Annotated in this window: 60 protein-coding genes (2 of these 60 only partly in view); 39 read left to right on the top strand and 21 right to left on the bottom strand. The window is 47.5% G+C overall.

Annotation, left to right across the window (positions count from 1 at the left end):
• Together LZD49_RS28350 and LZD49_RS28355 are read right to left on the bottom strand one after the other, a co-directional pair.
• Positions 1-134, bottom strand: the 5' portion of a protein-coding gene (locus tag LZD49_RS28350; RefSeq protein WP_234671244.1) for a helix-turn-helix domain-containing protein. Its footprint begins 454 nt before the window's first position; the window shows 134 of its 588 coding nt (coding positions 1-134); the start codon lies at positions 132-134; the stop codon falls past the left edge of the window.
• Between the two features lie 106 nt (positions 135-240).
• Positions 241-555: a GIY-YIG nuclease family protein gene (locus tag LZD49_RS28355; RefSeq protein WP_234671247.1), complete on the bottom strand. Its 315-nt coding sequence runs from the start codon at positions 553-555 to the stop codon at positions 241-243.
• Positions 556-1,255: 700 nt separating this feature from the next.
• Here LZD49_RS28355 and LZD49_RS28360 point away from each other — a divergent pair.
• Positions 1,256-3,502 (top strand): M28 family metallopeptidase, encoded by a 2,247-nt coding sequence (locus LZD49_RS28360; protein WP_234671249.1) that lies wholly within the window; start codon positions 1,256-1,258, stop codon positions 3,500-3,502.
• A gap of 135 nt (positions 3,503-3,637) precedes the next feature.
• Here LZD49_RS28360 and LZD49_RS28365 read toward each other — a convergent pair whose 3' ends face one another.
• From LZD49_RS28365 to LZD49_RS28390, 6 genes are all read right to left on the bottom strand, one after another.
• On the bottom strand, positions 3,638-4,807 hold the full coding sequence (locus LZD49_RS28365) for a dCTP deaminase domain-containing protein (protein WP_234671250.1): 1,170 nt from the start codon (positions 4,805-4,807) through the stop codon (positions 3,638-3,640).
• The gene (locus tag LZD49_RS28370) at positions 4,804-5,565 is read right to left on the bottom strand and encodes a hypothetical protein (RefSeq protein WP_234671251.1); all 762 of its coding nucleotides are present in this window, start codon (positions 5,563-5,565) and stop codon (positions 4,804-4,806) included. The genes LZD49_RS28365 and LZD49_RS28370 overlap by 4 nt, the downstream gene beginning before the upstream one ends.
• 478 nt (positions 5,566-6,043) lie before the next feature.
• Positions 6,044-7,372 (bottom strand): HD domain-containing protein, encoded by a 1,329-nt coding sequence (locus LZD49_RS28375; protein ID WP_234671252.1) that lies wholly within the window; start codon positions 7,370-7,372, stop codon positions 6,044-6,046.
• Positions 7,369-8,718 carry a hypothetical protein gene (locus LZD49_RS28380; protein WP_234671253.1) on the bottom strand — a complete coding sequence of 450 codons (1,350 nt, stop codon included), beginning with the start codon at positions 8,716-8,718 and terminating at the stop codon, positions 7,369-7,371. The genes LZD49_RS28375 and LZD49_RS28380 overlap by 4 nt, the downstream gene beginning before the upstream one ends.
• Complete coding sequence (locus LZD49_RS28385) at positions 8,699-9,133, bottom strand: hypothetical protein (protein WP_234671254.1); 435 nt, start codon at positions 9,131-9,133, stop codon at positions 8,699-8,701. The genes LZD49_RS28380 and LZD49_RS28385 overlap by 20 nt, the downstream gene beginning before the upstream one ends.
• Positions 9,134-9,250: 117 nt before the next feature.
• Positions 9,251-9,472, bottom strand: coding sequence for a helix-turn-helix transcriptional regulator (locus tag LZD49_RS28390; protein WP_234671255.1), 222 nt, complete (start codon positions 9,470-9,472; stop codon positions 9,251-9,253).
• A 139-nt stretch (positions 9,473-9,611) separates the two neighbouring features.
• On the opposite strand from LZD49_RS28390, the gene LZD49_RS28395 reads away from it, so the two are divergent.
• Positions 9,612-9,848, top strand: coding sequence for a SymE family type I addiction module toxin (locus tag LZD49_RS28395; protein ID WP_234671256.1), 237 nt, complete (start codon positions 9,612-9,614; stop codon positions 9,846-9,848).
• A gap of 74 nt (positions 9,849-9,922) precedes the next feature.
• Complete coding sequence (locus tag LZD49_RS28400) at positions 9,923-10,213, top strand: hypothetical protein (RefSeq protein WP_234671258.1); 291 nt, start codon at positions 9,923-9,925, stop codon at positions 10,211-10,213.
• A gap of 127 nt (positions 10,214-10,340) precedes the next feature.
• Here the strand turns inward: LZD49_RS28400 and LZD49_RS28405 are convergent, their stop codons facing one another.
• The 5 genes from LZD49_RS28405 to LZD49_RS28425 all read right to left on the bottom strand — a co-directional run bounded on the left by LZD49_RS28405 (position 10,341) and on the right by LZD49_RS28425 (position 13,001).
• On the bottom strand, positions 10,341-10,652 hold the full coding sequence (locus LZD49_RS28405; RefSeq protein ID WP_234671260.1) for a type II toxin-antitoxin system RelE/ParE family toxin: 312 nt from the start codon (positions 10,650-10,652) through the stop codon (positions 10,341-10,343).
• Positions 10,652-10,897 carry a type II toxin-antitoxin system ParD family antitoxin gene (locus tag LZD49_RS28410; RefSeq protein ID WP_234671262.1) on the bottom strand — a complete coding sequence of 82 codons (246 nt, stop codon included), beginning with the start codon at positions 10,895-10,897 and terminating at the stop codon, positions 10,652-10,654. Before LZD49_RS28410 ends, LZD49_RS28405 begins: the two co-directional genes overlap by 1 nt.
• Before the next feature lie 209 nt (positions 10,898-11,106).
• Positions 11,107-11,862, bottom strand: a complete 756-nt coding sequence (locus LZD49_RS28415) for an MBL fold metallo-hydrolase (RefSeq protein ID WP_234671263.1) — start codon at positions 11,860-11,862, stop codon at positions 11,107-11,109.
• 129 nt (positions 11,863-11,991) lie between these two features.
• Positions 11,992-12,675, bottom strand: coding sequence for a hypothetical protein (locus LZD49_RS28420; RefSeq protein ID WP_234671264.1), 684 nt, complete (start codon positions 12,673-12,675; stop codon positions 11,992-11,994).
• Positions 12,672-13,001, bottom strand: a complete 330-nt coding sequence (locus LZD49_RS28425; protein ID WP_234671265.1) for a T9SS type A sorting domain-containing protein — start codon at positions 12,999-13,001, stop codon at positions 12,672-12,674. The genes LZD49_RS28420 and LZD49_RS28425 overlap by 4 nt, the downstream gene beginning before the upstream one ends.
• A 153-nt stretch (positions 13,002-13,154) precedes the next feature.
• Here LZD49_RS28425 and LZD49_RS28430 point away from each other — a divergent pair, with 153 nt between their 5' ends.
• Entirely contained in the window at positions 13,155-13,952 is a 798-nt protein-coding gene (locus LZD49_RS28430; RefSeq protein WP_234671266.1) for a hypothetical protein, read from the top strand.
• 18 nt (positions 13,953-13,970) lie between these two features.
• Here the strand turns inward: LZD49_RS28430 and LZD49_RS28435 are convergent, their stop codons facing one another.
• Both LZD49_RS28435 and LZD49_RS28440 read right to left on the bottom strand, forming a co-directional pair.
• Positions 13,971-14,384, bottom strand: coding sequence for a hypothetical protein (locus tag LZD49_RS28435; protein ID WP_234671267.1), 414 nt, complete (start codon positions 14,382-14,384; stop codon positions 13,971-13,973).
• Positions 14,385-14,514: 130 nt separating this feature from the next.
• Positions 14,515-15,882, bottom strand: a complete 1,368-nt coding sequence (locus LZD49_RS28440; RefSeq protein ID WP_234671268.1) for an alpha/beta hydrolase — start codon at positions 15,880-15,882, stop codon at positions 14,515-14,517.
• Positions 15,883-16,016: 134 nt separating this feature from the next.
• Between LZD49_RS28440 and LZD49_RS28445 the strand changes: the two genes are divergently transcribed.
• From LZD49_RS28445 to LZD49_RS28455, 3 genes are all read left to right on the top strand, one after another.
• Positions 16,017-16,466, top strand: a complete 450-nt coding sequence (locus LZD49_RS28445; RefSeq protein WP_234671269.1) for a glycine zipper family protein — start codon at positions 16,017-16,019, stop codon at positions 16,464-16,466.
• A 196-nt stretch (positions 16,467-16,662) separates the two neighbouring features.
• The gene (locus LZD49_RS28450; protein WP_234671270.1) at positions 16,663-17,847 is read left to right on the top strand and encodes an ATP-binding protein; all 1,185 of its coding nucleotides are present in this window, start codon (positions 16,663-16,665) and stop codon (positions 17,845-17,847) included.
• A 5-nt stretch (positions 17,848-17,852) separates the two neighbouring features.
• Complete coding sequence (locus LZD49_RS28455; RefSeq protein WP_234671271.1) at positions 17,853-18,617, top strand: methyltransferase domain-containing protein; 765 nt, start codon at positions 17,853-17,855, stop codon at positions 18,615-18,617.
• Between the two features lie 43 nt (positions 18,618-18,660).
• Here the strand turns inward: LZD49_RS28455 and LZD49_RS28460 are convergent, their stop codons facing one another.
• A complete protein-coding gene (locus LZD49_RS28460; RefSeq protein ID WP_234671272.1) occupies positions 18,661-19,551 on the bottom strand; it encodes an NAD(P)H-binding protein in 891 nt (296 codons plus the stop codon).
• A 78-nt stretch (positions 19,552-19,629) separates the two neighbouring features.
• On the opposite strand from LZD49_RS28460, the gene LZD49_RS28465 reads away from it, so the two are divergent.
• The 6 genes from LZD49_RS28465 to LZD49_RS28490 all read left to right on the top strand — a co-directional run bounded on the left by LZD49_RS28465 (position 19,630) and on the right by LZD49_RS28490 (position 24,186).
• Positions 19,630-20,016 carry a helix-turn-helix domain-containing protein gene (locus tag LZD49_RS28465; RefSeq protein ID WP_304488714.1) on the top strand — a complete coding sequence of 129 codons (387 nt, stop codon included), beginning with the start codon at positions 19,630-19,632 and terminating at the stop codon, positions 20,014-20,016.
• Positions 20,017-20,105: 89 nt separating this feature from the next.
• A complete protein-coding gene (locus LZD49_RS28470) occupies positions 20,106-20,519 on the top strand; it encodes a DUF6157 family protein (RefSeq protein ID WP_234671273.1) in 414 nt (137 codons plus the stop codon).
• A gap of 92 nt (positions 20,520-20,611) precedes the next feature.
• Positions 20,612-22,267: a PQQ-dependent sugar dehydrogenase gene (locus LZD49_RS28475; protein ID WP_234671274.1), complete on the top strand. Its 1,656-nt coding sequence runs from the start codon at positions 20,612-20,614 to the stop codon at positions 22,265-22,267.
• 23 nt (positions 22,268-22,290) lie between these two features.
• Positions 22,291-22,860: a hypothetical protein gene (locus tag LZD49_RS28480; RefSeq protein WP_234671275.1), complete on the top strand. Its 570-nt coding sequence runs from the start codon at positions 22,291-22,293 to the stop codon at positions 22,858-22,860.
• Positions 22,861-22,881: 21 nt separating this feature from the next.
• Positions 22,882-23,577: an aspartate/glutamate racemase family protein gene (locus LZD49_RS28485; RefSeq protein ID WP_234671276.1), complete on the top strand. Its 696-nt coding sequence runs from the start codon at positions 22,882-22,884 to the stop codon at positions 23,575-23,577.
• Between the two features lie 51 nt (positions 23,578-23,628).
• The gene (locus tag LZD49_RS28490) at positions 23,629-24,186 is read left to right on the top strand and encodes a dihydrofolate reductase family protein (protein ID WP_234671277.1); all 558 of its coding nucleotides are present in this window, start codon (positions 23,629-23,631) and stop codon (positions 24,184-24,186) included.
• Between the two features lie 93 nt (positions 24,187-24,279).
• On the opposite strand, the gene LZD49_RS28495 is transcribed toward LZD49_RS28490, so the two are convergent.
• From LZD49_RS28495 to LZD49_RS28515, 5 genes are all read right to left on the bottom strand, one after another.
• Positions 24,280-25,851, bottom strand: coding sequence for a M81 family metallopeptidase (locus LZD49_RS28495; RefSeq protein WP_234671278.1), 1,572 nt, complete (start codon positions 25,849-25,851; stop codon positions 24,280-24,282).
• 119 nt (positions 25,852-25,970) lie between these two features.
• Positions 25,971-27,281: a glycoside hydrolase family 71/99-like protein gene (locus LZD49_RS28500; protein WP_234671279.1), complete on the bottom strand. Its 1,311-nt coding sequence runs from the start codon at positions 27,279-27,281 to the stop codon at positions 25,971-25,973.
• 59 nt (positions 27,282-27,340) lie between these two features.
• Positions 27,341-28,030 (bottom strand): DUF3823 domain-containing protein, encoded by a 690-nt coding sequence (locus tag LZD49_RS28505; RefSeq protein WP_234671280.1) that lies wholly within the window; start codon positions 28,028-28,030, stop codon positions 27,341-27,343.
• Between the two features lie 4 nt (positions 28,031-28,034).
• Positions 28,035-29,930 (bottom strand): RagB/SusD family nutrient uptake outer membrane protein, encoded by a 1,896-nt coding sequence (locus tag LZD49_RS28510; RefSeq protein WP_234671281.1) that lies wholly within the window; start codon positions 29,928-29,930, stop codon positions 28,035-28,037.
• A 12-nt stretch (positions 29,931-29,942) separates the two neighbouring features.
• Positions 29,943-33,086 carry a TonB-dependent receptor gene (locus tag LZD49_RS28515; RefSeq protein ID WP_234671282.1) on the bottom strand — a complete coding sequence of 1,048 codons (3,144 nt, stop codon included), beginning with the start codon at positions 33,084-33,086 and terminating at the stop codon, positions 29,943-29,945.
• A 422-nt stretch (positions 33,087-33,508) separates the two neighbouring features.
• On the opposite strand from LZD49_RS28515, the gene LZD49_RS28520 reads away from it, so the two are divergent.
• The 26 genes from LZD49_RS28520 to LZD49_RS28640 all read left to right on the top strand — a co-directional run.
• Complete coding sequence (locus tag LZD49_RS28520) at positions 33,509-33,730, top strand: hypothetical protein (RefSeq protein WP_234671284.1); 222 nt, start codon at positions 33,509-33,511, stop codon at positions 33,728-33,730.
• Positions 33,731-33,741: 11 nt separating this feature from the next.
• Positions 33,742-34,599, top strand: coding sequence for a phosphoadenosine phosphosulfate reductase family protein (locus LZD49_RS28525; RefSeq protein ID WP_234671286.1), 858 nt, complete (start codon positions 33,742-33,744; stop codon positions 34,597-34,599).
• Positions 34,600-34,693: 94 nt separating this feature from the next.
• Positions 34,694-35,062 carry a hypothetical protein gene (locus LZD49_RS28530; protein WP_234671288.1) on the top strand — a complete coding sequence of 123 codons (369 nt, stop codon included), beginning with the start codon at positions 34,694-34,696 and terminating at the stop codon, positions 35,060-35,062.
• A 35-nt stretch (positions 35,063-35,097) separates the two neighbouring features.
• Positions 35,098-35,298 (top strand): hypothetical protein, encoded by a 201-nt coding sequence (locus tag LZD49_RS28535; protein ID WP_234671290.1) that lies wholly within the window; start codon positions 35,098-35,100, stop codon positions 35,296-35,298.
• 418 nt (positions 35,299-35,716) lie between these two features.
• The gene (locus tag LZD49_RS28540) at positions 35,717-36,052 is read left to right on the top strand and encodes a hypothetical protein (protein ID WP_234671292.1); all 336 of its coding nucleotides are present in this window, start codon (positions 35,717-35,719) and stop codon (positions 36,050-36,052) included.
• A 197-nt stretch (positions 36,053-36,249) separates the two neighbouring features.
• Positions 36,250-36,498, top strand: coding sequence for a hypothetical protein (locus LZD49_RS28545; RefSeq protein WP_234671294.1), 249 nt, complete (start codon positions 36,250-36,252; stop codon positions 36,496-36,498).
• A 193-nt stretch (positions 36,499-36,691) separates the two neighbouring features.
• A complete protein-coding gene (locus tag LZD49_RS28550) occupies positions 36,692-36,865 on the top strand; it encodes a hypothetical protein (protein ID WP_234671295.1) in 174 nt (57 codons plus the stop codon).
• A gap of 553 nt (positions 36,866-37,418) precedes the next feature.
• Complete coding sequence (locus LZD49_RS28555) at positions 37,419-37,574, top strand: hypothetical protein (RefSeq protein WP_234671297.1); 156 nt, start codon at positions 37,419-37,421, stop codon at positions 37,572-37,574.
• Positions 37,565-37,846 (top strand): HNH endonuclease signature motif containing protein, encoded by a 282-nt coding sequence (locus tag LZD49_RS36155; RefSeq protein WP_409021357.1) that lies wholly within the window; start codon positions 37,565-37,567, stop codon positions 37,844-37,846. Before LZD49_RS28555 ends, LZD49_RS36155 begins: the two co-directional genes overlap by 10 nt.
• A 450-nt stretch (positions 37,847-38,296) precedes the next feature.
• Positions 38,297-38,779: a phage terminase small subunit P27 family gene (locus tag LZD49_RS28560; protein ID WP_234671299.1), complete on the top strand. Its 483-nt coding sequence runs from the start codon at positions 38,297-38,299 to the stop codon at positions 38,777-38,779.
• Positions 38,776-40,512, top strand: a complete 1,737-nt coding sequence (locus tag LZD49_RS28565; RefSeq protein WP_234671301.1) for a terminase large subunit — start codon at positions 38,776-38,778, stop codon at positions 40,510-40,512. The genes LZD49_RS28560 and LZD49_RS28565 overlap by 4 nt, the downstream gene beginning before the upstream one ends.
• A 252-nt stretch (positions 40,513-40,764) precedes the next feature.
• Positions 40,765-42,081 carry a phage portal protein gene (locus LZD49_RS28570; RefSeq protein WP_234671303.1) on the top strand — a complete coding sequence of 439 codons (1,317 nt, stop codon included), beginning with the start codon at positions 40,765-40,767 and terminating at the stop codon, positions 42,079-42,081.
• A complete protein-coding gene (locus LZD49_RS28575) occupies positions 42,050-42,652 on the top strand; it encodes an HK97 family phage prohead protease (protein WP_234671304.1) in 603 nt (200 codons plus the stop codon). The genes LZD49_RS28570 and LZD49_RS28575 overlap by 32 nt, the downstream gene beginning before the upstream one ends.
• A 41-nt stretch (positions 42,653-42,693) precedes the next feature.
• Positions 42,694-44,085: a phage major capsid protein gene (locus LZD49_RS28580; RefSeq protein WP_234671305.1), complete on the top strand. Its 1,392-nt coding sequence runs from the start codon at positions 42,694-42,696 to the stop codon at positions 44,083-44,085.
• Between the two features lie 59 nt (positions 44,086-44,144).
• A complete protein-coding gene (locus LZD49_RS28585; RefSeq protein WP_234671306.1) occupies positions 44,145-44,408 on the top strand; it encodes a hypothetical protein in 264 nt (87 codons plus the stop codon).
• 6 nt (positions 44,409-44,414) lie between these two features.
• Positions 44,415-44,972 (top strand): phage head-tail connector protein, encoded by a 558-nt coding sequence (locus LZD49_RS28590; protein ID WP_234671307.1) that lies wholly within the window; start codon positions 44,415-44,417, stop codon positions 44,970-44,972.
• Entirely contained in the window at positions 44,962-45,324 is a 363-nt protein-coding gene (locus tag LZD49_RS28595; protein ID WP_234671308.1) for a head-tail adaptor protein, read from the top strand. Before LZD49_RS28590 ends, LZD49_RS28595 begins: the two co-directional genes overlap by 11 nt.
• Positions 45,321-45,782: a hypothetical protein gene (locus LZD49_RS28600; protein WP_234671309.1), complete on the top strand. Its 462-nt coding sequence runs from the start codon at positions 45,321-45,323 to the stop codon at positions 45,780-45,782. Before LZD49_RS28595 ends, LZD49_RS28600 begins: the two co-directional genes overlap by 4 nt.
• Positions 45,782-46,168 (top strand): DUF3168 domain-containing protein, encoded by a 387-nt coding sequence (locus tag LZD49_RS28605; protein ID WP_234671310.1) that lies wholly within the window; start codon positions 45,782-45,784, stop codon positions 46,166-46,168. Before LZD49_RS28600 ends, LZD49_RS28605 begins: the two co-directional genes overlap by 1 nt.
• Before the next feature lie 27 nt (positions 46,169-46,195).
• The gene (locus LZD49_RS28610) at positions 46,196-46,645 is read left to right on the top strand and encodes a hypothetical protein (RefSeq protein WP_234671311.1); all 450 of its coding nucleotides are present in this window, start codon (positions 46,196-46,198) and stop codon (positions 46,643-46,645) included.
• A gap of 64 nt (positions 46,646-46,709) precedes the next feature.
• Complete coding sequence (locus tag LZD49_RS28615; RefSeq protein ID WP_234671312.1) at positions 46,710-47,114, top strand: hypothetical protein; 405 nt, start codon at positions 46,710-46,712, stop codon at positions 47,112-47,114.
• Positions 47,115-47,173: 59 nt separating this feature from the next.
• Positions 47,174-47,443 carry a hypothetical protein gene (locus LZD49_RS28620; RefSeq protein ID WP_234671314.1) on the top strand — a complete coding sequence of 90 codons (270 nt, stop codon included), beginning with the start codon at positions 47,174-47,176 and terminating at the stop codon, positions 47,441-47,443.
• Positions 47,433-49,601 carry a tape measure protein gene (locus tag LZD49_RS28625; RefSeq protein WP_234671316.1) on the top strand — a complete coding sequence of 723 codons (2,169 nt, stop codon included), beginning with the start codon at positions 47,433-47,435 and terminating at the stop codon, positions 49,599-49,601. The genes LZD49_RS28620 and LZD49_RS28625 overlap by 11 nt, the downstream gene beginning before the upstream one ends.
• Before the next feature lie 2 nt (positions 49,602-49,603).
• The gene (locus LZD49_RS28630; protein WP_234671318.1) at positions 49,604-55,951 is read left to right on the top strand and encodes a hypothetical protein; all 6,348 of its coding nucleotides are present in this window, start codon (positions 49,604-49,606) and stop codon (positions 55,949-55,951) included.
• Positions 55,952-55,972: 21 nt separating this feature from the next.
• Positions 55,973-56,383, top strand: coding sequence for a hypothetical protein (locus tag LZD49_RS28635; protein ID WP_234671320.1), 411 nt, complete (start codon positions 55,973-55,975; stop codon positions 56,381-56,383).
• Positions 56,364-57,362 carry the 5' portion of a hypothetical protein gene (locus LZD49_RS28640; protein ID WP_234671322.1) on the top strand. Its footprint extends 1,824 nt past the window's final position, so 999 of the gene's 2,823 nt are visible here — the first part of the coding sequence; it begins with the start codon at positions 56,364-56,366; the stop codon falls past the right edge of the window. Before LZD49_RS28635 ends, LZD49_RS28640 begins: the two co-directional genes overlap by 20 nt.

Below are 57,362 nucleotides of genomic sequence, written 5' to 3' on the forward strand. Positions count from 1 at the left end.
GGGACGGCATCGCCTGCCTCAATGCGTTGCAATGTCCGCAGGTTGATGCCTGCCATTTCAGCAAGCGCTTCCTGGGAAAGACCTTTGCTTTTCCGTAATGTGCGTATTTGGTCGGATGTAGTTTGTTTGTTCATGACGGACTGGTTTTTCGTCAAATTTAACCCGCCGGATACGGCATTGATAGCGACATTCTTACGGCATTTGAAAGTAATTTAAATAAAATGCCCGGCAAGACAATGCTCATTTGCGGTTTCGCTTGTAATGAGTGGCGTTCTGACATTCGGCAAGAGCCTTCAAGTCATCCCACCGACCAACGATGATAGCCTCCTTCTTTTTTCGGCTCCAACCTTTTACCTGCTTCTCAAATGCTATCGCTTCTCGGATATCATTGAATTCGTGGCAAAAGACCATTTCGACCGGGCGTCTTGTGGAAGTATAAGACCCCAGGTTGGTGCCTGAGTTGTGCTCGGCGAGGCGACGTTCAATATCATTAGTGACACCGGTATAGTAGCTGTCATCCGCGCATCTGAGTATGTAGACGTAGTATGTTTTCATGGGAGTGAATTATTGATATTATTGGCAAGATATGAGCATGCATAATCTCGGCGACTGAATTGGCAATCGGCGGTGATTGTCTATCAATCGGTGTTAAGGTAGAGCCCGCCTTCGACTTCGCTCAGGCTGACAATCAGACTCCGCTCAGGCTGACGATCCAACTCCGCTCAGGCTGCCATGCTCGTTTGGTACGTTCATGTAACATCATGCACGACGTTCATGTCATGCTGAGCGCACCGGGCCGCCGGGCGGTCGAAGCATGGAGGCGGGATGCCCACGTGACATGTCACGGTACCGCCCGCCTTCGACTTCGCTCAGGCTGACAATCAGACTCCGCTCAGGCTGACGATCCGACTGCGCTCAGGCGGACATGTTCGTTTAGTACGTTCATGGAACATCATGCACTACGTTCATGTCATGCTGAGCGCAGTCGAAGCATGGAGGCGTGATGCCCATGTGCCATGTTGCAGTACTGCCCGCCTTCGACCGCCCGGCGGCCCGGTGCGCTCAGGCTGACAATTAGACTCCGCTCAGGCTGACAATTGGCGTTCCTCAGGCTGGCATTTCGATTGCGATCACACCGATAAGTAGCGTTTTTGCGCCCACACTGACATTTCACCTTCGCCCAAGCCTCACATTTCAACCTTTACCACTCATTCATTATATTTAACCAAACCAAAAAACCTTTTCACTCCATCCCATGCGACACCTTTTCAAAAAGACATTCCTTCCATTTCTTCTCTCGGCCCTGGCCGTGGCACCATCTCAGGCGCAGCAACAGTCGCTCCTGGGCTTCGGCGACGAAGCTGCCAAGAAAGAACTCGGCCTCGAAGCAACATTCGACAAGCAACTGCAAGCCAATAACCTCCGCGACTGGATGAAACGGATGACGGCCTACCCGCATCAGTTAGGTTCGTCATATGGCCTTAATAATGCGCTCTTCCTGCGCGATAAGCTGACTTCGTGGGGTTTCGATGCCCGACTCGATACGGTGCATGTGCTTTTTCCGACGCCCAAAGTCCGTATTCTGGAACTGACGGCACCGACGAAATTCAAGGCTTCACTGGCCGAAAAACCATTGAAGGAAGACGCTACTTCAGCGCAGACGAAGGATGTGCTGCCGCCTTACCACGCGTTTTCGGCCAATGGGGATGTGACGGCAGAGCTCGTTTTTGTGAATTATGGCGTGCCGGATGATTATGAGGAACTGGCGAAGCTGGGCGTCGATGTGAAGGGCAAGATCGTGATTGCGAAATATGGCGGTTCGTGGCGGGGTATCAAACCGAAAGTCGCCTATGAGCACGGGGCGATCGGCTGCATCATCTATTCCGATCCGAAAGAGGATGGCTATTTCCAGGGTGACGTATATCCCAAAGGGGCATTTAAAAATGAGTCGGGTGTGCAGCGTGGGTCGGTGGTGGATTTGCCGCTGGCGCCGGGCGATCCGCTGACGAACGGTTTTGTGGCCGATGCGCAGCATAAGCGGTTGTCGGTGGAGGAAGCGCCGTCGATGATGAAAATTCCGGTGCTGCCGATTTCTTATGGCGATGCATTGCCGTTGCTCAAAGCATTGGGCGGCCAAATGGCCCCTGCGACGTGGCGTGGCGCGTTGCCGATCACTTACCACATCGGTCCCGGTCCCGCGAAGGTGCATTTGAAACTGGAATTCAATTTCGATATCGTGCCGTGCTACAATGTGATCGCGACGCTGAAAGGCAGCGAGTTTCCCGATCAATGGGTGATCCGCGGAAACCATCATGATGCCTGGGTTTTCGGTGCAGCCGACCCGGTGAGCGGGGCAGTGGCGGAGCTGGAAGAGGCGAGGGCATTGGGTGAACTGGTCAAAACAGGCTGGAAACCGAAGCGCACGATCGTGTATTGCTGGTGGGACGGTGAGGAGCCGGGCTTGCTCGGTTCGACGGAATGGGTGGAGAAATATCAGTCTATTTTGAAAGAAAAAGCGGTGGTGTATCTGAATTCCGACGGCAACGGTCGCGGGTACCTGGGCGCGGCTGGCTCGCATACGCTTGAAAAGTTTGTAAACCAGATCGGTCGTGACGTGATCGATCCTGAAAAAGGCACGAGCGTGATCGAGCGCCTGCGTTCGCGCACGATCCTGAATGGTAGCCCGACGGCCAAGCAGGAGGCCCGCACCCGCTCCGACCTGCGCATTGGCGCATTAGGCTCCGGTTCCGACTATACGCCGTTTATCCAGCACCTCGGCATCGCCTCGCTCAACATCGGCTACGGCGGCGAGGATGCGGGCGGCGATTACCATTCCATTTTCGATTCGTACGACCATTATACCCGTTTCAAGGACGGCGACTTTGCCTATGGCGTCGCCCTGGCAAAAACCATGGGCCGCTCCGTTTTGCGTTTCGCCAATGCGGACGTGCTGCCATTTGATTTCGGTAATTTTTCGAACACCGTTCAGCAATATGCCTCGGAAGTAAAAAAGGACCTTGAAAACGCCCGCACGAAAGCCGAAGAACACAACAAAGCCCTAGCCGAAGGCCGCTTCGAAGCCTCAGCCGATCCGAAAGAACCATTCGTAAAACCGGCGGTCCAGTCCGTAGCGCCATACCTCAATTTCGCGCCGCTGGATAATGCATTGGTCGCATTGGAACAAAGCGCAAGGTCATTTGCTTCGGCTTCCTCGAAATTCTCGGCGCTTTCTGCCGACAAATTGAAGGAGTTGAATGAGATTCTATATAAATCTGAAAGAAAGCTGATCCATGCGGACGGCTTGCCTCGTCGGCCCTGGTACCGGCATCAGATCTATGCGCCGGGGTTTTATACCGGGTATGGCGTGAAGACGCTACCGATGATTAGGGAGGCGATTGAGCAGAAGAATTGGGCTGAGGCGGAAGCTGGGATTTTGAGGGTTAGTGGGGTTTTGGAGGGGTTTGTGGGGGAGGTTGAGAAGGCGAGTGGGGTGGGGAGGTGAAGTGTAATGGTATTGAGAAGTGACTCGTAAAATTGGGGCAGCCGCGCGGTGTCAACCCGCGGCTCCTTGAGTCTTAGCCTGAATGTAATCCTTGTGGTACTAGGGGTGATTTGCTAGTAGAAGTTGTGCATACGATTAATTTAGTGCTCTAAATAGTGCAATTATTGCTAGAAGTATTGAGAAAATGCTTAGGATAACACCCTGCAAACGAGCGCTCTCATTTTTAAGTTTTTCAACTTCCTTTTTTAGTTCGTTTAGACCCCCCTGTAATGTATTCGATGGTAGGTAGTCAACAATACTCGATTTAGATTGATATTTCCCATCATAGCCTTCGGCTTGTTCGCTTAATTTATGAAATTCGATCGTCGCATAATGTTCACCTCTTTTTATTGCGATTGGTGAGTTTGATGTATTAAATAATAAACAAAAAAGTTTACCTTCAAAACCAGGGTCCACCTGGGGCCCATTTGACAAAATTACTCCCTGACAAAAGAGTCCAATTTTGAGATCAAATTTTCCGGATACATTGTTAGGAAGCTTTGCATACTCCTTACTTGTAGCAATAGCATAGTCATATGGTTCAATAAGTATAAATGGGTTTTTGTCTGTTAATGTTTCTATCTTTCCGGTATAATAATACTCGTCCCCCAGTGACAAGTCATATGAAGCTGTTGAGATGTTATTTTCTGAGGCATCTTTGAGCAAAACTTCAAACTTGATCAACAATTTAATCATTCCCATCGGAAGCAACCCGCCAGAGTGCCTAGTGTACCATGCCCTGAGCACTAGTTCACATAAATCAGTTTCAAACGAATCAAATGAATTGTTTATTCGATAAGTAAATTTCTTCTTGTGTGATCGATCGATTGCTCGCTGTTTTCCTTCCACTTTCAATTGTGCATCGTCGGCAGCGCGGTTCAATTTCAGCCTAGCTGCCAATTGCTCGTCGTCTGCATCTAGAAAAAAGGAGATAAAAAATTGATTAACTTCCTGTTTGATTTTGCTGAACGATTCTGGTGATACTATGAGGATAGGAACTTTATTAGCCTGCATAATTTCCTTAATCTCTGTTTCTTCGATTCCATATTGGTAATCGCCGTATTTGGTTTTGATAAAAAAAACCTTTGCTTCAAACTCGCTGTCACTGACTATATTATAGTTGACGTCGTCCGCTTCTTCTCTTTTTGGGCGGGTAGTTGCTGCCTTTACCAATGCAAATTCGTCGCTGGATTTAAGCAAGTGATCGACTAACGTTGACTTGCCTGCACATCTAGTTCCGCTTATAAATATCGCTTCAAATTTCATAATTTGCTTTTTTGATAAATATAAATTTTTTCTTTTTCCAGAGATGCCCATTTTTGGTTATGTGATCGACGCATAGAAGGTAATATTCGTTCGAAAATGTCTCTCTTTACAAATCCAATATCTTCCAGATTTTCGATAATATCCGCAATTATTTTTTTTCGATTTTGGTCACGCTGAATTTCAATTCCAAATTCTGGAAGAATTAGGCACAAATACCCATTGGGTTTCATTAAATCATAAAGGTGATGATTGATAGACATCATTTCGATTTTGTATCTTTCGTTTGAGTCTAATCGATTTCTTTTGAACCTTGCACCAGTCTCGTTGAATTTTTCTTTATCAGGGTCAGCATTTAGATAGTAATAATTCAAGCGTTGAGAGGTTATATAGTCAGTCATGTTGGGGTATGGTGGAGATGTAATTATACAATCAATTGATTTTTTATCAATTTCGGCATGCCTAACATCAGAATTTGCAGCCAATTTGCTAATATCATCTCTTGTAAGAGCCTGTCTTCGAATGTCCTTCACAGATAGCTCAATGTCGCCCGCGATTTGGTTTACTTTCGAAAGTAAATTCCTGAAAACGTTCTTTTCCTTTAATTGTTCTTTTTTTGGGAGCATATTGTCGGCGATACATCCCCAGCCCCGGTCCTGACTACTCGAATTTTTTAGTAATGACAGCAATGACACATGAATAAACGTTTTCACAATTTCGTCTTTTAAATTTGTAACTTCGCTGAATAAGTAGCAAAGCATATTAAATGTGTTTGCCTCATACCAAGGCTTTAACTTATCTAAATATAGAAAACTTGTTTGTATATCTTGTTCGTAGCTATGGTTTTGATCATAGGACGAGATTATCTTTATGATATTGCTTGCCAAGCTTTTTCGATCGACGTTCTTGGTAAATAGAAACGAAATTGATCGGATATATTCGATGGAAACAAGGCAAATGTCTGTCGATTGTGGTCGTCTACCTAGTATAATGGACTGAAAAAAAGTAGTTCCGGATCCCGAAAATGGATCTAGTATTCTTGCCCCTGGCATTGTTAAGAGCTCGATAAGTGTAAACGGAATCTCGGGTACATATGTCCCCGGATAAGGTAAATGCTTTCTTGAATCGAATGGGACGAGACTACCCAAGTCAAACGACAGCGTTTGATGGAAGTTCCAATTTATGTCTGACAATATGCCTTTTACTTTGAAATATTCAGCGACGGCTGCATTTTCTTCACTATTCATGTACAACACCTTCCTCGTAAAGATTAATTAAATTGATATTTGGGTCATTTAGTTGTCTAGAAAAATATTTTACAACATCTTTTTGAATTTTTCCGATCTTTAATTTGGAGTTTCTAAACTTTGTAATGTCTAGATCTTTATTCTTAAAGAAAACTCCAATAAGTAGACTTCGTGAGGAACTGCCAATTGTGATAGGTATACCGGTTTCAGTTATTATGTCTATTTTTCTTCTGGTTTTATCTATATCCAATATAGGATGTAAGGAGATCATCGCTGATTTAAGTGTAGGGTGAGTAGATCTAACAAGCAACTCTATTTCATTTTCCATTTCTTTGCGACTTGCTGTACTTGTAAATTCACTATATAGCTCTACCTTACTAGTTTCTAATATACATAAACAGCCATATAGGTTTCCGATCATCAATCTGGATATTATGTCATTATTATTTGCGGAAAAATCCTTCAATTTTCTGAGAAGTTCGTAGTCCGTGTCGAACCATCGAAAGGGGAAAGGATTGTTAGAGCCATGTTTTGTGTTTTCAACAGCTTCCGTAAGCATTGCCTTTCCGGAAAATTCATCTGCATTCAGAAGTAAATATTCATACAGGTGACGTCTGATCTTATGCCAATCATTAAGTAAATAAACGCTGTCATCTTTTATTTTTAATAGACCATCATCAATTATCAATCTGGTAGCCAATTTTAAGGGAACGCTCTTGTCTGCAACGATACCGAGATGGAATGCGAGCCTGTAAACATTGTCAATATTGTCCAAGTCTATACTATTACTAATAAGAGGGCCAAAAAGGCCGTTTCCCTGTATTCCATCACTAATTAATTGAATGTCAGCTTTCGAGAGTTTTACGTTTTTTGTGAGAACGTCGTTTAGATTTCCCAATAATCCGAAAAAAGCTACTTCATAAGTTGCACGGTGAGAAGTAAAGTGATTTCCATCTTTTTTTAGTAATATTTCTAGGAACGAGCTTTCTGGGCTATATTCCTCTATATATTCAATTGTGTGTCCAAAAGCTGAATTTGCTACATCATGCAACAACGCCGCCACAACGAACGCTTTTACTTCATTAGGCGAAAAAGATCTTTTTAAAATCCATGACTCGTAGCACTTGATGGCTAGGTAGCAAGTCCCAATTGCATGCTCATAGCGATTAATATTTGCTCCACCGGTCAAGCATAATGAATTAATATTGCATAGCCTTATTTCTCTCAGTCGTTGTACCTCCGGAGTTGCAAGGACTTCCCATACATAATCGGGTAGGTATATCCTGCCGTATAAAGTATCTAAAATGTACCGTCTATTCATTTTTTATATGTTTCTGCGCATATCATGCCGGACGCGAACGATTGTAGGATACCAATGAATTTACCAGTTATTTCGCCAATTACATAAAAATTGGGTAGGCACTGAAAATCTTCTGCTAGTTTGAAGCTTGTCTTTTGATAATTCATTTCTGGAAAAAATATGCTTGTACGTGACCGGTAGTCCTTATGTACAAAGCTGGACACGAAGCTCTTTACTTCATCCCTTAGTCTGTGTGAAATCTGGTTCGGGAGAAACTCGTTTATGTCGCCTTTTTCCCATGATTTTATAGAGGATTCATAATTAAATTCGTTTGATTCGATACTATTTAGGAAATCAAAGTATGTTTGTCGAATAGGCTTAATTAGTCCGTTATTTTTCCGTTTTAAAATTATGTCTTCAATAATAGTTGTTATATCATGATTTTCAGCGTCGAGCTTATATAAAATGCCAAGATTGGTGAAACTAGTTGGGTTTTTGTAGTCATCGTATCCCTCCGTGTATAGCAGATTGTCTGAATAATAGAGGGCGATCTTTCCCCCTTTGCTTACGCAAAATGTTTTGCAGTTGCCTGATTTTAATTTTAAGTCATAGTGAAATTTGTCGATATCTGGAAACGCGGAAATTGGAAACTCAACTCGAACGCCGATCTCTGCTTTTTCAGCACGGCTTTCAACACCGAATTTTTTACTTAGTTTATCGGCTAAATTATGGCCCGATTTGCCAGTTGCCAATATCACTTTTTCGCACGAAAGCACTTCTAGATTGCTTTTGTTAAATATGTGAACAATATATCTGCCATCGTGGATTTCAATATCGGTGACCATGGTATTGAAGCGAATTTCTATCCCGGCACGAATAAAATCTTCCTCGAATTTTTGATTAACATTAAAAAAGTCTTTTTGGCTATATAGTGCGGCGTCATAATACTTGAACTCATACCCGAGACCATTATAATAGCTTTTTGCCTGTTCGTGCATTTCTGGGAGATTGACATGCCTTTTTAATTGGAGATTCTGCTCATAAACTTGCGCCGATTCTTTTATTTTTCTCTCAATATATGCAGAATCATCCAAGATATTTGTCAGTCCACTTCCGGCTGGATATAGACTTACTTTGCCGCCTGCCATAACCGATGATCCACCAAATCCACTGGTAATGTGACAAACTTTTTTATAGTTACATTCCTTGTAATCTAGTACAGGACAATTTCTGTATGCAAGTCTTGGGCCTGCTTCAATGCACAGTATTTCGGATGGATCCAGTCCATCTTGAAGGTATTTCCATAAAAAGCCAATTCCGGATGGGCCAAGGCCGATGAGACAAATTCTAGTTTTTTGTGTTTTCAATATATTTGTGATCGAGGAGGAGGGTTGTATCAAGTAAATATTCGTTGTCAAAAGATATTCTTTCAAAGAATGTTGTGTCTTTCGTAATAATTAACATTGGAATATTTTTTGAATGACGCGATGGGAATTTGAGTGTAAAGGCATCGCCAATTTTAGATTTTACCTTGTGTCCGCCAATTTCTACTATTATGTCTCCTTTTGGCTGTTTGACTGACTTTCTAGCTATCGTTGCGGTAAGTGTATAGATCCTCTCCCAATTTCCAATTATCGGGAGGCGTTTCATGAAATTTGGTATAAGTATACTTAGAAAAAGGAAAATGGACAAGGCATAGAGCAGCATTGACCATGGAATTTTTTTTCTCAACCTGTTTAAATAATATCTTGCAAGTATTTTTGTTTTTTTTGTGCTCATCATCCAAGGGATTTGAAGTTAAAGACAGCCAATTGTGGCGGCCGGCCCGAGGTGTGTGTTTTCAGAGAAGGGAGTTTTAAAGTCAGAGAAGCGGCTGTACGTATAAATAGTCGTGTGATGTTATTTCTCAAGATGCTTGATAGTTGGTGTTAGCAATTCCCTAATATCGACATTTAGTTTCGTTGCAATTTCGTGAAGCATTTCCAATGACGGTTGTGCGTCGTTAGTACACCATCGAGAAACGGTTGATTCGGCTTTGCTGAGTTCGCGAGCGAGCTCTCTGTTTGTTTTTCCCTGTTCCGTAAGAACCAGCTTTATTCTGTTGATACGCACTTTTGGCATATAATGTATATTTTATGCTATCTAGTGTTATTTCAGAATTTTATCAATAGCGGCAGGTAGAAAATTACTGTGTATAGTGTTTTACATCAAATAATTTACTATATTTGCTATGTAATTTACACTTTACCCAAAACAAACTATGCCTAGTAGAAAATCCTCCCATCCCACCGAAAGACAATTGACCGTTTACAGCAAATACCTCCCGCGGGTGTATCAATATGTAATAATGCCCGAGATCAGGCTTTGCGGGAAATGGCTGCAAGATGCGGGGTTCGAATGCGGGGATGAAGTGACGGTGAAGTGTTTGGAGAACAAATTGGAGATTACGCTAAATCCGGCAGAGGAGGCCGAACCGGCGCCGCTTCGCAAGCGATGACGCGGAAATCACGGTCGCAAAACATCGCCAAATGAATATTTAATGGTATCATGCAGAAAAATAAGCGTCGTTTTATGAAGATTGTTCTTCCTCTTGTTTTCTGCATGATCGTTTCTTCCGTGAGCGGTCAACCCGTGTCTCAGGACGATTTAAAGGTGTTTTCCAAAAGCGATTTCAAAATTTCATATCCCTCGGGATGGCGCGTTGACACATCTGGTACCATGAACTCGAAGGTATTTTTCTTCTCGCCGCTGGAAGGTCCCGAAGATAAATTCAGCGAAAATCTGAATGTGATGGTCCAGAATCTGGCTGGGCAGCCTATTGATATCTGGCCTACGAGTTTTCGCAGGGGATATTTAGATTGAAGGTCCTGGCGATATGCTTTATCAAAAATGACAATGCTTACCTGGCAACTTTTACAAGTGAAGCGTCAAAATTTGACCGTTACCGGGCCGACTGCGGAGAAGATGCTGGGGAAGTGAGGGGCGAAGCTTAAAATTCTTCAAAAGATAAGAGATGCGATTCCGCGTCCATACTCACATGAAGAATGCGGACAATTTCGATAACATGATGGGGAGCCTTTCGAAAATAAATATTGTGCTTGACAAAAGGGGTTTTACTGTATCCTACGCGGATGGCGTCAATTGATTTGGCTTTCGCTCTGCCGTCGGCAATAGATTGAAAGCAATTGAATAATCCGTCGAGATATTTCTCTGCCTGCTCAGTTGACCAAGTAGTTTCCGTATAACCCCAAATATCCTCCAAGTCAGATTCGGCCCGACGAGCCAGGCGGTATGATCCCATTAAGATTTTCTTTTAGCTCGCATTCTAGCTTTAAATTCTGCCGGGTCGAAGTCTTCAACCCAGCCGCTTTGCTCACCTTCGATCAATGCTTGTCTTAGCAGCTTCAATTCTTCTTCTTCTCTTTCAAGCAAGCGCAGACCAGCCCTTACAACCTCGCTCGTGGAGGCATAGCGGCCGGTTTCAATTTGATTTTGAATAAATGTATCAAAATGTGGACCGATGGAAATGGATGTGTTCTTTGTCATGATAGATCTTGCTGAGTCGCTGATTTAATAAAAGTACCAAAAATTGGTAACATTTCCCACAAAAAATCCCTTCGGAGACTGAAGGGAGGGAACATTTATGAATGTTGGCGTATTGGACTGTCTTCGACCGCCGGACGGCCCCGTGCGCTCAGACTGACATCTCTCAATGTCATGCTGAGCGCACCGGGCCGCCGGGCGGCCGAAGCACGTCACTTCACCGTATACCAATCCCTAACCCGCACATCAATCTTCCCATCCTTCTCATTCACCAATTTCTTAAACGCCTCGGTATCGCTAAATCCATTCTGCCCGCGGTAGTGGTAGGGGTAAACGATTTTGGGTTTGAATGCGAGGACGGTGGTGGCGGCTTCGTTGATGTCCATCGTGTAAGGCAAATTCATGCACACAAATGCGATGTCGATGTTTTTCAGGGCTTTGATTTCCGGAACGCCGGAGGTATCGCCGCTGATGAATACGGATTTGTCGCCCAATTTGAGCACATAACCGTTGCCGCGGCCTTTGGTGTGGCGGGAGTCTGCGGTTTCAGGCAGGTTGTACATCGGGATAGCGGTGATGGAGATGCCGAGTTTTTCGGTGGTCTGGCCGTTGGCGAGGACGGTTGTTTTGGCCTTCAATGCATCCGACATTTTATCAACTACGGCTTGTGGCGCGACAATCACGGTGTTGGCCAGATCAAGGGCATCGAGCGACGCCGGGTCAAAATGGTCGCCGTGGATGTCGGTGATCAGGATCAGGTCGGGCTTGGCGATGCCTACGAACGTTTTCTGGCCCTGGTATGGGTCGGCATAGATGGTTTTGCCATTCCAGGTCAATGCGAGCGTGGCGTGGTTGAGCGGCTGGATTTTGAGCGGACCTTTGGACGTGGGAACTTCGTCAGGTTTAGGAAGCTGCGCGAAGCAAAGCGAGGCTGCGAAGAGGAGTAAAAAGGTGAAAGTCGTTTTCATGATTTGGTTGAGTTAGATTGATCAAATTTAGGGTTCTGCTACTTTTTTACAACTTTCCTGTTGTTAAATGTTCTGTTAAAAACAGTACGGATTGTTGAAATGAATGTTATAGCTGGGATTTACCGACAATCAGTTCAATTTGAAACCGACTTCCAGCGACAATACGTCATATCTTTCGTTTTTGGCTTGCGCTAACTCGCCTCGGATCCGGTTGAACGGCCCGATGTCGTATCGAAGATTAATTACCATTTTGGGGAATCTGTATGATAGTTCAAGCGGAACAACGGGAAGTACAGTCTTGTAATAATGGTTCGTGATAAACGTTTTTTCCGTTGGTTCGCCGTAGCCATAGATGTCCGGGGTTCGGGAGAACGACGCAAGGAGGATCTGTGCACCAACTCCGGCCCCTAACGAAAGGCGGTCGACCAAATGGTAGTGAACAAGGCCATTAATGCCCGTTATATAATCGGAACCGCCCGCCTGGTAAATGCCCGTAGTCTCACCGACGACGCCTTTCAGCTCAATGGGATCGTCCCAATAGCTTATTTTGGACAGGTATCCGTGTACTTTAAGGTGTAGGTCAGAGGATAGCCGTTGAAGCAGGAAAGCGCCTGTGCCGACACCTCCCAGCAAAAATTTCGGGGTGGAATTTTTGTTGTATCCCAGCACGGGATAAACGGATTTCTGAGAACCACTTCCTGGGATATGAATATTAATATTTGCATTTAGAAACCATTCACTGGAAGCTTTCTGTGCATTTGTATGGAAGGCGAGGAGCAATGCCGACGCCCATAGGATTACCCGTCCGGTCATAACGCCATAAATTTTTTTGTATAAACCGAACCATTCTTATGAAGCACCGCGTGATAAGCGCCGGTTCCTGATTGCGTAGGATCAATGTCGAAACCATTCATCGGGTTTCCCTCGGGCACATACCATTCAAAAACGATCTTACCGTCGGGTCCCAAAATTTGAAGCGAAAACTCAGACAGCGTATCATTTTTTACATAAATCCAGATTCTATTCTTGCCCGGATTTGGATAAACAGCCAGTGTAAGGGTAGGATCGGGTTCGAATTGGGGCGGCTTGTTACAGCCCCAAAGTGCAGCCACCAAAAGCAATGCGTAAATGTATTTCATACAGGGCGAAAAAGGTGTAGGTTTTTGAAAAGCTCAATAGGCAAGAATTCCAAAGTTAACAAGACATTCGACGGTTACAAATGAGCTATTGTTTTTTGTCTTGGTTGAAAATATCTAATTAGTTTGCAGCGGAATCGGTTACTGCCTACCATTATGACTCAATATTTAAAAGTAGCGCCCAGCTTGGCGCGGTTTGTATTCTATTTTAGATCAATACTGACAGGCAGTGCGGCACGGGAGGCGCAGGCCCAGGCGTTTGTCGTGGCACCCTTTAATTTCAGTATCCAAAACGGCGCCTACACGCTCGCAAGCACGAATGAGAAAGCGCTGACAGAGGTGAAGACGGAAATTCTGCCACAAACCTTCATGCAGAAGCCCGACCCAAATTTGTTTCTCCTGTATGCACAGCCGAGCGGTATCTTGCTTTTCAAGTCGAGGAATTTGAAGGATTCGGCTAATGTGGCAGGTAAACTGACTAGCCCGTCGATGGTTGTGGTGGATACCATTTTTCACAATCAGGTATATGTTCAGAAATCCGCTAATGGCGAAGACTATTCTTTTGACATATGCTATTCATTGCTAATTGACGGCAAACGCTATTATACCGATTTCCGGCCGCATGATTTCGCTGCATTCCGTTATCCGCTGGTGCATCACAAGCAGCTTTTTATGCTCGCGTCACAAGATACAGGCCATGACATGTACGCCGACAAAGGCTACCCCGAGCATTTCCACATCGCCGTTTTCGATATGCAAAATGGCGGGATCAAAACCCGTTTCGTAAGCGAAGAATTGCCATTTCGCTACGGCAACGAGTTTCTCGATGATAGCGATAATGTGATCAAGTCAGAATACAAGGCAGAGGATCAGACTTTCCGCATTGAAATCAAAGGGCTTAGTGAGACTTATAAGGGTGTTTGGGATGGGAAAGATTTAAAGCATTTGAAATAAATGGCCATTAAAAAATTTTCATAATATCTTCACCGAAGCCAGTATTTCCAAAACTTCATCTTCGTTTTTACTCCTGCCATAAATGCTGAGTTTCCTGAAATCATCGACTTTGATGTAAAGGCCCATCAATCCTTGCCCGGTCTTTTTAGGCCATACGGTGAGCGTTTTGTAGCCGTTCTGCACGGATTCTCTGCGGTGGTGGGTAGCGCTCGTTTCCTTTGTGAAAGAGTAGGAGTACATGCCCATGTCGTACCTGAGCGTATCTTTTCCGTCGGTAATGCCGCCTACTTTGGAGTCGTAGCCCTGTGCTTCAAACTTTTTCCAGCTTGACGGTGCTACAAATGAGAAGTCATCGAAAGCCAGCGGGGTGGGTTGGTCCTTTTTGCAACCCATGACCAGAAGAAGTACGAGTAATAATATAGAGGTCTTCATAGATTTAAGTAGAATATTATGAGGTAATTCGAAGACCAAAAAGCACTTAACTTGGTTGCAAGTCCCGCCCAACATGCCTGGAAATGTATTCAAGGCACCCTTTGCGCGGGTGCCCTGAAGATGATCAATGCTACACAATAGGCGCTTCCCCTTCAAGCACCGGCGTTTGCACCGGCACGCCGGCCAATCGCTGTAAAACGTGCGCCACAACGGGCTGGCAACTGAAAAGGTATGCGTGATGCTTCATCAGAAAATCCTTTTCCCAGAAGGTTTTGAGGAGGTTGATGTCGCTGTAATCGCCGTTCCTTGCTTTTGCCATCGCTTCGTCGTCGTTGTCGAGGAAGCCGTAAAGGAGCGCATTGGGGGTTGGGTCGGGGCTTTCTTTGATGATATCCAGTACATTATAGAAGTTGAACCCTTCTTCGAGTTTCAGATTGGGGTCTTTTTTGAAGATTTCGTCGCCGTAGGAGCCAAGGTTGCGGAAATCGGTGGTAAGGCCCTCTGCATCGGGGCGGGGATCGAAATTGCCGGTATCCTCATTCAGGTTAAACTGCTTGGAACTCACATACAAAAGGTAATCGCTCGGATCGTAGTAAATGTGCACATGTTTGGCGAGCTGTTTCAGCGGAGTATAATTGTAGTGGAAATGCGGGCCTTTGAATTTTCTCCGCATATTTCTCAGTTGCACTCCTCCCTGTTGCACGGCAAGGTGCGTTACGTCGGGTGCCATCAGAAAAATGTTCTCGAAAATCCCTGTTGGAATAGTATGGCCCTCACCCGGGTTGATCATGCCGTTCAATAACTGGTGGCCAAACGAATGCACGACGAGGTTCAGCGTTTTGCCTGCTTCTTTCAGCTTTTTCGAAAGCACTTCAAAATATTCGAACAAGCCATTCTGCGTGAATTTTTGCCCGAAACCAATCGACCGGTCATCGGCCTTTTTGCGCCAACCGTACGACGGCCAGCCCATGTAAAGGACATTGGCGACGGTATTTTGTGGGTGTTGGAGGTAGCTTTGGACAAATTGGGGGACAAGGTCCAGCTTCAGTCCCGGTTCCCAATCAAAGCCGTGGATATAAACGAAAACATGCTTACGCGATTCCGGCAGCCTGCTTACTGCCTGCGTAACGCCGGTTGCGAATACTTCGGGAAACAATTCGTTGACCCTGAATTGGAGGTTAGGAGCGGGAGGTAGATTGGCGAAAAACAGTTTGTCGGGCGCATCGGCCATATCGATGATCGGGACGCCTGCATTGTGGGCGCGGTAGCAAACAAAGAAATTGGATCTGTCTTGGTCCGACAAGCCCGAATAACCGTCCAGTTCAACCTTATTGCCAATCACTTTGGTGCCATCGGCGGTAATAAACCACCGTTCACGGCCGTCATAAACGGCACCCGTGATTTGCACGGTTGTGCCCCTGGTGAAAAAAGGCCGCTGGCCATTGGGGCCGGGCCGTTGCGTCTGCCGATCGAGGTCATCGTTGATAATCCCTTCCATAGAGGTGGTTGTTTAAAGGTCAAGGTATTTCGACAATTTAATAAGAATTAGGGGTAAGCTCAATGGCATCTTATTAAGCGGTTTGGTTTGGTACGATTTTAGAAGTAACGCATGTAGAACCATCCAACACAAAGATGAAAGCTATAATGTCAATGCTAGTAGTAGCCTCTATTCTGACAGCGTGTAACAAGCACTCAGACAACCAGGAAGCAGCTTTGAAAGCACAGCAAAAAACCATCGATTCTATGAAAGTAGCGATGGAAAAGCAAGCGATTGTAGATTCCATGAACAACATAGTTGCAGAGCAACGGGAGCGTGAAAAGTGGGAAGAAATTAAGAAAAATGAGGCATCAAGCAACAATAAAGCCGTTGCGACTGCCCCGGCACCCGCTCCTGCCAAGAAGAAATGGAGCCACACGGCCAAAGGCGCGCTCGTAGGAGCGGGGACTGGTGCGATCACCGGAGCCATCGTCAATAAAAAACGTGGGGAAGGCGCATTGATCGGTAGCGTAATTGGCGCCGGTGTAGGTGCCGGTACCGGAGCGATCGTCGACCGCAGTGTCAAGAAACGTAAAGAGCAATAATCACATACGCTATATAAATTGAGAATGCCGGCCTGATGGTCGGCATTTTTTTATTGAGGTACCCCACGAACCCGTTATTTTACCTTGTAATTATAACACCTACTGTTATAATTACAAGGTAAAATAACTTGCAAACCAGGAACAATTCTCTTACTTTTACCTTGTAAATCTAACATTCAAAGTTATAATTGCAAGGATGATCCCACGCATTGCGCACGAAGAAATCAAGGAATTGCTGGAAGATTTTCCGGCCGTAGGCATCCTTGGGCCCAGGCAAATCGGCAAAACGACGCTGGCTGACCTGATTTCGGAATCCATTCATCCCAAACCGATTTACCTAGATCTCGAAGACCCGCTCGATGTGGCGAAACTGAGCGATGCTGCGGCATATTTCGAAGCGCATAAAGGCAGGCTGATCATATTGGACGAAATCCATCGGGTCCCTGAACTATTTCCGGTGCTTCGGGGCGTGATCGACCGGCGGCGGCGGGAGGGCATGCGGACCGGCCAGTTCCTCATTCTGGGTTCGGCTTCCCTTGACCTTTTGAAGCAATCGTCGGAAACGCTAGCGGGCAGGATTGCCTACCGCGAACTTTCTGGTTTTGTAGTCAATGAAATTACAGAAATTGGCCGCGCTGCACAGGAAAAATTGTGGCTTCGGGGAGGTTTTCCGGACAGTTTTCTGGCCAAAAACGACCTCAACAGCTTCCGGTGGCGGCTGAATTTTATCAATACTTACATAGAAAGGGATATTCCACAATTCGGCCCGCGCATTCCGACAGTGCTGCTCCGCAGACTCTGGACCATGCTCGCGCACCTTTCGGGCAGTCAGCTCAACACCGCGCAACTGGGCGCAAACCTTGATATTGCCTTGCCGACGGTGAAGCGCTATGTTGACCTGCTGGAAGAACTCTTTCTGATCCGCACGTTACGCCCTTGGGCCGGAAATGTGGGGAAACGGTTGGTTCGGACGCCCAAAGTGTATATCCGTGACAGCGGCCTCACACACGCATTGCTCAATCTCGCCACGCTGGACGACCTTCTCGGGCATCCGATAGTGGGCCACAGTTGGGAAGGATTTGTAATTGAAAATCTCCTTTCCGCATTACCGCTGGGCATGACGGCCTGGTATTACCGCACCTCGGCAGGCGCTGAAATTGATCTGGTACTGGAACGAGGAATGAATGAACGATATGCTATTGAGATTAAAAGGTCATTATCGCCTTCGCTTTCAAAGGGATTTTACCTGGGTTGCGACGATATTGGTGCCGAAAAGCGTTACCTGGTGTACTCGGGGAACGAGCGTTTCCCATTGGCGAAAGACGTTACCGCTATTCCGCTAGTGGAAATGGTAAACGAATTGATGAATTTGAAAATATAACCACGATGCCCTGGAACCCGGAAGTTTACAATCAATATAAATCAGAGAGAGCAGCACCTGCCCTTGACTTGTTGGCCCTGTTGAATGTGCGGCCAGGTTTGACAGCGGTCGATCTCGGCTGCGGCACGGGCGACCTCACCGCAAAATTGGCGGCGACATTGCCCGATGCGCGTGTGCTGGGAGTGGATTCTTCGGCCGAAATGTTGGTTAAATCGAGCGAAACGGGCAGCAGCTCGGTAAACTTCGAATGCATTTCGATTGAAGACCAGCTGAAAAAGTCGCAGCAGTGGGATGTGGTTTTTTCCAATGCAGCATTACAGTGGGTCCCCGATCACGAAACGCTGCTGCCGCGGATCATTTCAACCTTGAAGCCCGGAGGTCAGTTGTTAATCCAAATGCCACCCCAGCATCACAACCTGACCAACCGCCTGCTCAACGAACTGGCCACGAAAGAACCCTATTCCGAACTCTACGCTGACTGGAACCGCATTTCGCCTGTCCTGGAAACCGGTCGCTATGCCGAAATCCTGTTCGAATGCGGCAGCCAGTCGATGCAGGTTTTTGAAAAGATATACCCGCTGGTTCTGAAAGACGTAGATTCCCTACTCACCTGGGTTTCCGGCACGGCAATAATTCCATACCTGGAACGCCTGCCAGATCCATTGAAAGAGCCTTTTATCAAAGATTACCGCGCCCTGCTCGCCAGCCATTTTCCCAAAACGCCGGTTTTTTATGCGTTTAAAAGGATACTGATTGAGGCCAGGTTTTGATAAAACACCCAGAACCGTAACAGGCTGGTCCCGGGTGCTTACGCTACTGAGCGTACACCCCCGCAAACCGCCTTGCGAACTCTTCCAGCTTCAAAGTCCCTTTGATTTCACCGCGGTTTTTCCAATAATCTTCCTGCATTGTGCCGTTTTGCAACGCTTGTCCCATGTCGCGGTAGAGGCTGGCGAAGCTTTCGTTGAGGCCGGCTTGGAGCATGCCGTTGAAGGCATCTTCATCCGAGAATGGCACCCATGGCGTTCCTGGTTTTCCGACGGCCGCACCTAACACTGCCGCTATTTCGGAGGGGTGGCGTTCATCGCTGGAAATATAGGTGATGGTCTGGGTTTCGGTGAATGGGGCCAGAAGTTGCTCAGCGGCCACTTTCGCAATGTCGTCAGTATCTACCAGCACGAGTTTTTCCTCCGTGGCGCCGAAGTTGCTGCCTGTAATGCCCGCATTTTTAATCAGGTCAATTTGCGCGTACAGGTTGTTGAAGAAATACGACGGACGAAGGATTTTTACTTGTAAACCGGCAATGGTCGCCAGCTTTTCTTCCAGGTAACCCAATGCGTCGATCGGCCCCGCGCCTTTGCGCAAATGTGCGCCGACGCTGCTTAGGAGCACAATGCGGTCGATGCCAGCGGCTTGAAGAGCCTGTACATATTTATCCGCCACTTCGCGCTGGAATTGCGCGTAATCAGTTACTGAAAAGTCGCTTGGGATCATTAAATAGGCGATATCACCTCCCTGAAATGCGGTTTCCAAGAACGTTTCGTCCTGCACAGAACCGATGGCCGGCTGTGCACCGAGGCTTTCAATTTGCTCCTTTTTGGCCGGATTACTGCTGATGACGGTTACTTCATGGCCAGCTGCGATAAGGTTTTTGGTTACCGGCAGACCGATATTGCCGAGGGATCCTGTGATGATGTATTTCATGTCTTTTCGATTTGTTTTTTGATGGGACAAAGCTATATTTGTACTTACTTTTTGACAAGTACTTACCCCAGAGTATGTATGACTAAGATCAAGGAAAGCTCAACTTACAATGCGAATCGCGAGATCGTGATGCAGGAATGCCCGGTTACCTATGTGATGAACAAGATCGGCGGCCACTGGAAACCGATCATTTTGTTCCACCTGCTGGCTGGCAGCAAGCGTTACAGCGAGATTAAGAAGGCAATGCCGCACATCACGGAAAAGATGCTGATCCAGCATTTGAAACAATTGGAAAGCGACTCCCTGGTGATCCGCGAGGCCAAACCGGTCGTCCCGCCTTTCGTTACTTACACATTGACAGAAGGCGGCCGTGAGCTGGAACCGGTGATCAATGCAATGGCAGAATGGGCCCACCGCGATATGAAGCGGTCGGGCCAGTTAAATGCTGTTGAGATGGCGGTTTGACGGTTTGAATAAATTTCTTGTATCCAGTTAGCTCTGCTGACATACCATTGTCACTGGAAGTATTACTTTGCAGTTCAAAAAACAGTGCTATGAAAGTTCACACGACCAACTACGAAAACACATTCATCGAAGTTGCCGCCGATTGTCCGGCGACGACGGGGGAAGTGCCGCCGATGAAAGGGGATACCAAAACCGTCGCCGGAATTGAGTACGAAATGATCAGCAAGCATCCTTACCAGTTCTCGTCCGACGATGTGCTGTTCAAGGTATTTGCAGAGCGCAAGGATCTGACAGAAAACGAGTTGGAAGAAGCACGCAAGCAATTTTTCTCAAAAGGGCAGGCCTGTATGAGGGCTTCGCCGCTCACCAAGCGCTATGGCTGGGGCGTTCATAATGATGAGGAAGGGAAAATAGCGATTTACAGTTGCGATTCTCCCGAATACAAGAAATTCGTCAAAGACAGCGGGTTGAAAACGGTGAAAGCGATGAAGTCGAGCCGTTAGCTGTATTAAGGTGCCTGGGAATGCTTCGCAAGAAATAGGCGGCGGGTTAGTGGAGAATTTTTATATTTACATTACTCCTCTTAATCTTCGCCATGAGACACTTAGTCTGCACGATAATACTTCTAATTAGCGCCTTGGGCAGTTGTCTTGCGCAGCCGAAGCTAGCTATCGAAACGGTTGTATCCGGCTTCACACGCCCGGTTAAAGTCACCCATGCGAATGACAGCCGGCTGTTCGTTGCTGAAATTGGCGGCAAGATCAGGGTAGTTAAAAACGGAGCAATCCTCCCGACGCCTTTTCTGGACATCGCGGCGAAGATCAATGACCCTGATTGGGCAGGTATTTTCAGCATTGCATTCTCGCCTAACTACCAGACTTCCGGGTTTTTCTACGTCATGTACGTGGTGAAGAGCAAAACGGAAGTTCAAATATCCCGCTTCACACGGCAACCGGGCAATGCAGATCTCGCTGATGCCAATTCGGAAGTCAAAATACTCACCATTCCCTACGAGGACGTGCTGGGCGGTCACCGCGGAGGGGATATGGCTTTTGGCATGGACGGTTTTCTGTATATCTCAACCGGCGACAATGGCCCGGGTTCGCGCGGTGTTTTGGGAGATCCTGCCAACAACTCGCAAAACATGGGTAAGCTGTTTGGCAAACTGTTGCGCCTCGATACCAGCGCCCCGGCTCCCGGCGATAATCCGCTCGGAAAGATATTCGCCCTCGGCCTTCGAAATCCCTGGCGCTTCGGCTTCGACCGGCAGACAGGAGATTTGTGGATTGGCGACAACGGGCAGGACGGCTGGGAAGAGGTCAACTATTTGTCGTACCCGTTCGGAAATACTATTTCCAATTTCGGCTGGAACTGCCTCGAAGGCACGCAAACATACAATGCGTCGCATTGCGCACAAGGCACCGCTTACATTGCGCCAAAGCTAACCTACCCGGGATTTACCAACAATGGCGGCAAGGACGCATCTGTCATGGGCGGCTTCGTTTACCGCGGCTCGCGCTATCCGTCCATGAAGGGCTACTACTTTTTTGGCGACTACGCAACCGGTAAAATCGGATACATTAACCCACTCGGTGTGCCCACGCCCGACGCGGGTTTGACCCATCCATCGTTAATCTCATTTGGAGAAGACCAATCTGGCGAGCTGTTTGTGGTTTCGTTTCTGAATGGGACGTTGTCAAAACTAAGCAATCCGGGTGATCCGTTGCCGGTTCAGCTCGCTTTTTTCAGGGTAGCCGAGCGGGAGCAATCCAAGGTACTGGAATGGCGGACATTGTTTGAGAGCAATTTTCATCATTTCGTCGTGCAGCGCAGCCTGGACGGCCAGAAGTTTGAAGGTATCGATACCGTAAATTGTCACGGAAGCTATTATACGTATACCTATCTCATTGCCGGTCCTTCATACGGAAACAGTTACTACCGCCTTAAAATGGTGGATCTGGATGGCAGCTTTCAATACAGTTCGCTTATTGCTGTGAAAACGGGCGGACGTATGATCGAACCGTTTGTTTTCCCGAACCCGGCCGCCGCCATGTTCCGCGTCGGTGGTATCACGAAGGGTGATAAGATCAGTTTGTACTCCGTTTCAGGCGCATTGGTGATCTCGAAAAGCGCAGTTTCGGATCAGGACATTGATTTTACGCTAAAAGGTCGCCCGGCAGGTATCTATACAATCATGATTGAGAATAAAAATTCAGGATTTTTGAAGAAATTAAAAGTTTCAAAAGACTAAGTTCAAAAAAACTAAACGTAGCCATGAACAACAATACCAGAACTTCTCAAAGTCCGACCTGGGTTTTACAAACCCTCATGTTTTTCAAACGTCACTATCTCATCGTGCTTGCGCTTGGAATGGCCGCAGCTATGGGCAGGGTGATTCAACTGGGCGCATTGGGTCCGATATCCCCCGTATTACATTTAGCCCTTGAAATTATTATTGAAGGAGCGCGACTCATGATTTTTGTCTATGCATTGGGGTTAACTAATGTGCGCAAGGGTTTCGGGAGGATCAGACAAATTTTAACAAAAAGTGGTGCTTGGAAATCGAATTGGAGCATCGCAAAGACACGTCTGAAAAGAGATTGGCGGTCACTTTTGGCCAGTATGGTAATATACCTCCTGATCGCCTGGGTCATCAACTTGCTGATCGATTATACTGCTTATCAGACCTGTTTATATTATAAATTAAAAGTAAACAGCATTATCTCGGAGGGCGCTTCTGAATGGGTAATTATCCTATTTTTCAAAAACCTTTCCGTAATACCGCTTACCCTCATTTTCAATGCATTGTTCCTGCTCTGGATTACGGGTAGGGCTAAAAACTGATTAGTATTGTCCACATCGTTTATGAAGAAATTAGGGCTTGTCGGAGGCATGAGTTGGGTGTCTACCGTCGATTATTATCGTTTTATCAATGAAGAAGTAAATGAGAAACTCGGCGGTTTGCATTTTGCCGAATGCATTATATACTCGGTGAATTTCAATCAATTTGTCAGTAATAATACGGCAGGTAGGTGGGACGACAGTTTCAAAATGCTGCTGCATGCATGTCAAAGCCTCGAAAAGGCCGGTGCAGAAGCGATTGTATTGTGTGCCAATACCGCACATGCCGTGGCCGACAGGCTTGAAGCGCAACTTACCTTGCCTCTCATCCACATCGTGACGGCCACTGCAAAAGCAATCCAGGCGCAGGGATTGACCAAAGTTGGGCTCCTGGGCACCAGATTTACGATGGAAATGGATTTTTATAAGGACAGACTTCTGAGCCACGGCATCGTGCCTATGGTCCCGGAAAGCCAGGAAACCCGCGATTTCATACAGGATACATTAAGGGATGAACTCGGCAAAGGGATCATCCGGGAAGAAACCAAAAGGAGGTATATAGCCATCATCGAGGAACTGATTACAAAGGGAGCGACGGGGATCATTTTGGGCTGTACCGAAATTCCGATGATCATAAGTCAGGAAGACGTTACCGTTCCTGTTTTCGATACCACCCGCATTCACTCACAGGCGGCAGTGGCTTTTGCATTAAGTGAATAGTATTTTAAGTTTTATTTTTGAATTCAAATCATCAACAAACAAGAGAAAACAATGAGGAAGATCATCCTGGACCTAGCCGTGTCACTCGACGGCTTTATCGAAGGCCCTAACGGCGAAATCGACTGGATTGTAATGGACGACAGTGTCGGCAATGGTCTGGTCGATTTTCTGAAAGACATTGATACGATATTCTATGGGCGTGTCAGTTATGATCTTTGGGGGCAGTATCAGCCCGAGGAAAGTGCATCGGAGGCGGAAAAAAGCCTTTGGGCGGCGGTGCATAGTAAAGAAAAATATGTGTTTTCGCAGCACGCGAACGGCGATGGCAAGGCAACCTACGTCAACGCAAACATTGCTGAGAAGGTAAACGAAGTCCGTAACATGCCCGGAAAGGACATCTGGCTCTACGGCGGCGGCTCGCTGATTACCACATTCATTAACCAGGACCTGATCGATGTGTATCGGTTGGCTATCTACCCGGTAATTTTAGGCGCCGGAAAACCGCTTTTCAACAACCTCGAACACAGGGTGAACCTGCAACTTAACGAAGCAACAGGCGCCAGCAACGGCGTGACAATGCTGAGTTATTTGAGGAATAGGGGAGTTTAAGAGGCTTTGCGAAGCATCTACCGCCACCATGCTTCGGCCGCCGGGCGGTCGAAGCATGGTGGTCACAGGGCTCACTCAGCATGACACCGTAATTTAAAGCGCATCCGAAGAAGGTACGATCCTCGCTTTCAGATCCGGGTCTTTCATGTCTTTATCGAGCGGGAACATCGGACGTTTGATGCGTTTGTAAGGAAGCCTTTCCAGGTCCTGGTTAACTCCGCCGGGCGTAAGCGCTAAGATCCAGTCGGCGCGCATGTTGTAAAGTTCGGGTTCGAGATAGCCGATTTTCACTACCACAATGTCTGATTTGCGTGGATTAAGACCCAATCTCGTAAAATCAGCCTCTTTGTGATAAGGTTTGCGTTTTTTGGTTACGATCACCCGTACGCTGCCCACTTTCACGACTACTTCCGTTTCTGCATTGATATCGCCATGATGGATCGCTTCAACCGTCCCGACCAGCCGGACAGGAGGCGCAAAACGCGCATCGACTGCCGCGCCGGCTAATGCATCGATTTTTCCGCCTACGCCTGCCTTCACAGCGCTTTCAACCAGTTCCGGTCCCGGTATGGATGCGTAAATGAGCGACGGCCCGTTTTCTGATTGGAACTCGGGGCGTTTCAGGATTTCAGTGATCGTCCAGGTAACGTCGCCGGCACCGCCCGCAGTGGGGTTATCGCCGGAGTCGCTAATGAAGAATGGATGCTGGCTGCTTGCCAGAGCCTTGGCCAATGCGCCTTTCAGATCGTCGGTAGGGGCCACAAATGCGAAATCTCTCCGGACGTCCCAGAAACTTTTTGCCAGTTGCTCGGCGGTTTGTGAAACGGTTGCCTTGTTGTCGCCGGTAACCATCACAACGGCATGGTTACGAGGCTCGTCTGCCCAAGCGTAACCCACCCACATGGCCGCGTCGATCACGCCCGATTGCACGGCCGCGGGCGCGACCTGCGCGTAAAGCGACTTTCCCGGTTCGATTCGCGTGCTGGTTTTCTCACCTGGCAGCAGGATAGGAACCGGAATCCAGGCCTTGTATGCAGGTTTTCCTTTACCGCTTTCTATGCGTTCCAGCAATTTTGCCACTGCCCTGCGTTTGGATTGCATGGCGTCCTCGTGCGGGGCCATGCGGTAGCAGGTGATGAGGTCGGTATTTTGTGCCAGTCGCCACGAAACGTTGCCGTGGAGATCCATGCAGGTAGAGATAATGGTCTTTTTCCCAATTACTTCGCGTATGCGGGTGATGAGGTCGCCTTCGGGATCATCCAGGCCTTCGACGCTCATCGCGCCATGGATGTCGAAATACAGTCCATCGTATGGCCCGTTCTTTTTCAATAATTCTAGTGTTTGTTTTACCAATGACTCATATGCTTTGCGTGTGACCATTCCACCCGGCAATGACTTGCCTACCAGCGCAGGAAGCCATTCGGCACGCTGCCGGAGGTTGGAGTCCACGGCCATAAAAGGGTAGGAGCTAAAAATCTGCTCGCCATATTTGGCCTTAAAAGCCGGCTCTTCCGTGCGGGCAGGCGAAAACGTACTCGATTCAATACCGAGCCCGGTAATGGCAATGCGTGGTAATGCTTTCGATTTTTTTTCTCCGTCGGCAAAGGAAAACGCGTGAAACGACGCAACGAGGAAAGAAATGATCAGGGAAAGTGTAATTTTCATATAATATGTTTTAACAAACAGACTTTTAGGTTCTATTTTGTTTAAACATACTCAAAAATGACGATATGTGTTTGAGGGACTTTGGAAATTGTGCAAGAGATCTCCTTGCACAATTCTTGTTACTTACGAGCCGGTTTCGTACCACTATATCCACTCTTTCCATGGAACCAATTAGCCCCTTGACCGACAAGCCACAGGTAATAATCCGATGCCAGTTCAGGCTCGATACCGACAAACTTTCCTTCCCCATTCAATGGCGTTTCGCCTTCCTTGCGGGTTTTGAAAATGGCGGTGCCTTCATCCACCTCGTCAAACATGGCTACGTACAATGCTTCGGCGCCGGATAGTTTTGCCCCGGAGATTTGCTGCCACAGGAACTCGCCCTTATTGCGTGGGATTTGGTTGTAAAGGGATTTGTCGTTTTTGAGATTGCCCCAGCTGAAACCCGGGAAAACAAGAGGTGCGTAATCGATCTTGTTGGTTTTACACCACGTAATGTCGGCGGGGAGATTCGGACCGGCCACGCTCGTGTAGGTCGACGCATTGTAACGTCCAACGGCCCAGGGCATGATGATGTCGGCCTGCTTGATGACAGTGTGCAGCAACGGCGAGTTTTCGGTATCGCGACCGAGTTCGCGCCAATAATAGGGCACACCCAGGAGAATAGAGGCTTTTTTGGTCGGACCCTTTATTTTTTCTACCAGCTTCTGAATGTCAGCGATCGTGTATTTCCGGCCATCGTTGAAGCCTACCCCCCAAATAGCTAACAGCGGCCGGCCATTATGGCGGAGAAAGGTCGGGTTTTCCTGGCCGTCGAAGAGTTTGAATTGCTGTTGCAGCTCTTCCCAATCTTTGGCAATAAAATCCATATCCGCCGAAGTCGCGCCGCTGAGATCGTACATAATGCTGATCGCACGGCCGTATTTTTTGGAAGCTTTCAATGCATTGGCAAGCACTTTGTTGAAATGCCGCTTACCACTTTCACCTTTCACTTCCACCACAAAACGCTGCATATACACACCATCGATGCCGTGCTCTTTCATCCATTTGAAATGCAGGTCCACACTTTCTTCATCGTAGGGACTGTAAACCTTGGCTACCTCGCCATTGGCATATTTGAATGCGGTATTGTAGGTTTTAGGATATTCTGAAACATCCGGCCAAAAGTCGATCGAAGCAAATCCCGGTTCGAATTTGCCGCCTTTCTGATAGTGGTGGAAACCGCGTCCCGCGCCGTCGCCTTCTGCCGTGAACCAGCCCTGATAGCCTGCCATAACAAGGCCTTTGTAACTTTTAAAAAGAGAATGCGATTCGTCGTATTTGACTTCTTCTACCGGCTTCGGGTCATCGTTTTCAGAGGCATTATCATCACCGCCTTTGCAGCTTAGGGAAAAGACGGAAAGGCAGAGTAGAAGTTTGAGTAATTTCATGAAAATGTATTTTTTACAAAAAAAGCGTCCGGGTTTGTACCGCCCGGACGCCACTGATTTTACAATGCAACCCTTACGGCTTTCGCATAATTAAACTTAGATTCTGGCGCATCGATAATGGCCCCGGCGCGGAAAAAATACTGGTTTCCCGTTTTAAGAACATTGCTATTGGACGGCAAATCGATTTCCACCTGGTAAACCTTATTAGGGTCAATGGCACCATTGATCTCCTGCTCGGCCAATGCCACGCGCAGAGGCTCACCAACGGATGGTTCCGGATGCGCGTACAAGCCAATCTTACGCACATTGTTGATCACCGTTTGCTGCAATTTGAACTTCGCAACGATTTTCGTACCCACTTTTTCGATGCTTGCTTCTTTCACACGAATATAAGGTTGCACTTTAAAATCGAGCTTTGTTTCTCCTTTAACGCTCACCTCCTGGGCGGTCACTGGCACAAAATTCCCGCGCACGGGCGTGATTGTGTACGTGTTCGCAAAGATGAGGTTGTTGCGATAGGAGCCGTCGTTTTTGATGATCATCGTTTGTTTGGTCTGCGAGGCATAGCCTTGCTCGATGAATTCGATGGTGCTTCCTCGGATAATATCCTGCTCGACAGGCTCATTGGTGTCGATGTCCAGGAATGTGCCGTACAGTTGCGAATCAGGCGCAGGATAGTTATCAATGCTGCATGCACCCGCACCGAGAAGCAGGAGCAGGGCGGAAATATGGATCGTTAGTTTTTTCATAGTTTTAATACTGCGGGTTTTGAACCAGACCGTTAGCTCCTATGCCTGGAATGTAACGGTAATACTGACGGTAATCGAATGTTGAAGGATTGCTGCGCGGCACGTTAATACGGACGAAGATGTATTTCGCGGGTGTTACGCGAAGGTCGAGGATCGGCAGCAATGCATGGCGCATGGTGTTGTTGAACAACGTGTGGTACTCGCGACGGCGGATCAGGTCCCAGAAACGTTTATTCTCGAATGCAAGCTCCACGCGCCTTTCACGGATCACATTGTTGATCGTCAGCGGAATCTCGGTTTTGTGACCGGCGCGGCGACGGATGTCGTTCAGTGCCTTGGCTCCTTTTACTTTGTCTCCTGTTCCACTTTCTGCAATCGCTTCGGCATAGATCAGCAGGATCTCGGCATAACGGAAGTCGGCGAAGTCGGTCACGCACTGGTTCCATCCTGGTGCGATATTCAAACCTTCATTCAAAAACTTCTTGAAACTCACGCCGGTACGCGTATTGTTACCGCCCCAGGTATCGAAACCGGAATATTGTGTCCGATCGGCTGAGCCGTAAGTATAATAGGTCTTTCCGTTATGCGTGAACGGGTCGCCACCCATGATCTGTGCCGCGCCGTCGGGTTTGATGAAACCTGCCTGGATGACGATTTTCTGGCCTTTCCAATTCGTGCCTGGCAGGATCATTGTGGCCCACATGCGCGCGTCCCTGCCTTTGAAGATATCGTTTTCAGTATCAAACCTTTTGTATTGTTTGGATGCATTGAAGCCCGTGTAATCTGTCGCGTCATTCGCGGCACCAGAGGTACTGACGGGCGCGCTTTCGCCTGGCTTATCGTAGCTTTCGTAGGCATCCATCAGTTCCAGCGTCGGGTTCATACGCCCCGGGTGCGGCCAGCCGTTGGCGGTTTGGTTGGGCTGGAACCAGATTCCATAATTGTGCCCTGTTCCAGAGCCTGGTCTTGCATAGCCTTTGATGAAAATAGCTTCTTCCGGTGCATTGTTCGGGTCTTCGAAAAGCAGGCGGTAGTTGTTGGCTGCTTCCTCTGGCGTCGCCGGATTAGGTTTATATAAACCAAACTTGCCCGAATTGATGACCGCTTCCGAAGCGTCTGCGGCTGCTTTGTAATACTCGGCCGCAGCGGATTTATCCAACCCAACCAGTTTCTGGTCTACCGCCGTTCCTGAAATCGGGGCACGGTCGCTGTACTTGGCGAGCGATGCAGCATGTAAGGCTGCGCGGGCTTTTAATGCATAAGCTACCCATTTGGTCGCACGTCGTTCTCCGCCAGGCCATGAGTCACCGAGGCTTGAAATGGCCGTGTCACATTCTTTGAGTACAAAATCCCAGGTTTCCTTCTCGGTGCTGCGCGGTACTTTCAATGCTTCCACGTCGCCTTCGTATTTCTGCACGGAGGTGATCAAAGGCACGCCACCGTACCGTTTTACCAGGGCAAAGTAAGCATAAGCACGGATGAATGCGCTTTCTCCGACCAATGCCTTGCGCTCTTCCTCATTAACATCCAGTGTAGGGATGATGTCAATCAGGATATTGACATCGCGGATCAGCTTGTAACCCTGGTCCCACCATTGGAAATCGTCGTTGCCGATAAAATCGCCGAATTCGGTATGTACAGCCTCGTCAGTGGACATGGCGGGCGCAAAACCGCCGTTGTTCGGATCACCGGTGTTCCAGTTGAAGCCCTGGCGGAAGAATGTGAAATCCTCTGTCGGCAGCTGGTAATACAGGTTGGCCATATACAGTTTCACGCCTTCCGGGTTCGAGAAGAGGTTCTCGCCCTGCAATTTGTCCAACGGCTGCTTGTCGAGCACGTTGCCGCAACTCATCGCCACCAGTACGACCAGCAGGGTTAGGGTATGTTTTAAATATCTCATTATCAATTAAAATTAAAATTTGACATTGATCCCGAAGTTGTAGCTCCGCGTAACAGGGTAGGTAAGCCCCGCACCGAACAAGCCTTCCACTTTTTCCGGATCGAACGGTTTCACGAACGAATCGGCCCAGGTGAAAATGTTGTGCGCATTGCCATACACGCGAACATCGCTGATACCGATCTTTTTAAGCCAGCCCAGATTGAAAGTGTAGCCGAGCTGTGCACTTTTGAAACGCAGATAGGAAGCGTCCTTCCGCCATGCACCGCTCTCGGCGTACATCGCGCCTACATTATAGTTGAAACGGGAAGCGGGCCAGGTGCCGGGAATCCATTGACCGTCTTCGGACTGCTGCCATCTGTCATAGAAATACTCCGGCGTATTGCCGCGGAATGCGAACACTTCGGCATACACCTCGCGGAAGCGCACGCTGTACTTGCCCGAGCCCTGGAACAATGCAGTAAAATCGAAACCTTTCCAGGATGCATTCAATGTTACACCATAGTACATTTTAGGATCGCCTCCGAAGAACAATGGAATAGCATCGTTACCGTCGATAATACCATTGCCGTCCACATCCTTGTATCTGAAATCGCCGGGCAATTCGCGGGTGTTGCCTAGGTCTCCGTTCTGGATCGGGGCGTAAACGATCTCGTCCTTGTTCTGAAACTGGCCTTCGAGCTGGTAAGCCCATACGACGTCGTTCCATCGGTTGGTCGCACCGCCGCGCCATTTGTCCATGCTGCTCAGAAACTCGCCGCGTTCTACATAACGGTTCTGCGTACGTGCAAAATTGAAGTTACCCGAAATGCCGTATTTGAAATCGCGGATCTGTCCATTGTAAGCAGCCGAAAACTCAATCCCGCGTACGCGGTCGCTGTTCAGGTTTTCCTCGGGCAATGTACCGCCGAAGGTGTTCGGAAGCGATACGTTGCGGCGTGCGAGCAACCCTTTGCGGTCGCGCTGGTAGATGTCGAAAGTGAAGTCGATTTTGTTATCCCACAATCCGACGTCGATCCCGATGTCCTGGATGTTCGATTTGAACCAGGTCAGTTTTTCATTCACGATGGCCGGGGAAGCAGCCCCGGTGGTGTAATTGCCGTTGGTAAACTCATATCCACCGCCGCCAGTGAGCGAGAAGCCCGGTACATATTGAAATGGTGCTCCGGCATCGGCACCTACCAGACCATACGAACCTCTCAGTTTCAGGTTTGAAATGAATGGAATCTGTTTCAGGAAAGCTTCCTCGGAAACCCGCCAACCGGCTGATACTACCGGGAACAAGCCCCAGCGGCGATCGGGATGGTAACGGTATGAACCGTCGTAGCGTGCCGCCACTTCAAGCAGGTACTTTTCTTTGAAATCATAATTCAAACGGCCTACATACGATTGGCTCGCATATTCCGACTCGGAGCCGCTCGTCGTCTGGTTGTTCAATCCGGCCTGGTCGATCTGGTCGTTGGTGAAAAACGCATACTCGCGGCCCAGCCCCGCCCAGCGGTTGTGCGATTCCTGCTGCTCGTAAACCAGCGTCGCTCCGAGGTTATGATTCTTGGCGATGACGGTGTTGTAAAGCAACTGTCCCTGGAAAGTGATGCGGTTGTTGTCGGTAAAATTATTGCCGATCCGCGATGGGTTCCGCTGCGTATGGGCGGTGTATTTGTCCGTTGCCGCGTCGTAGGTATAAAGGTTGTAAGCCTTCGAAACCGACTTCGCGCGATAGTTATTGCTGTCGTAAGCTACCAAGCCTTTAATGCGGAGTCCGGGAACAAACGGTATTGTGTAGGTCAATGCAAATGTTGACTGGAAAAACTTGTTGACCTCCTGTGAGTAGCCGGTCAGTTCCCTGTTTGCCAATGCCACCGGGTTATAGCCGCCGCTCAGCAATGCGGGGTACCGCGGGTTATCGTTCGCGTAAGGACGCTCGGTCGGCAGCGCAATGCGGGTTCCTTTGTAAATGTTAAAAAAGTTATCGCCCGGCTGTTCACGCTTATCAAACAGCCCTGAAAGGATCAGGTCCGCTTTCAGATTTTTGGTTAAATCAATGCCTACATTGGAACGGAAAGTGTATTTCTGATACCCCATATCACCGCTTTTGAGCAGCCCGTTTTCTTTCTGATAGCCGAAGCTGGTAAAGTAACTGACCACCCCTTCACCACCCGACGCGGAAATAAAATGCTGTTGTTGGCTGGCCGACTTGTTCAAAGTCTCCTTATACCAATCGGTGCCTTGGTAACCCGGTGCGCCGCTGCGGAACTTCTCGATTTCTTCGGGTGTGTAAACCGGGTTTTCGCCGAGGTTCTTAGCCGCGTCATTCCGCATTTCCGCCCATTGTAATGCGCTGGTCATTTTGGGAACGTCGGTGGGGCTCTGGCGGCCATACACCATATTATAGCTGAATTGCGGCTTACCCTGCTTTCCTTTTTTCGTCGTCACGATCACCACACCATTTCCGGCACGGATACCGAAGATCGCCGCCGAAGCATCTTTCAGCACGGAAATGCTTTCAATGTCGTCGGGGTTGATCTTCTGGAATTCATAACCGCCGTCGCGCGCCACACCATCCACCACATACAACGGCTCGCCAAAGCCGCGTATATTAATATTCGTGCTGAACGAACCGGGTTCGCCGGAGTTCTGACGGATTTGTACACCGGCCACTTTTCCTTGCAGGCTTTGCGCGAGGCTGGTGTGGGTGGTAGTCTTGATCTGTTCGGAAACAATGTTCGAAATCGCGCCTGTGAGCGTTTGCTTACGCTGCGTACCATAGCCGACAACGACCACTTCCTGTAACTCATCGCTGCTAGGGTCCAGTTTCACATCGAAATTCGTACGGTTGCCCACCGCAATTTCCTGACGTTTGTAGCCCAGAAAGCTCACAATGATCACCGAACCTGATTTGGGCACGGAAAGCGAAAATTTTCCATTGACATCCGTTGTCGTACCTTTCGCGGTGCCTTGCAATACAATGCTTGCTCCGGGGATGGCGCTGTTTTTCTCGTCCTTTACTTCGCCGCTGATGAGCGTTTCGTCCGCGGCCGTTTGCGCAAATGCTGCGACTTGTACGAGCAGCGTTACGCACAATGCAATGCACACGCGCCAGAGCGCCGTTGGTAAAATGTGCCTGCATATGGGTTTTGATAGAAGTTGTTTGTTCATACCGTAGGGTTAAGTTCCTGTTCGTTTAAATCAATTGTTGCTTTGAATTTCGCTGCCCTCGTCGGGGCTGCATGGAGTTCGGCTTACTGCATAGTTTTCTATTCTCGCACGGGCCGGTGCGGATCTTGCGATAGTTAAATTGTGAATGGGATGGATGATAAACGGTCGGCCAAAACCGTGGGTCAAAGTAATCGGGGGCTAATTAAGAAATGGTTAACAAAGCATTAACAAGGTTTTGTTAATATTTTGACCTACTATACTGATATTGTGACAGTTGGCTTATTGATGAGATTTTTGGGGTATTGGATGGGGTAAATTTTTTATCCGAAAAATAATTTTTTCAAAAAAGCTGCAAATAATTTTGAGCATCCCGAACATTTCCTCTCCTTCGTAGTCACTTTCATCATCAACAAACTTTCCTCATGGACCAAAAGACACTTGGCGAGTCCCGCGTGCGGACAAGCTTCAATCCTTCCAGCGACGGCACTGTCGATCAAATCAAGCAAAAGGCAGCAGAGTTAATAAACCTCGTCGAGGGGTTGAGGACAACGGGCATTGCCGGCGAAAAGGCTCGGCTGATCTCGCTCGCCCAGACAGACATCGAGAGTGCCGCAATGTGGGCTGTAAAGGCTGCTACCTGCTAAGGCGAATCGATATGAAAGTCGTCGTTCAGTTTTCGGGAGGTAAGGATTCTCTTGCATGTCTTCTTTGGGCTGTTGAGAAGTTTGGAAAGGGCGTCATAGCGGTATTTTGCGATACTCAATGGGAGCATGAATACACTTACCAACATATCCGAGAGGTTATTGGCAAGTTGGGTATCAAGATGGTTATTTTGAAGGGGACAAGTTCGTTTGTCGATCTGGCGAAGAGGAAAAACCGATTCCCATCGACAAAAGCTCGGTTTTGCACCGAAGAGCTTAAAGTAAAGCCATTCATCGACTGGTTGCTTGCTCAACAAGATAATTTCATGGTGATTCAGGGCATTCGAAAAGACGAAAGTGCTGCGCGATCCAAGATGCAAAGTCAGTGCACTTTTTTCCGGCATTATTTTGAGCCCTACAAATTTGATAAAAATGGAAAGCCGCGGTTTCATTCATATCGTAAGAGTGATGTGAAGGATTTCTGTTCGAAATATGCGCACGACATCATTCGCCCAATTTTCGAATGGACTGCGAAGGATGTCTTCGAATTTATCGATGCGAAGGGTTTTCAGCCCAATCCTCTATATAAGCTTGGATTTAAGCGTGTCGGTTGCTTCCCATGTATTATGTGCACGCATGGCGAGTTAAAAGAAATTGCCGAGTCATTTCCTGAGACTCTGGAAAAGTTACAAGACGCGGAGATGTATGTTGGTCGATCGTTCTTTCCACCCAAATACATCCCTCCCTATCGGTGCGAGAATGGTAGTTACCCAAGTGTTAAGGAGGCGGTCGACTATGTGACAGGCGATCGAGGGCAGGCTAAACTTTTTGAAACATCTGCATGCAAATCATTTTACTCTTTGTGTGAATAAATAAGATCTCAGCTGCGGGTACTCACTCCTTTGGGCAGATGAGCGGACCTAGCCGTTCGACTCGGCGCGCAGCGCAAACTTCATCAACACCATCATGATAACAAAAGAAGAAATCGAGTCGGCAAGGAAGGTATTTAACGAGTGGAAAAACTCTGGCGACATTAACTTCCTTTCTTGGATTGATTATCAACTCTCAACCGGAAATAATCCGGTAGCGACAGATACGGCGAATTACTGCGTAACGGGGCCACTGCTGCCCTCGATTGCTCCTCTAAGTTTTGAAAGCGTTGCTCCTCAGAATGAAAACCCTAAGGAGGTGGATGATATCCGAGATTTGTTGTATTCAATTGAGCGCTGGTATGGGGTAGACGCCGAGAAGGAGGCTTTCTTTTGGCAGATTATTGAAAAATATGCTGACTCAATGGTGGAAAAATTGATCCCGTCAGCGCCGCCATTTGCTTAGGTGAAATTGAACAGATATTTTCTCTTCGCCGCCTTATGAAGCATTCATTCAAATTCGACGGTATAGTACGGTACGTGAATGCAGCCGAGTCGCCATTCAAACAAGTTGTTTTTAATGCTGAGTGCGAAATCATTTGTGCTATCAATGAAAACTCGTTTGTGGACTTTGATGCGGACCGGATAAAGGAGGTGATCGATGATCATGAAAAGAGCGAAGGCGCTAGTTATTTTATTTAGCCGGGAGTTGCAGTTAATCGCCTGTATAGGATGGGAGCGATACGTTGAACTATGGATCAGAAAGCTAAATCGAAATGACCAGAAAGCAATTTAATACGTATGCGTCAATTGCTAAGCCAGGAGATGTTTTTCGAATAAAAACGGCTCGTCACTGGGAGCGATTGATAGGGTGGGGAGGTCATTTTTGGATTGATGCCACTTTCGTTTCGTTCAATGGTTTAGAAGCAGTTTTCATGAATAACGCCGACAATTCAAGGAGAATATATGTCACGTTTCGACAGATCAAATCTGGCCAAACTTCTGTGATGTGGACTAATGACAGTGCGTTTAGAGTAAATAAACCCGCCGCGCTCACAAAAGAGAAAACGGTGAGTATGTGGGGAAATGCCGCGTACAAGCATTATTAACTAAATCGAACATGGACACCCTTGAATCAATGTCATTAAGCTGCTCAGAAGCATTAAAAAAGTGGGTGGAAGATCACGATGGCGAACTGCCTCATAGCATTGCCATTCATCCCGTCACAAGGAAATTGCAAATCCCGCAGGTGGGAGATTCTTTGGAGGATGTGAGGATCAACTATGGCCCGTTCAAGATCACCTTTATCGCAAATTCGGCGATACCGGAGGGTGCGGGAATAATGATGCCGAAGCCACTCCCACTGTTTGAATTTGACCCGATTGAGATGTTATCAGAAAGCGAAGATGATGGGAAAGTGAAGATGTCTTTTAGTGCAAAAGGATGGATAAAGTGAGAAGTTTTGCGAAAGGTGGGTTTGTATATAATCCTGACGTTACCGCGGGATCGAATCTGGATCAAGGCCCATTCAATCCGGAAATGGTAATTACTGGGTCAACGAAGGTAAGCGGCCCGAAGCTTCGGGGTTTACTCGCATCCATGTCGCATAAGCCCCATCCAAGGCCTGCCGCGTTGGACCTGATCCGTGACCGGATGAAAAAAGATTTGCCGGCAGAGTTGAATGCGAAGTGCGATACCGACCCAGACCTTTTTGCTGTTGTTGCGGGAATTTTATGGATTACAGCAGTGCGGGTTGCCGAAGGGAAGGATGCCGAAATTTACGAATTGATCAAAGATGTGAAGGTCGATGATGTTGTTCCTGATTTTAAGGCGGCTTGTGAGCGGTACAAGGAAAAAAATGCAGAACGCCTATCAAGTGGCTCAAATTTGAGTTCTGTCTGAACCTCAGATAATTAGACAATTCTGATATTGAATAACCAATTTTGGGTATTCAATATCAGAAAGTTATAAAATGACATAAAAGCCAGGGAATCCGGGAATCTAAGCCAAAAGCCTGACCCTGCGGCACACATGGACAAAGAGGGCCGTGCTGCGCAATCCCGGAAAACTTTGAAATCATCAACAAAAAAGACATATGGAAAAGACATTGGAAGCAATACAAGCAGCGCTTGGTCGTAAGCTCAAAGGCGCAGAGAAAGAGATTTTCGCCATCACCAAAAATGATGACCGTTATGAGTTTCGAGTCGGCGACAATGGATTTCTCGAAGCTCACGCCATTAAACAGGTGATCGAGCCGCAACAGCATTAAAGAAGTAAGTGAGGTATTCGACTAAATGACGGCGGGTTGTCGCCCACCGATAAGGGCTTAGATAAGATATGTTGGTCGCCTCTTCAACTCGAAGGCTTTCATATTGGAGTGTGTCGTCGAATGGTAAGATTAGGAGGCACATCTAAGCAAAGACGGAATAGAGAGAAAACGCACTCGGGTGCGCCTCCACTGCTAACGGAGTGGTCCGGTAAAACGGATGGGGATCAGGGCCTCTTCTCTCTGCGATGGTGATCAATGTTGATGCAATGAGGGGCAGACTTCTGCCCCGATTTGTATTTCCTGCGGCGCCACAATTAACACTTCATCATCAAACAAACAGCAATGGATAGCCCGGACATTCTATCACTTTACAAGCTTAGACCAGGCCAAAAGGTCATCATTGAAGTCGAAGTATTAAACCAGGACGATAATACATGTGTCAGCGCTGCCGTCACTACTAGGGATCCGGCTGGCCGTCGTGCGCTTGAAGGGTATTTCAAGGTAAACCGGATTGAGTCGGTAGCAAGTCAAGGTTAATAATTACGTAACGGCAATGGAAGTGACGATTGAATTCGAACTGACTGATTTCGGTGACAGCTTCCTTTTAGGGGTTCAAATGGCTTATGGTGAGTATCCTGGCAAAGGGTCTTTCCATATGCTTGCGTTTGGGTTCCTCTTATTCACTGTCAACATCTATAAATGGAAGTAGGTATCGGTAAACGATCGGCCGCCGACGTCCGCAAGATCCGGAATAGTAGAGTGTGGCGCGATCGGATCCGGCCCGATCAGCTTCGGCGATTCCCTTACTGTCAGAAGTGCGATAAGAAAGGAATTCTAAAAGAAGCGGTTGAGGTGGATCATATCATTCCATTGGAACAAGGTGGAGAACCGCTGGATTCGAAGAACCTGCAAAGCTTATGTAAGCGGTGCCACATCTTAAAGAGCTCAGATGAAGCTAGGAAACGACAGCGAATATCATGACAGTAGAACAGCTTGAAGTGGGCAACAGCCTATTTGCGGAGATACAGAAGCGAGAGCTAGTCGTTGCCAATCTAGTTCGGGAGCTGGACAACCATACTCTTAGTAGTTCTGATGCGCATGATATGATTGTCCGCCTTATTGACATGGAGACTGCTGCACTGGAAGGATCGAGGCGCGCGTTTGCTGACCTTGGTGAGTAGACCTGACAATCGGAATAATCATATGTTTTTGGGTGTCAATTACGGAATGAGACGCACATCGACACGGGAAAGTACAATTTTTTATCAAAAAGGCCGTTTCTAGCGTTTTGAAGGTGTAGTAGTAGTACGACACGGGGGGTGGGTCAAAAGTCTGAACCGAACCCACTGACAACGTCCGCCGCCCTCAGACGTACACCGTGTCAAAATTCAGGGGAGGGGGTACCCGACGATTTTTCAAATTTTTCGACTTATGCCGGCAGGGAGACCAAACAAGCCAACCGCGTTAAAAAAGCTGGAAGGCACATTTCGGAAGGATAGGGCAGTGATTAACGAGATCATGCCAGCTAATTTGGAGTATATTCCATCCCCTCCAAAATTCCTCGATAAGGATGCAAAAAAGGAATGGAAAAGTGTATGTCAGGAACTGATTGATTTGCAGATGTTGCACAGGGTTGACCTGGCTTTGTTGGCTGCCTATTGTTCTGAAATATCCAATTACATCAACGCGGTTCGAAAGCTTCGGGAAACCGGGGAAGTGCTAACCATTACCCGCGATGACGGATCTGCGTATTCAATGCCGTCGCCCTGGAATGCAATTAAAAACACATATCTAAAAAATGCACGAGAGATAGCATCACAGTTCGGATTTACACCCTCAGCCCGAACTAAAATTAACGGAAGCAAGAAAGGCGAGGAGGACCCTTTCGACACAATGCTGAATCTTGACCGATGAACAAACTTGAAACAGCCCTGCAATACGCGGAGGATGTTCGAGATGGAAAGATTCTTGTCAATAAATACATCAAGCTTGCTATTGAGCGCCACTTCCGTGATTTAGAAAATGCGGAAGTAAAAGGCTGGTACTTTTCAGACAAGTCCGCTCAAAAAGCACTCATGTTCTTTGATTTTCTTGTCCTCACCAAAGGGGTAACGAAGGCGAACGTTCCGAAGGAACAGATCAATCCTGACGGGTCAATCCGATTTCAGCTCGCGCCTTGGCAAGCATTCATGATTGCATCCATATTCGGATGGAAGAAGATTGTCAATAATAAGCGCCGTTTTACCGAAGCATATATAGAAATTCCTAAGAAAAATGGGAAAAGTACAATTGCGTCTGGAATAGCAAACCTAATGCTGATTGCAGATAGGGAAGCTGGGCCAGAGGTTTATTTCGGAGCTTACACCAGGGATCAGGCCGGCATTTGTTTTGATGAGGCTGTCGCCCAAATCAAAGACAGCCGGGCGCTCAAAAGCAGGGTGACGATACTTAAAAATACGGTCACCGTCGCTAGTACCCGCGCAAAAATGATGGCTGTATCTCACGATGCAGACAACACCGAGGGCAAGAACGGGCACTGCACGATCATTGATGAGTACCACGTGCATAAGTCCGACAAGGTTAAAGATTCCTTATCGACAGGTCAATCCGCCCGCGAGCAGCCCTTGCAGTTCGTGATCACCACGGCCGGGTACAACCTGCAAGGACCATGTTATAGGCATAGAGGTATCTGCATCGACATGCTTGAAAATAAGCACGATCTGGATCACCTGTTCTGTCTGATTTATGGCATCGATGAGGACGATGATTGGAGGGATGAGCGCAATTGGGTAAAAGCCAACCCGACAATTGGGGTTACGACCAAAATTGAAAAACTCCGGGAAGAATTCGCTATGGCGCTTCGGTCCGGATCTAAGGAGGTTGATTTTAAGACCAAGCGTTTAAACCTATGGGTTGCCGCGGAATCCACTTGGATACCGAACGATACATGGATGAAAGGTGCTGATCCTAAGTTTGTGCCTCCTCGCGGCTCGGTATGTTATGGCGGGATAGATTTGGGTCGAACAAATGACGTATCATCTTTTGCGTTGTATTTCCCGGCTTTCAATTATTTGGTAGTCAAACATTATGTAGCCTCGGAAGCTGCGGAATATGCAGAGCGGGGCGGCATTAGCTATAACGATTGGATACGTGATGGTCATTTGATATCCACGAAAGGCAAAACAACTGATTATGAATTCATTCTCGATGACATTTTTGAGGCGGCCGATGAATGGACGATTAACTTTATAGGGTTTGACCCGGCCGGAGCCCAGCTTTTCAGGGACCGTTTATCAGACGCGATGGGAACCATTTATGCCCCAGAGAAAGGTGATGATGGTAAAATAAAATGGAATCATCATGATAAAGTCCAGGCTTTCAAGCAAGGACACCAGTCATTTGGGCCGCCCACGGCGCTGCTCGAAGAGTTGGCCATAAAGGAAGCAATTAAACATGACGGCAACCCAGTTACCGCTTGGATGCTCGGTAATGTTGTGGTGGTTGCAGACCATGCCGGCAATATCCGGCCGACAAAGTCAAAATCAAAGGACAAAATAGATGGCATCGTGGCTAGCATTATGGCGCTGGGGATGATGGCTAAATGGCATCATATGTTAACATCGAAGAAAAAAATCGCTGTATGGTAGTCTCAAATGAAGACTTGACTTTAACTCGGGAAGGCTTCATCAAGTTATTTTATAACTTAAAAAAGCAAGGTTTTTCTTCTAAAAAAGCATTTGTAAAAATAGATGAGATGTGTCGAGAGCAAGGTTTCAAACCGAGGTTTTCTTCATTTGAATCATTTAAAGACTCATTTTATAGTTCGATGGTAAAAAAGTAAGGAATCCTTACCGTTTTTTAATTTTTCTATACTCTAATTTGTATCAAATCATATCGTTTTGGGAAATCTTCTGATAGACTGGTATAACAGGATTGTCGGGCGATCATCAGACTCAGAATCGCGGAATCAATCTGGCGGATCTGCCAGTTTGAAGGATGACGCAGCCTTGGCAAGACTACTCGGTTTCGACCGAATTTATGCGCGGGCTAACAGTCGTACCGCGATGGGGATTTCTACGTTCTTTGGATGTGTGAGATTGATTGTCAACTTGACGTCATCGACGCCGATAGGGGTTTTTAAATATCTGGCTGGCGGCGGTAGTGAACCAAGGCCTGACCACCAACTAGATTATCTGTTATCTGTCCGGCCTAATCCGCAAATGGCCCCGATAATTGCGATTGCGACCATGGTTATCAATTTTAAGGTACATGGTGCTGCAATTGCGAAGATTGTTCGGGACAATAATAGAAGGCCAATCGGGATTTTCCCGATCCCGACTCAATGTGTGAATTTCATAGAAGATCCCAACACCGGGGTTTACTTCTTTCAAATCACCATTAATGGAACGAATGAGGTTTTATCCGAAGATGATATAATTTACTTAAAAGACCTGAGTTTTGATGGTCGTATAGGGACATCCGTTATTGACTGGCAGGCGGCAGTAATTAAGCTTGATGCATTGACACATAAGTTCGCTGAAAACTACTACGAAAAGGGTACGTTCATTGGCGGATTTCTTGAAACACCACTGGATGCTGACGATGAGGATGCCGCAAAGGAATACAAAAAGCGAGTTATTGAGTCGGTAAGTGGGAAAGATGGCGGTTTAGGTCTCGCAATTCTCGGGCCTGGCATCAAATGGCATCCGGTTTCGCGTACTCCGCTTGAATCTCAGTTGGTTGAGATATTCAATAAGTCGGACAAAGATATTGCCAAAATGTTTGGCGTGCCGCTTTCGCTTATTGGCGACACTGAAAAGCAGACGTCTTGGGGGACCGGTGTTGAGCAAATGTTTATCGGGCTTACAAGGACAGTGATCATGCCGATTGCGATTCAATTTGAGCAAGAGGTTAGGTATAAATGCTTCCGGACTGATGAAATTAAGGCGGGGTATTACATCAAATTCAATTTCAATGGCCTCTTGCGAGGTGATTCAACGCAGTTTAGCAATTTCGTCCGCGCTATGGTTAATTCTGGGCTTTATAGCATTGATGAAGTCAGGGCTTTGCAAGAAATGCCCCCACTCCCAGACGGTTTAGGTGCCCGAAATATGGTGCAAGGAGCGATGGTGCCGCTGGAACTGCTGGAATACTTTATAACGTCAAAAAATAAGCAAAATATCAGTGGAAAAACGGATAATTCCGCAAGCCAATAGCGAAGTCCGTGCAGTGACGGGCGAAGATGGCATCGATCACATCGTTGGAAACGGCGTTGTGTTTGAACAGAGATCACACCTTCTCGGAGGTTGGTTTTACGAGGAGATTGTCAGTGGTGCAGCTGATTCAGCGAATACCGACTTGCTCGTTTCTTGCTTTAACCATGATTTGAATTACGTTTTGGGGAATCTCGAAAATAGAACTATGTCAATCGATATCACTCCGACGCATATTCGGTACGATAACATCGCCCCAACCACGACAATTATCCGAGAACTGGTCGGGGAGCCGATTAAACGAGGGGATATCAGAGGTAGTTCTTTTTGGTTCGATGTTGCCGATAATGGTAGTGAGTGGATCGAGTTGCCGGATGGATATTGGCTCCGAAGAGTTCACGTCATTGATACAATCTATGAGATGGGTCCGGTCACAATGGCGGCCTACCCGCAAACGACCACCGATATAGCCAAACGATCATTTGATCAGTTTGAGCAGGCCCGCAAGGCAGCAGTAACCCGCAGTCTCCGACAGCTGGCAGACATGAAAATGCGGCTTTTGAGGCTGAAATAATAAAGAATTTTCATCAACAAATAAAAACCAAAATCAGTATCATGGGAAAGTCCGTAAAGGAACTACGTGATCTGTATGCTGCGAAAATGGAAGCGGCGGAAACTGCTTCCAGGGTCGGAGATTCAGAAAAACGCGATTTGACCGCAGAAGAGTTTACAGCTTTCGAAAAATTGGAAGAAGAGGCTCAGGATATCAAGCGTCAGCTTGACCAAGCTGAAAAATTGGAAAAATTTCAGCAACAACGCGCCGCTGGCAATGCCGCAGCAGGTGGAGGAGTTCCGGGAAACAAGGCATCATCTGACGGCGATCAGAGAGATTTATCGAAATTCAGCATTGCTCGCTTGGTGCAACGGAAAATCGAGGGTTTGTCACTCGATGGTATCGAGGATGAGGTCGTAAAGGAGGGTTTTGCAGAGGCCGCTAGAAGGGGTATTATGCCTGCTGGTAACGTTGTGATCCCTTATGAGTTGTTTGCGATGAATAAGGAGGGGCGTGACATGATCCAGGCCGGGTTGATGGCTAAACGTGATTTGACCGCTACTGGCGGCACGAATGGGGATCAAGGAGGTATCACTGTGAGCACTCAGGTAGGTCGTTTGCTGAACGCACTGTTCAATAAAGTAGTGCTTCGCCAAATGGGTGCAACCTTTCTTCCGAACTTGTCTGGCAACCTGGATATCCCTCGTTTGGTAAAAGGGACTTCTCCTACTTACAAAACAGAGACAGGAGCTGCCGACGAAACAAGCCCAACTTTGACCAAAGCTTCCTTGGTGCCTCACCGGCTGCCAACCTTTATTGAGGTTACCAGCCAATTGCTGCGCCAATCGCAGGAAAACTTGGAGCAAATCCTTATGAGCTACTTGATTGATGAGTTATCGTCCATCTTTGACCGCATGGGTATCCAAGGTTCTGGATCAGCCAACCAACCAACGGGAATTTTGAACACCGTAGGCATTGGGGCAGTTTTTGCCGGAGGTGCTGCTTCTAATGCCACAAATGCCAATGGTGCCGCGCCTGTTTGGGCTGATTTCCCTAATCTTTACCGGGAAATCGCGGTAGATAATGCCGATGTCGACAGCATGGGGTACCTGGTTAACCCACTGATGGTTGCCAAGTTGCAAACCACAGAGAAAGCGTCTAACACTGCGGTGTTTATTATGCCAGAAGGAGCGAAAACCATTAATGGCATGAAAGCGGGCGTTACCAACAACGTTCCATCGAACTTAACAAAAGGTACATCTACTGACTGCTCTGCGGCAATCTTCGGAAACTTCCGCGATTTGTGGATGGGTACATGGGGTGGTATTGATCTTATGATCAACCCATATTCTCGTGACACTGAGGGTATCGTTCGTATCAATGCTGCCATGTTTGGTGACTGCGCTGTTGTTCGTCCCGAGTCATTCTCGGCTGGCAAAGACTTCAAAGTGTAATAATTGGTAGAGGGTCACAAAGCCCTTTACCTCTTTTTCAAACCAACAATCGAAAAGCAATGAAGAAGATCACATTTTTGAAACCACATCACCTTTTTTCTTACTTCCCCGGCGATACGGTTTCGATAGAAACAAAGCAGGCAGAAGCCTTGATAGCGACCGGCTATGCGGCCTCTGCGAAAGATGTTGAGGTAGTGGATCCGGTTGAGGAACAGAAGGAGGTGGTTGATGAAACCCTGAAAGCCGAATTGGTAGATCATAAGGAAGACGAACTCGCCAAAAAGGAAGCTGAAAAACAAGTGGTCACCAAGGCAGGCAAGTAATTTCCAATGAGCCAAAAGACTTATCCATTTCTGACTACCAAGTATCAAGCCAGCCCTATATCTGTTGAACAGGTCAAGGGTTGGCTTCGATTGGATATTTCAGATTTTACGGATGAGGATTCTAAAATTCAAAGTTTGACCTTGGCTGCGATAGATTACGTCGAAACCAGGTGCAACATCTCGCTTGGCGTTTCCGATTATCAATGGAATGTGTCATGCTTGCCAACTGAATTCATTGATAAATTCCATGTGGTTTCGATAACGAAGGTTGAAGGCGTACAGGATGGTATTTTTACGGAAATACCATCAATGTATTACACCCTGACCCGATTAAGCGAAAGGCGTTATGGAGTAACTTGGAGCTCTGGTTTTTATTCAGACGCGAGCGCATTCAAAATCACTTTTAAAGCTGGTTTTGAAGAGGACAAAATCCCGCCGAGATTGATCCAAGCTATTAGGGCATTGATTGCGGAGTGGTACGACGATCCAGGCGATTACGTCAGTGAAAAAAGGACTTTGGTCGATAAATTGATCAGCACTTACCGGATTCCATATGCGGGATAGACGAGACAGAAGGAGAGGAATTGGGATCTATGATCGCAGAATCCAGATTTTGGAGCCGGTTTCCGAAGCTAACGATTACAACGAGGACCAATTGTCTTTTGAGGTAAAGTATGGCAGCTTCCCAGCGGGGAAACTCGATAGCGTCTCTGAGGTAAATGAAGCCATGGAAGGTCAGGTAATTCAGTCGGCAGCACGGGTAGATTGGCAATTGCGTTTTGTTCCGGACATCGGCATAAAGACATCTTGGAAGATTAAGGATCTGTTTTCCGGTCTTACCTATCAAGTGATTGCGCCAATTCAGGAGATTGGACGACGTGAGGCATGGTTGGTTAAAACTCAGATCGTGGAATGAGCGTCAAGGTAGATTTGTCGGAGCTTGAAAAGCTTGCACGTGGACTTGCAACATACTGGTCTATTTTGCCAAAATCTGTCTCGAATACAGCATTGAGAACTGCGGCTCGTCCGATGTTAAAATCTGCACAGCGTCTGGTTCCGGTTGGTGACCGGTTGAAGAGTAAGCGCGCCGGAGCAACCAAACGGGGCTTGCGGATAAAAATTGTCCAGCCAGCTACCGACGAAAATTCGAGGGTGTTGGTTGGGGTGTCAAAAAATAAAGGAGAGGCCGGTCGCAGAACAAATCTTATAACGAGAGGTTTCACTGATCGAGGAGGAAGGTTTCATAGAGCGAGAGACTTTTTGAAGGACGCCTACGACTATACAATAGAGATCGTTCGGGACAACTATGGCCGCGAAGTCCTGGTATCGTTCAAAAAGTGGGCATTGAAAAATCTACCAAGAGGTAAATTTTAATGATAACGAGAGCATTCATTCAGAAACTCCTTGCGACGTCCTACGTAACGGCCCTGGTAGGAACGCGTGTATACCCAAACGTAATCAAGGAGGATGCTAAGCTTCCGGCGGTGTATGTGTTTGCTGACGGCATGGAGGATGAAGCATGTTACGACCCTCAATCCACTAAAAATGGATCGGTCGAAATTGGTGTTTTAGCGAATTCATATCAGGAAGTTTCGAACGCCATGGCGGCTATTAGATTGGCTCTCGACAAATTTCAAGGCGTCGTTTCAAATGTCGGAATTGTCATTATGAGCGGTCGGGAGGTGACGGATGGCTATGACGAAAAGCTTAAAGCGCACATCAAGGTAGTAGAATACTCGGCGATGGCCGAACAGAGATAAAATTTCATCAACAAACTATTTTAAATCATGCCAGCAAGAACCGTATCCACCGTGAGGGGAAATGAAACCACTCTCGCGGTAGACAAAGCAGACAACGATACGTTTGTTGTCATCAAGTGCGCCACGGACATCAATATGACCAGTGAATTGGAAAAACTGGAAGCAAACTGTTACGGAGGCAATGAAATCCTAGTTTCGGGTAATGATCCCATCCCGGCGTTTACCATTAATGGTATCGTGAAGGAGTATCCGACAGATGAGGAAGCTACTAACGTCTCAGGCAATGATTTAGAGGACTGGCATTACTCGAAGGTTGCAAAAGAGTTTAAATATGCTCGTGGAATGACCGGAGACCGTGTAAGAACCTTTCTTGGGTTTGTATCGGCTTACGGGGAAGCTGGTACCGCAAATGGTTTACAAACATATAGTGCGACCATATCGGCTATGAAAAAGCCTACATTCACCACGGCGACTTAATCATTTCATTTTCATCAACAAGCTATTGGGACTGGTTATCCAGTCCCAATCAAACTAAATCGTTATGTCGAAAAATAAAGCTACCTCCGAACCTGAGAAGGTTCCTGTTATTCGCGCGGAGACTAAATTTAATATCCTTCTTGGCGAAAACACCTACCTGGTTGAATTTGGGACAAATTCTTTCATACGCATTAAAGAGTGCAGGCCCGAATTGCCCACTGCATTCGACGTCATGGATGAAATGCTTCCTTATGAGGCAATTCCATTCCTTTTAGATTGCGCAATAAGTCCCAAAAACAAGGATTGGACCAGCTACGAGCAGTTTTTGGGGTTGTATGATGAGTGCGAAGATGTCGAGGCGCTTGCAAAAGTTCTTCCTGGTTATTTGAGCGCGATCGGGGTAGTATCAAAAAAGCTTCAACCCGCACTCGCGGCACTCGCGGCGCTTCAAGAAAAAAGCGCAAAATAACATTTGACCCAGACGATTGGTTTCGGGCTGCGGGTCTTATGGGGTTATCCCCTTCTGAGATGGATTCCGTTACCCCATATCAATTCAACCTGCTGCGGGAGGGCTTTAATCAGCGTCAAAAATTTGAATTAGACCGGTCTAAGTACATAGCCTATTGGGTGTATAAGATGGCTGGTAAGGTGGTAGAAGATCCGGTAGGCTTGCAAGACTTCATAGATCCTCCTGAGAATGAGGGTCAAGATTTGGAGTCTTACATCAAGGAGAGGTTTACTCCGGAAAAAATGGAGCAATACGACAAACTATTTAATCCAGGCAAGCATGGCGGGTGAATTGGGCGCGGCTAATATTCGTATAGGAGCGACCATCAAAGATTTATTGGATGGAATGAGGCAAGTATCTGCCTCGGTAAAAACTACTGTCTATGATGTAAACGCCCGCCTGTCTGACAGCTATAAGCGAGCGGCGAAGGAGCAGGCTCTTTTTCGTGGCGGACTTGGTAAGTTAAGTGACGACCTATCTAGTCTAGGAGGTAAATTATCACAATTTGTAACCCTCCCTACATTATTTGCGGGTGGAAAGGCATTCAAGGATTTTGCCGATCTCCAAAAATTAGAGATCGGTTTGAAGCAATACGGGGAGAGCCTAAAAACAGTAAAAGAGCTTGCAAAGTTACCTAACGTCAATGTTGAAGGCGCGGCACAATCGTTGGTTCAACTACGAGCAATCGGAGTCGAATCAAAGTTGGCTCAGCGTGGCATCACGGCTTTTGCAAATGCTATTACTGCCGCAGGTAAGTCATCAACAGATCTTCAACCGGCTCTCGCGAACATTGCGCAAATGCTCTCGACAAATGTGGTGTCGGCAGCTGACGTCAAAGAGCTGGCAAATCGCATCCCGCAAGCCAGGAAGGCGCTGATTGCCGCGTTCGGGACGGCTAGCGGAGAGGAGTTGACAAAATTAGGCGTCGAGAACGTTGTACGTGGATTGATTGAGCAATTGGAAAAGCTTCCAAAGGTTGGATCAGGGGCTGCTACCGCGATGGAACAGTTTCAAGATTCCATGAAGTTTGTATCGGCCACAATGGGCGAATCGATTAACAGAGCGTTTAACCTCACGGAAAATATAAAAGGACTTGGCGATTGGGTTGAAAAGCTAACCGAAGGATTCAAGAGTCTTAGTCCGAATATTCAAGATCAGATTATCAAATTCGGGGCGTTGGCCGCAGTAATCGGGCCGACGCTTATCGGCGTAGCGCAGCTTATCAAGCTCGCGCCACTATTAGCAAGCGGTTTTTCATTAATTGGCGGGCCAATAACGATAGCCGTGACCGCGCTGGCTTCGTTCATTATTTACTATAAAGACATAATCAAGTTGCTAGAAGGCGCTGCGATTAAGTTTGTAGGCATAAATAATGCGTTGAAATCGAATCCGCTAACTATGCCATTTTCTGCTTCCAAGGGTGGAGTGGCGGATGTTACTGCAAATGGAATATTGGCTCAGAATGCAAAATGGCGGCAACAGGAAAGAGCTTCCGAGCGACGGGCCTTGCGAGAGGAGAATGAGCGAAACAGGGAAATAGCCAATGCTCAGTCGTCGGCTCAAAAGTCAGTAGCTGCGTCGGCCACTGTTGCGGCTGAGGCCTACGAGAAGATGTCCGATGCGGCATTCCAGATTTGGCAGATTGATCTTGCCTCAAAATGGAAGAATGAGCAAGAGTCTTTAAAAGCAGCAATCCAAGGTTACAAAGAGCTTATGGGTGTTGTTGCCAGTCTAAAAGTAAGCCCATTAGCATCAAAAGGAATGAATTTTGGCGGACCGGCACTTGGGTCGTTTGCTGGGGCTGCTGCTACTATGGATGACACCATAGGTAAAATCAAAAACACCGAGACCGAATTTACGAAGTCGTCCAGAAAGATAAAGGCGGATATGGACTGGCTCAATTCGGAACTAACCGATAGTTGGGCTGCATTAAAAGCCAATATTGGTATCGCCTTCTCAGAGGGGATTGGAGACCTAATGAGCGGAATGGATGGGAGCATGAAAAGTCTCGGGCAAAATATCCTTGGAATTTTTGCCGACATACTTTCTAATCTTGGAAAGGCCATGATTACGTGGGCCGCGACTGTCACAACGGCTAAACTGGCTTTAAAATCCTTGAATCCATACATAGCTGCTGCTGCTGGTGCCGCTGCGCTTATTGCGAGTAAGGTGTTGAAAAATCAGATGACCAAAACTCCAAAGTTTGCAACAGGGGCGGCAGTCTATGGGCCGATGACCGCAATCGTTGGTGACAACCCTAATGCCCGGCATGACCCTGAGCTTATCGCTCCTGCAAGTAAGGTAGATAAATACATTGAAAAAAGCATCAAAACCCACGGCGGTGGCGGGGGAGCCTCTGTTTTTATCCCTGATATAGTGCTGAGGGGTGAAGATATGTACATCTCCTTCAAACGAGTGGAAAAAAGGAATAAGGCAATTTTTGGCTAATAATGGGATTAAAGTATTTCACCAGGTATCGTGATTCATTCGGGGATACCCGAGAGGTCAGATTTTACACCGATGGATTTGATGGAGAGCCCGTAGAATGGGTCAATGAACGCGCGGCCGTACGGTTTACGTCCGGCGCGTCGGATAGCTTTTTCCCTGAACAGCCAATAATTGCATCGCAGGCCCACATCGGCTTGATATTGAAAGAGCGGTATAATCTGCGCGAATTCGTCCGTAACAGGAAAACGTTTTACGTCGAAATCGTAAACACAAGCTTTGACCGAATAATTTGGAGCGGATGGTTAGAACCGTGGGATGCCCGTCACGACTACAAAAAGCCGCCTTATGTTGTCAATCTTACGGCGAGCTGCGGTTTGGCCCATTTGTCCAAGAAAAAGTATGTAAACCCTAACAGCACCTTCAAAAAGACAGGACTGCAAATTATACAGGATTGTTTGGGTGTAATCGGCCGCGACAGCCTTCCTATTCGCCTTTCCACTCATATGTATGAGAATGGGTTTACTGGCGATAGTAAGCTTGGACTTAATTCATTCGAGGAAAACACATTCAGATACTACGACGACAATGGCGAAGCGATGTACTGCGATGTCATTGTCAACAATATTTTGAATCACTTCACTGCTGAGATCATCCAGTGGAACAACATGTGGGTGATTCGTAGCGTCGTTGATAATGCGACATCCCTTGATACCTCATATCTAGACCTATCGCCTTCTCCGCACCCGCTGGCATGGCCTTCTACGTTTACCATCAACAGTAGCGTTGCGAAGTCATTGGATGGCGGGCAAATGCGCATTCTGCCACCAATAAACAAGTACCGTACCGAAATTGATTTTGGACAGCAAAAGCCATTCTTCGAAAACGGGAACATGCTCCTTTGGAGTGAAAGCGGATTGATTGGCTGGGATTTTACCCACATGGCAAAGGGGAATCCTGGATGGGAGCAATTTGGTTTAGGCGGCGAAGGTAGCCGGTCAGTGTTGAAAATAAACGGTAAATCTCCGCAGCCATACCGGAAGAAAAAGAAGAAAAAGTTTTGGCAGGTAGTAGTGCCTATCCTAACCGGGATGGTTGGTGCGAACCTGAAAAACACCTACCAATATATCGAGCCGGCGGAGTATATCGAGTCGCCGGGCGGAAGTATCAGCAAGGCAGATAAGAGTGTTACGATCTCCTTTGACTACGAAACGGAGGCATTTTCGTCGGACATCCTTATTTCGATCCGTATTCCTGTTACTAGGAAGAATGGAGATGTTGTTGACTATTGGGTTGACCCATCTTCGCAGCCTGCCCTCGCCGGTGCCGACAAATCAAAGGCTAGTGCGTCCGAGGATTTCTGTTTGATCCGGATTCCGCCGGTTGATATGGGCAAGCTGACCGACAAGGGCACAATCGATGTGTCAGGCAATCCGAACTATCCCGCAGCGAACTGGACACCAGGATCTAAAAACACAGACTGGACATGGACCGTGACCGGCGTTCCGTCGGGCGAATATCGCCGGATTGGTGGCCCAAGTGGTGTGTTGGTCGAAAATGGAGATTTGGTGATCGCGCGTGTTCCCAACCTCGGTGGATCGCAGGAGGCGGTTGGTAGTAGCTGGGAAATCATTGGAATCAGGAATAATGTAAAGAAGGGTACATTTTCCCTTGGTGTATCACTGAACACCACTTTTATTACGAAGCCAGGGGAAGATTTTCCGGCAGATAAAATATATGTCCGGTTCTACAAAATGGCCGACGACGAGGGTAAGCCCGGCGATTGGTACAAGGTATACAACTTGGACGGCGCACTTGAAGGCTTCGTGGCGTCGGAAGAATCTGCGCGGTATGCCACAACATTGGAGCGTGGGGATGTTACCGATGAGGAGGCCGAACCGATCACCCTAATCAGTGGCGACTTTACGCCCTGGTATGTTGGTGCATGGACCAGGCCCGGAAGTAATGATGTCACGTCATCATGGAGACGTCGCCCGCCGTTGAATGAATCATACTCGGTATACCGGGCAATGATGAAAGATCGCCTTTGCATGACTACAAAGGCTCTTGATGTATTCGAAGGAAAGATCCAGCTATTGCCCGGCGATTTATACCTGCACTACCTGCATAAGCTATATTTTGCAGATCAGGATAAGTTTTTCCGGATTGTCAGATTTTCCTACGACGATTCCCGGAAAGATGCGGATGTGACCGCCATTGAAATCCTTTATGAGGACATTCCTGATTCGGAATTAAAGCAGGACTCCTATATTCCTGGATCCCGGCAGTTAAATACGGTGCCTGGGCAGGGAGATGGTATTTATCCTTCCAAACAGGATAGTACGAATGGAAGGCTGAATGCCGAAGATATGCCGCCGACCAATGAAGAATTGGAAGATCGGATAAATGCGGGCAGCAGGACCACTCCGCTCTTCGAAAATTTCCCTCCTTTGGTTTTCATTGCCGGGGAGCTCGGAACCGATTCGGTAGATCTGGCAGAATATCTTTCGGAAGCGATCCTCTACAACAATGCTGATCAGGAGGAGGAAGATCAATTCGATTTCAATGATCTGCACTGGGAAGTACTGCAAAAGCCGACCTGGGTTATAAGTCAGACGGTCGTCTTTATGAATGTGACCGCTACGGCGCGACCTATTACGCCCGGAAGCTATTCTATCCTTTTCAAAGTGTATGACTCCAACGAATTGGAGGAGGAAGATGAGATCGACGAGGAAACGGGTGAGCCGATTCCGAAGACGCTATTCTTTGTTGAGGTCGAAGTACCGATTGTTGTTTATCCGAAGACAAAAGCAACATATTCCCTGTTAGAGGTGTCGGCTGGGAATGCATCGACTGTGGGGTCTCTACCAGGCAGTTACCCTGTGCCAACAAGATCAGATATTCAAATTGGACTCGTTGGCCCGCACGACTCCGTGCAATTCACATTGGAAGGTGGAGGCCCGACAGGCAAGGCGATAAAGCAAACGGTCAACCCGACAATTTCATTTACAAATTCAGGGGTGTACCGGTTGTTTTTGGAAGATAACGGGCAAAGCCTGCCTGCTGGGATCTACCGACTTTATTCTTACACCGCAGTTAACGAAAAGCCCGTTTTCATTCAGGATATCACGTTCGTACTGTACGATGAGGAATTTCTATCAAAATGCGGCTTCTTCTTCACCACTGGCGGCACCAATGTAGGTCCGATCGATCCTGCTGGCACCAGCAAATTCCCTGATCCAGGCGCATGGGACAACAAAGCGATTATTGCGGATGTTGAGCACGATAAAGCTGTAATCCGCCTTGGCAAGCCTGACGGTTCTAAAATCTATGAGCGAGAGGTAACGCACGTTGATCCGGTAACGGACGCCGAGTATTTCGTGTATGGAACAGATCAGAGCCGAGTAATCGGACGCTACACTGTTGGCATTTCCTTATACCTTGAAGGGGTAGAGGTAATGATGCGTTATGCCGACTTTGAGACAGTCAAAAAGACGCCCGAGTCGACAGGCGGCCAATTACAACTTCTGGCAAAGAGCGCGACAGGTGTTAATTTCTCGGTACTGGCGACACTTCCTAAAACTGGCGTTTCTGCGCAAACGTTACCTACTCCGGGATGGAACCTGGGCAGCGATGCCGTTAGCGATCCGTTCGATTGGGAAGGGGATGCACTCGCCGAATACAAAGGGGCAAAACTTATTGATGTGTCGATGCCGACATACGTTGGCCGGCCGTCATTTATTGAATACGATTTTCCTGTTACTTTCTCGGATTACCGCGCTTTTGACAATCTGTCAAGTGTTGATATCGGCAATATTCACGGCAACAATAAGACATTTCGGTATACCCGCACACGTAAATTGGGAGGTCCATCGGGCGAAATAGTAGCAATCTACCAGGCTGATTTCAGCTTTGGTACACTTGTCCCGATCGATGAGGACGCAGAGGTTGAGGAACCCGGCGCTGATATCGTCGACTACAAAGGTCGCGATGCGATCAGCGAAGAGGTGATTGACTATGTCAAACATTTTGATGCTCGGGTGGATGATGAATCCGTTGAAATCTACCTGCCGAACAATCCGATATTCAACCACATCCAGGTTAAGGCAAAAGGGATCAAGTATGCGCACATTCAGGATATGCCCGCAAAGAGCGTGCTGGGAAATATGGGTAGCTCAGCTGGGACTCCTTATGCGGTCTCAGTGAAAACACTGCTAGCTGATGTTGTTGCCGGTGACCTTATTACTATTGATGTAGTTAACCAGATATTGAACGGCACATCCGGTTATCTGCCGCTTACCAACGTCACAAAGGGTAGCTCGGTACCGGTTTATAGCGGGGATGTAAACTCATACAACTTCCCCGGCATGGCTTTGCTGAGCTCAGGCGCGACGAACATCCCAAACGCTACACCCGGATTCCTTATTACAGGAGCTAACGGTACAAACGTAGGGCAGCTGGTTATTAGCCGCAGCGGGGACAACTCGTATTATCGGGGTGTGACCGGTGGCGCATTGGGCACCTGGTACCAGATTGCAAGCAGGACGTTTACAGATGCTACCTATGTTCCTTTAACCCGGACCGTATCGACCACTACTGGCTTAACTGGCGGTGCGGCACTTTCGGCAAACTTGACGCTGGGTCTGGATTTCACCTATCTGGATGGAAGGTACGCTACCGGAACATTCCAGACGCTGGATTGGGCACTCGTTCACAGCCCGAACATAGGTAAATTCAATTCCAGCGGAACGAATAGCCCCGTGCCTGGAACGAACTACCACGGTATCTTTATGCCTCACGCAACGGCTGGTTTCGGCTCTGCAATTGCTATGCGCAATGGTGCGATGTGGTTCCGCAGCGTTGAATCCAGTGTATGGGGTACGTGGCTCCAAGTGGCAGACCGTACATGGGCTAATGCTACTTTTGTTCCGCTAACCCGGACTGTCTCGACAGGTACCGGGCTACTTGGTGGCGGGGCTCTGTCGGCAAACCTATCGCTAACGTTGGATTACACATTGCTTGATGCGCGATGGTCATCGACAGGTATTTCAAACTTGGATTGGTCGACTGTCCATACGGATGGCAAATGGAAGTTTAACGCCAATAGCGGAAATAGCCCGGTATCTGGAACTACTACGCATGGGATATTCATGCCGCATCCGACGGCTGGCTTTGGATCAGCGATAGCCTTCCGTAATGGGGAAGGGTTCTATCGGGGCCTGGAAGGAAGTGTCTGGGCAGCATGGAAGCAAATAGCAGACCGCGCATGGGTGAATGCGATCAACGTTGCGACCGGGGCGGGGTTGATCGGCGGAACAACACTTGGTAATCCTGTTACCATTTCCATGGGCACCCCGTCGACGCTATCCAATTCAACGACCAATAGCGCATCGGGAACGACGCACACGCATTCGATCACTTCGGCAAATCTGATACAGGGGAGCAATGTGGTTCTTTCAGGATCCTTAACGAGTAGGCTTCTAGGATCTGGCGATGTAACTATTTCCGTAACCGCCTTCCCATGGCCAAATATCACCAGCAAACCTATAACGCTGGCAGGATTTGGCATTGTGGATGCACCGACGATCGACTATGTAAACGGCGCGCTTGACGGAAAGGAAAATACATTTGCCAAAGGAAGTCTCATCCAGGGATCGAATGTCTCATTATCAGGAACGCTCACCAACCGGTTGGTAGGATCGGGTGACGTTACGATTGCCGTAACTGCCGTGCCTTGGTCAATTATCACAGGCAAGCCAACGACTGTTTCGGGATACGGGATAGCTGATGGTGCTACACTGACGGACTTGTCATCTGGGCTAGCAGGTAAAGAAAATACATTCTCGAAAGGCAATATAGTTGTAACCAACGGAATAGCTGCATCTGGAACGCTTACCAGCCGATTAGTTGGGTCAGGAGACGTCACATTTGGGCTCGGATGGTCAGGGGTGAGTGCCGGAACTTATCGATCAGTAACAGTAGATATTTACGGCCGGGTGACGGCTGGTACAAATCCTAATACGCTGTCTGGCTACGGGCTTGATTCAACGGTTTACACCAAGTCACAAGTGGATGCGCTGATTGCTGGTGCGGGTGGGTTAACAGGTAGTGGCGCGGCTGGAAAGGTTGCGATTTGGGGAGCGAGCAATACGCTTACTGAAAGCGCAATCATGTACAGCGGTACTCAGATATCTATAAATGGGCATTTAGTAATCAATGGAGGCTCAATTTCAGTCACTCCCGCCTCACTTCCCGCGACAGGATCAGCCGACGGAGAATTGTATTACTCGGCAGGCGCTTATTACTACTGGCATGCTTCGTCATCGGCATTTAAAAAGATCGAAACACTGTAAATCAACAAACTAAATCAGAATATGAAAGCAAGTATCAAACAGATTCAGAATTTCTTAAATGCGGCCGCTCATTTCGTCGATAATCACCCACAGGAAGAGCAGGTACTAAAAACGATTGAGCGTATAGCAAAGCGCTTGCAACCATTCTTCCAGGAGTACCACGAGGCTAAATATGATATTGAACTCGGACTTGCCAATACCGATAAAAACGGCTCGCTGCTTTACGATCTCGAATCGGATGGTAAACGGTTCTCCTTCACCAAAGAGAATATGGTGATAGTCCGAACGCGCCTGAAAGCATTGCTGAATGACAAGCGCTTTGAATTCGAGCCTATAATTATAGAAGATTTCCCGGTGGATTTGCGGGAAGAATACAAAGATTTTTTTCAAGGATTTTTGATTAAAAACGAAGATGAGCAACCAGCCAGCTAAGCTTTGGAGTAGCCCTATATTTAGAGAAAACCCTTTCCCTGTCGAAATTGACTTCGAGAGCGCAGGATCCATTACCACGCCGGTAACGGTGGAGCTATGGTCCAATGAGGCATTCTTTGAGATTATCCCGTGCACTGTGGTCGATGACAAAATCAGCTTTGTTATCACCGTGCCGCAGCTCAGGGCGGTCAATGCACGCAAGTCGGCGGTATACATCAAGGAAGCCGGGATAACAACTTACTACGGGCCTGTTATTGTGACATTGGATGGCGCGGTTTCGCAGCCTCAGACATTCACCATCACAGCTCCATCGGCGGGGACTATAAGGGTTACCACTTATTCGGATGCGGCGACGAAGGCTGTCATCGATGAAGCGCTGGCGCAAATTGCCGATAACCTGCAAGAAATCGAAGACATCAAGCAGCAGATCATAGAATACGGAGAAAGTGGAAGAACTTACCTTGGCATTTGGGATGCATCCGTAAACGTTCCTGCGCTTTCAACGGCTGTTCCTGTCGCTGGGTCTTATTACAAGATAGGAGTGCCAGGCACCCAGAACATCACGGGCGCTCCGAAATTCTATCCAGAAGGTGCTTTTGTAATATCAAATGGAACGGTATGGCAACTTGACGAAACCGGATCAATTGTGGCTGATGGATCCGTAACGGTTGCTAAGCTGGAATCGAAATTACAAGCCTTGAATGGAACGCTGCCGGACAATTCGGAATATGTATGGGTGGTCCTGGATTCAGAGGATAAAAAGCTCTTCGCCGTCAGAAAATCGGATGGCGGGATTGAAGGTGTTTTTGATCTTCAAACCGGTGCGGTTACCAGCGATAAGCTTGCGGACGACATTAAGGGGGCCGTCGGAGAAGCATTTGATAATACGAATTCGGAATTTATACTACTGGTTGTTGATCCGGATGACAAGAAGATTTACGGCGTCAAAAAGTCCGGCGCATTCTACATAGCAAAGCCC

This window comes from Dyadobacter sp. CY261, assembly GCF_021440085.1.
Classification (GTDB): domain Bacteria; phylum Bacteroidota; class Bacteroidia; order Cytophagales; family Spirosomataceae; genus Dyadobacter.

Coding starts and splice junctions, on each gene's coding strand:
- LZD49_RS28355 (WP_234671247.1), bottom strand. CDS start 555: ATGAAAACATACTACGTCTACATACTCAGATGCGCGGATGACAGCTAC.
- LZD49_RS28360 (WP_234671249.1), top strand. CDS start 1,256: ATGCGACACCTTTTCAAAAAGACATTCCTTCCATTTCTTCTCTCGGCC.
- LZD49_RS28365 (WP_234671250.1), bottom strand. CDS start 4,807: ATGAAATTTGAAGCGATATTTATAAGCGGAACTAGATGTGCAGGCAAG.
- LZD49_RS28370 (WP_234671251.1), bottom strand. CDS start 5,565: ATGCTTTGCTACTTATTCAGCGAAGTTACAAATTTAAAAGACGAAATT.
- LZD49_RS28375 (WP_234671252.1), bottom strand. CDS start 7,372: ATGAATAGACGGTACATTTTAGATACTTTATACGGCAGGATATACCTA.
- LZD49_RS28385 (WP_234671254.1), bottom strand. CDS start 9,133: ATGATGAGCACAAAAAAAACAAAAATACTTGCAAGATATTATTTAAAC.
- LZD49_RS28390 (WP_234671255.1), bottom strand. CDS start 9,472: ATGCCAAAAGTGCGTATCAACAGAATAAAGCTGGTTCTTACGGAACAG.
- LZD49_RS28395 (WP_234671256.1), top strand. CDS start 9,612: ATGCCTAGTAGAAAATCCTCCCATCCCACCGAAAGACAATTGACCGTT.
- LZD49_RS28400 (WP_234671258.1), top strand. CDS start 9,923: ATGAAGATTGTTCTTCCTCTTGTTTTCTGCATGATCGTTTCTTCCGTG.
- LZD49_RS28405 (WP_234671260.1), bottom strand. CDS start 10,652: ATGGGATCATACCGCCTGGCTCGTCGGGCCGAATCTGACTTGGAGGAT.
- LZD49_RS28410 (WP_234671262.1), bottom strand. CDS start 10,897: ATGACAAAGAACACATCCATTTCCATCGGTCCACATTTTGATACATTT.
- LZD49_RS28415 (WP_234671263.1), bottom strand. CDS start 11,862: ATGAAAACGACTTTCACCTTTTTACTCCTCTTCGCAGCCTCGCTTTGC.
- LZD49_RS28420 (WP_234671264.1), bottom strand. CDS start 12,675: ATGACCGGACGGGTAATCCTATGGGCGTCGGCATTGCTCCTCGCCTTC.
- LZD49_RS28425 (WP_234671265.1), bottom strand. CDS start 13,001: ATGAAATACATTTACGCATTGCTTTTGGTGGCTGCACTTTGGGGCTGT.
- LZD49_RS28430 (WP_234671266.1), top strand. CDS start 13,155: ATGACTCAATATTTAAAAGTAGCGCCCAGCTTGGCGCGGTTTGTATTC.
- LZD49_RS28435 (WP_234671267.1), bottom strand. CDS start 14,384: ATGAAGACCTCTATATTATTACTCGTACTTCTTCTGGTCATGGGTTGC.
- LZD49_RS28440 (WP_234671268.1), bottom strand. CDS start 15,882: ATGGAAGGGATTATCAACGATGACCTCGATCGGCAGACGCAACGGCCC.
- LZD49_RS28445 (WP_234671269.1), top strand. CDS start 16,017: ATGAAAGCTATAATGTCAATGCTAGTAGTAGCCTCTATTCTGACAGCG.
- LZD49_RS28450 (WP_234671270.1), top strand. CDS start 16,663: ATGATCCCACGCATTGCGCACGAAGAAATCAAGGAATTGCTGGAAGAT.
- LZD49_RS28455 (WP_234671271.1), top strand. CDS start 17,853: ATGCCCTGGAACCCGGAAGTTTACAATCAATATAAATCAGAGAGAGCA.
- LZD49_RS28460 (WP_234671272.1), bottom strand. CDS start 19,551: ATGAAATACATCATCACAGGATCCCTCGGCAATATCGGTCTGCCGGTA.
- LZD49_RS28465 (WP_304488714.1), top strand. CDS start 19,630: ATGACTAAGATCAAGGAAAGCTCAACTTACAATGCGAATCGCGAGATC.
- LZD49_RS28470 (WP_234671273.1), top strand. CDS start 20,106: ATGAAAGTTCACACGACCAACTACGAAAACACATTCATCGAAGTTGCC.
- LZD49_RS28475 (WP_234671274.1), top strand. CDS start 20,612: ATGAGACACTTAGTCTGCACGATAATACTTCTAATTAGCGCCTTGGGC.
- LZD49_RS28480 (WP_234671275.1), top strand. CDS start 22,291: ATGAACAACAATACCAGAACTTCTCAAAGTCCGACCTGGGTTTTACAA.
- LZD49_RS28485 (WP_234671276.1), top strand. CDS start 22,882: ATGAAGAAATTAGGGCTTGTCGGAGGCATGAGTTGGGTGTCTACCGTC.
- LZD49_RS28490 (WP_234671277.1), top strand. CDS start 23,629: ATGAGGAAGATCATCCTGGACCTAGCCGTGTCACTCGACGGCTTTATC.
- LZD49_RS28495 (WP_234671278.1), bottom strand. CDS start 25,851: ATGAAAATTACACTTTCCCTGATCATTTCTTTCCTCGTTGCGTCGTTT.
- LZD49_RS28500 (WP_234671279.1), bottom strand. CDS start 27,281: ATGAAATTACTCAAACTTCTACTCTGCCTTTCCGTCTTTTCCCTAAGC.
- LZD49_RS28505 (WP_234671280.1), bottom strand. CDS start 28,030: ATGAAAAAACTAACGATCCATATTTCCGCCCTGCTCCTGCTTCTCGGT.
- LZD49_RS28510 (WP_234671281.1), bottom strand. CDS start 29,930: ATGAGATATTTAAAACATACCCTAACCCTGCTGGTCGTACTGGTGGCG.
- LZD49_RS28515 (WP_234671282.1), bottom strand. CDS start 33,086: ATGAACAAACAACTTCTATCAAAACCCATATGCAGGCACATTTTACCA.
- LZD49_RS28520 (WP_234671284.1), top strand. CDS start 33,509: ATGGACCAAAAGACACTTGGCGAGTCCCGCGTGCGGACAAGCTTCAAT.
- LZD49_RS28525 (WP_234671286.1), top strand. CDS start 33,742: ATGAAAGTCGTCGTTCAGTTTTCGGGAGGTAAGGATTCTCTTGCATGT.
- LZD49_RS28530 (WP_234671288.1), top strand. CDS start 34,694: ATGATAACAAAAGAAGAAATCGAGTCGGCAAGGAAGGTATTTAACGAG.
- LZD49_RS28535 (WP_234671290.1), top strand. CDS start 35,098: ATGAAGCATTCATTCAAATTCGACGGTATAGTACGGTACGTGAATGCA.
- LZD49_RS28540 (WP_234671292.1), top strand. CDS start 35,717: ATGGACACCCTTGAATCAATGTCATTAAGCTGCTCAGAAGCATTAAAA.
- LZD49_RS28545 (WP_234671294.1), top strand. CDS start 36,250: ATGAAAAAAGATTTGCCGGCAGAGTTGAATGCGAAGTGCGATACCGAC.
- LZD49_RS28550 (WP_234671295.1), top strand. CDS start 36,692: ATGGAAAAGACATTGGAAGCAATACAAGCAGCGCTTGGTCGTAAGCTC.
- LZD49_RS28555 (WP_234671297.1), top strand. CDS start 37,419: ATGGAAGTGACGATTGAATTCGAACTGACTGATTTCGGTGACAGCTTC.
- LZD49_RS36155 (WP_409021357.1), top strand. CDS start 37,565: ATGGAAGTAGGTATCGGTAAACGATCGGCCGCCGACGTCCGCAAGATC.
- LZD49_RS28560 (WP_234671299.1), top strand. CDS start 38,297: ATGCCGGCAGGGAGACCAAACAAGCCAACCGCGTTAAAAAAGCTGGAA.
- LZD49_RS28565 (WP_234671301.1), top strand. CDS start 38,776: ATGAACAAACTTGAAACAGCCCTGCAATACGCGGAGGATGTTCGAGAT.
- LZD49_RS28580 (WP_234671305.1), top strand. CDS start 42,694: ATGGGAAAGTCCGTAAAGGAACTACGTGATCTGTATGCTGCGAAAATG.
- LZD49_RS28585 (WP_234671306.1), top strand. CDS start 44,145: ATGAAGAAGATCACATTTTTGAAACCACATCACCTTTTTTCTTACTTC.
- LZD49_RS28590 (WP_234671307.1), top strand. CDS start 44,415: ATGAGCCAAAAGACTTATCCATTTCTGACTACCAAGTATCAAGCCAGC.
- LZD49_RS28595 (WP_234671308.1), top strand. CDS start 44,962: ATGCGGGATAGACGAGACAGAAGGAGAGGAATTGGGATCTATGATCGC.
- LZD49_RS28600 (WP_234671309.1), top strand. CDS start 45,321: ATGAGCGTCAAGGTAGATTTGTCGGAGCTTGAAAAGCTTGCACGTGGA.
- LZD49_RS28605 (WP_234671310.1), top strand. CDS start 45,782: ATGATAACGAGAGCATTCATTCAGAAACTCCTTGCGACGTCCTACGTA.
- LZD49_RS28610 (WP_234671311.1), top strand. CDS start 46,196: ATGCCAGCAAGAACCGTATCCACCGTGAGGGGAAATGAAACCACTCTC.
- LZD49_RS28615 (WP_234671312.1), top strand. CDS start 46,710: ATGTCGAAAAATAAAGCTACCTCCGAACCTGAGAAGGTTCCTGTTATT.
- LZD49_RS28620 (WP_234671314.1), top strand. CDS start 47,174: ATGGATTCCGTTACCCCATATCAATTCAACCTGCTGCGGGAGGGCTTT.
- LZD49_RS28625 (WP_234671316.1), top strand. CDS start 47,433: ATGGCGGGTGAATTGGGCGCGGCTAATATTCGTATAGGAGCGACCATC.
- LZD49_RS28630 (WP_234671318.1), top strand. CDS start 49,604: ATGGGATTAAAGTATTTCACCAGGTATCGTGATTCATTCGGGGATACC.
- LZD49_RS28635 (WP_234671320.1), top strand. CDS start 55,973: ATGAAAGCAAGTATCAAACAGATTCAGAATTTCTTAAATGCGGCCGCT.